This is a genomic window from Streptomyces venetus, assembly GCF_039540295.1.
Classification (GTDB): domain Bacteria; phylum Actinomycetota; class Actinomycetes; order Streptomycetales; family Streptomycetaceae; genus Streptomyces; species Streptomyces venetus.
In genome coordinates this window covers 112,987-167,961 of sequence record NZ_BAABET010000008.1, presented here as the reverse complement: position 1 = coordinate 167,961, position 54,975 = coordinate 112,987, and the positions used below count along the sequence as shown (strand labels likewise).

The window sequence follows — 54,975 nt, the reverse complement described above, 5'->3', positions numbered from 1 at the left end:
GGGTTGCTCGGCAGGCGCCACGCTAGATGGGAATGAATGTCAATAGCGTTTCCCGGGGTCGGTCATGTGAGAACCATTGCCAACTATTGGAGGTGGCTGGACTGTCTATCCAAGCGCTGGACGTGTGGTCTAGAGTGAAAGAAAAGGAGGCGGGATGAGCAGTGAACGGGACACCGAGCGGGACGCGATCCTCGCCGCGCTGGGCCCGGTCGTCGACGGGATCGCCGCGACCTTCGGGCCGGTCTGCGAGGTCGTGCTGCACGACTACCGGAATCCGGAGAAGTCGGTCGTCTCCGTGGCCGGATCGGTGACCGGGCGGACAGCCGGCGGCGCGATGAGCGAGATCGGCATGCGCGTCCTCGCCCGGGGCGACGAGGCGTCCGACGAACTGAACTACGTGACCCGCACCCGGAACGGGACACTGGTGAAGTCCTCCACGATGGTGCTGCGGGACTCCACGGGCGCCGTGTTCGGCGCCCTTTGCGTCAACGTGGACGTCGGTGCCGTCAGCCAGGTCCACGGTCTGCTCGGCGCGCTCGCCGGGCTCGGTGCCCAGCCGGCGGAGCTGCCGACCACCACCTTCGGCAACGACATCGACTCCGTGGTCGACGCGCTCTTCGACGCCCACCGGTCGAGGCAGCGGGGGAGCTGGGCGGAGCTGGACCGCGCGGAGCGCCTGGAGCTGTTCGGCGGGCTGGACGCGCGCGGCGTCTTCGCCGTGCGCGGTGCGGTCGAGCAGGTCGCCGCCCGGCTCGGGATCTCCCGCGCCTCCGCCTACAACTACCTCTCCCAGGCCAGGGCCGTCCACGACACTTCCACCGGAGGATCCGCGTGACGACCACCACCCCACCGGTCACCCTCGACGACGTCCGGGACGCCGCCGCCCGGCTCAAGGGCGTCGCCCATCGCACGCCCGTCCTGCGCTCCCGTACCCTCGACGCGCTCGTGGGCGCCGAGATCCACCTCAAGTGCGAGAACTTCCAGCGTGCGGGCGCCTTCAAGTTCCGCGGCGCCTACAACGCGGCCTCCCGCCTCACCCCGGAGGAGCTGTCCCGGGGCATCGCCGCCTACTCCTCCGGCAACCACGCCCAGGCCGTCGCCCTGGCCGCCCGGGAACTCGGCACCACCGCCGTGATCGTCATGCCGGAGGACGCCCCGCCGTCGAAGCGGGCGGCCACCGCCGGCTACGGCGCCGAGATCGTCTCCTATGACCGCTACACCGGCGACCGCGTCGCCATCGCCGAGGCCCTCGCCGCCGAGCGGGGCCTGACGGTCATCCCGCCCTACGAGCATCCGCACGTCATCGCCGGGCAGGGCACCGCCGCACTCGAACTCGTGGCGGAAGCGGGGGAGCTCGGCACGCTGGTCGCCCCGGTCGGCGGTGGAGGACTGATCGCCGGCAGCGGCACCGTCGTCAAGGGCATGCACGCCGGGACTCGGGTGATCGGCGTCGAACCCGAGGCCGGGGACGACACGAAGCGTTCCCTGGAGGCCGGCCGGCGCGTCAGCATCCCGGTCCCGCACACCATCGCCGACGGGCAGGCTCTGCACACGCCCGGAGAGCTGACCTTCTCCGTGAACCGGCGGCTCCTCGACGACGTCGTCCTGGTGACCGACGACGAGATCCGGGACGCGATGCGGTTCGCCTTCGAACGGCTCAAGATCGTCGTCGAGCCGAGCGGAGCGACCCCGCTCGCCGCGTTGCTCACCGGGCGCGCGGGCCCTCTCGCGGGCCGCGTCGGTGTCATCCTCTCGGGCGGCAACATCGACGCCGAGCGCTTCGCCGAGCTCTGCGGGCACCAGGTCCGAGCGGGCCTGCCACGGGTTGGCGGCCACCCCGGGGCGGGCGGACGATAGAAGTGCGGAGGCCGGCCGCCTGCGGCGGTGTCCAGGGCCGCCGGACTGACCGGCCCCCCGGTCGTGGCATGCCGCGGCCGGAAGGGAGCGCGTCATGTTGGAAGTGAAGACGATCGACAAGCCGGACGAGCGGCGTGATTTCCCCAGTGGTCACCTCGAAGCCGTCCACATGACGGAGCTCGACTTCGCCGTGGCGACCTTCGAGCCCGGCTGGCGCTGGTCGGAGTCCGTGGCCCCGATCGCGGGTACCGCCACCTGCCAGATGTACCACAACAGCTATGTGCTCCAGGGCCGCATGCACATCCGCATGGACGACGGCGGCGAGAGCGAGGTCGGCCCGGGCGACGTCTTCGTGTGCTCGCCCGGTCACGACGCCTGGGTGGTGGGCGACGAGCAGGTGGTGGTCTACGACTTCCAGGGGCAGTCCGCGAGGGAGTTCGCGAAGAAGTAGTGCCGGGCGATCGTCCCCTTGCCCGGTGGAAACCGATCGGTTTACGATCCTCTCCAAGAGGAAACCGATCGGTTTCCTGCGTTGAGGATGTGAGGGACACTCCCATGACCGCCATCGAAGGTTCCGTCGCCCTGGTCACCGGCGGCAGCCGAGGTATCGGCCGCGCCCTGGTCACCGCCCTGTACGAGCGGGGCGCGAAGAAGGTGTACGCCACCGCCCGCGACCCGCGCACCGTCACGCACCCCGACGCCGTGCCGCTCGCCCTGGAGGTCACCGACCCCGCCTCCGTCGCGGCGGCGGCCGAGCAGGCTCAGGACGTCACCCTGCTGATCAACAACGCGGGGGCGTCGGTGAACGCGAACTTCCTCGACTCGCCCGTGGAGGACGTCCGGCGCGAGTTCGAGACCAACTTCTTCGGACCGCTCCTGGTGACCCGGGCCTTCGTCCCCGTCATCGAACGCAGCGGCGGCGGGCACATCCTCAACGTCCACTCCGTGCTCTCCTGGATCGGCCTGGCCGGCTCCTACAGCGCGTCCAAGGCCGCCCTCTGGTCGCAGACCAACTCGCTGCGCCTCGACCTGAAGCCGCGCGGCATCGAGGTCACCGGCCTGCACGTCGGCTACGTCGACACCGACCTGGCCGCAGCCGTCGACGCCCCGAAGTCCACGGCCGAGAGCGTCGCGGCCCAGGCCCTCGACGGGATCGCGTCCGGCGCCTTCGAGGTCCTGGCCGACGACATCTCACGCCAGGTCAAGGCCGGGCTGGCGGCCGACCCGCTCGCTCTCTACCCGCAGCTCGCCGCCGCCTGATCACACCGGCAGCAACCGCGCCACCAGCGCGCTCAGTTGACGTACGTTGCGGCACTCGTGCATCTCGACCAGCTCGGCGTAGGCGGGCGCGACGGAGTCGCCCGTGCCCCAGCGGGAGCGCTGCTCGGGGTTCAGCCAGTAGACCCGGCGCGCCCGCCGGGTGATCCGCCGGACGGCCGGCAGATTCGGGTCGCTCTGGTTCGTACGGGCGTCACCGAGGACGAACACCGTCGTGCGCGGACCGACCGCGTCCTCGTAGCGCTCGGCGAACTCGCCCAGCGCCATGCCGTAGTCACTGCTGCCGTGCCATCCCGTGAGCGTCGCCTCCGTCTGGATACGGGCGCCCAGGCCCTCCGGGTCCGCGGTGCCGTGCCGGAGCAGCCCGGTCACCTCGTCGATCCGGTTGACGAAGGCGAACACCCGTACCTTGCTGAACTGGTCGTGCAGCGCCTGCACCAGCAGCATCGTGAAGTCCGAGAACCCGGACACCGAGCCCGACACATCGCACAGCAGCACCAGTTCGGGGCGGACGGGACGGCGTCGGCGCAGCACCGGCCGCATCGGCACGCCACCGGTCGACAGTGAACCGCGCAGGGTCCGCCGCAGATCGATCGTGCCCCGGGAGGCGCGGCGGCGACGGGCCGCGAGCCGGGTCGCGAGCTTGCGGGCGAGGGGCTGCACCGCCCTGCGCAGCTCCGCCAGCCGGTCCTTCCCGGCGAACAGGAAGTCGACCCGGTCCGCCGTCGGGGCCACCGCCCGCCGGGCGATCTCGTCCCGGCCGCGCCGCTCGGCGACCCGGCGCCGCGCCTCGGCGGCCACCAGCGCCCGGAACGTCTCGATACGCCGCCGGATCTCGTCCTCCAGCAGCCGGTCCGCGAACCCCGACCCGCCGCGCTGCCCGCGCACGGTGTCGCGGACCCGGGCGAGCAGCGTCTGCGGGCGCACCCGTTCCAGCGTCTGGTACGACGACCAGCCGTCCGACTCCGGCGTGGAGCCGTAGCCCCCGAAGCCGTCGACCGCCTCGATCGCCAGCCGGCCCATCAGCGCCTGGTCGTCGGCGGCGAGCGCGGCGGCCAGCCGGTCGCGCAACGCGTCGCGGCCCGCGGCCCGCTGCTCCGGACCGCCGACGCCGCGCGGGAAGTAGAGGTCGAAGACCGGGTCGAACACCTGGCGTTGCCCGGTGCCGTGCAGCAGCGTCGCCGCGAGCCCCTCGCGCAGCAGCTCCCGGTCCGTGAGGCCGAGTTCCTCGATCGCCCGGGCCGCGTCGACCGTCTCGCCGGTGCCGATCCGCACCCCGTGCGCGCGGAGCGCCCCGACCAGGGACGTCAGCCGCTCCGCGACACCCGCCGACGTGGTCACAGGGCGTCCAGATCGAGCTTGGCGGACGCCTTGAGGACGTCGTCCTGGTGCTTCAGGAGCACGCCGAGCGTGGCCCGCACGACCGTCTCGTCCAGCGTGCCGGCACCGAGCGCCAGCAGGGTGCGCGCCCAGTCGATGGTCTCGGCGACCGACGGCACCTTGCGCAGCTCCATCGCCCGCAGCGCGCCCACGACCCGGACGACGGAGCGGGCCAGCGCCTCGTCGAGCCCGGGCACCTTCAGCCGGACGATCCGCCGCTCCAGTTCCTCGTCCGGGAACCCGATGTGCAGGAAGAGGCAACGGCGGCGCAGCGCTTCGGACAGCTCCCGGCTCGCGTTGGAGGTGAGGACGACGAAGGGGCGGCGCGTCGCGGTGACGGTGCCCAGCTCGGGCACGGTCACCTGGAAGTCGCTGAGCACCTCCAGCAGCAGGCCCTCCACCTCGACGTCCGCCTTGTCGGTCTCGTCGATCAGCAGCACCTTCGGCTCGTCGCCCCGGATGGCGGTCAGCAGCGGCCGCGGGAGCAGGAACTCCTCGCTGAAGATGTCCGTGCGGGCCTCGTCCCACGTCTCGTCGCGGCCCGCGCTGATCCGCAGGAGCTGCTTGGCGTGGTTCCACTCGTACAGCGCCCGGGACTCGTCGACCCCCTCGTAGCACTGCAGACGCACCAGCCGGGCCTCCGTGACCTGGGCGACGGCCTTGGCGAGCTCGGTCTTGCCGACCCCGGCCGGGCCCTCCACCAGGAGCGGCTTGCCCAGCCGGCCGGCGAGGAAGACGGTGGTGGCGACGGCGGGCGAGGCGAGATAGCCGGTCTCGGCCAGACGTGCGGAGACGTCGTCGACGGACGTGAACAACGGGGCCTCCAGGACGGCGACGATGGTCGGAGAGCACTATCTAAGCGCTTGTTCACTCAAGATGTCACGAGGGTTCCGGGTACCGGAAGGTGGTAGACCGATCGGTTTCCCAGGGTTCCGGGGGCGAGGTAGCCTCACCTCCATGACCACTACAGACAAGGCGTCCACTCGCGACCGGCTGCTCGATGCTGCGGCCGAGATCTTCTACCTCGAGGGCGTCTCCGTCGGAGTGGAGGCGCTGTGCCGGAGCGCAGGGGTCTCGAAGCGGTCCATGTATCAGCTCTTCGCCAGCAAGGGCGAGGTGCTGGCAGCGAGTCTGGAGCGGGTGCTCCCGTCGTACGAGGCACTGCTGGCGCCCGACTCGCAGGAGGAGGAGGCCGGCCCCCCGCGCGAGCGGATCCTGCACGTCTTCGAACGACTGGAGAGGGCCTCCGCCGAACCCGCCTACCGGGGCTGCCCCTATCTCGCCGCGCTGGTCGAGCTCAAGGATCCCGGACACCCGGCGAGCGTGGTCGCCCGCGGGGCGAAGGAGTGGCTGCTGGGCTTCTTCCGCGCGCGGGCCGAGGAGGGCGGGGCGCGGGACGCGGAACTGCTCGCCCGTCAGCTGATGCTGGTCTTCGACGGGGCCAGCGCCCGGGCGGGGGCCAAGGTCGAGACCCTGGACGGCCTGACCACGACGACCGTGACCGCGCTGCTGGACGCGGCCGGCATGCGCTGAGGGGGTGCGACCGCCGAAGAGGCCGCCCCCCTCACTGCCCTCGGTCACGCGGCCGAGGCCACCGCCCGCACCGCGGGAGTGCGCAGCACCCGCCGGGCGGTGGCCAGTCCCGTCCCCAGCGTCACCGCGGCGGCGATGCCCACGACCGGGAGCCACACGCCGAACACCTGGTCCGGCAGCACCCCGTCGGTGCGGACCACGGTGAACGGGATGATCCCGGCCAGGGCCGTCAGCGTGCCGAAGCACACGCCGGTGACCGTCAGGACCAGCCCCTCCACGCCCACCACCCCCAGCACCTGCCCGGGAGTCGCCCCCGCGAGGCGCTGCTGCCCGAACTCCCTGCCTCGGTAACTGGTCGCCGCGTACAGCGAGTTGACCAGCATCACGCAGACGAACACCACGATGATGCCGACGACCGTGAAGTTGAGCGTCTCGAGGTTCTTCGCGTCGACCGACTTCACCGCACCGGACGCCTCGACGGCATCGCTCTCCACCGCCTGCATGGTCAGCGTCGCCGTGGCGACCGCCGTGAACAGGATCAGCGACATCAGGATCCCCGCGAGCTGCCCGGCCCGCTCGCGCAGGTTGCGCACCGCCAGCCAGCCGCTCGCGCCGGTGAGCGGCAGCCGGTCCAGCACTCCCGCCAGCAGCCGCGGTGCCTTCAGCGCACACCCGAGGGACAGCAGGATCGCGCCGTACACCGGTGGCGCCATCAGCGCGGCGTCCGTCGCCGAGAACACGAACGTCGAGGTCGCCGACGCGGCACCGGCCACCAGAGCCGCGTAGGCCAGGACCGTCCGCGCCCGGCCCCGCTGCCGGCCCCCGCCCGTCGCACGCCGTACGGCGAGGAAGGCCGCGCCCGTGGCGGCGAACAGGGTGACGCCGACCCCGCTCGACAACGCCACCGGACCGAAGGAGTGGCCGACGGACCGCGCGACCTGGCCGCTGTCCTGGAACACCGCCAGCAACGCCCGGCCGGCGAGCACCGCCGGACCGATCGCCGCCACGGCGGCCACCAGGCCGACGGCCACCGCCTCACCCACCACCATCCGCTTGATCTGCGCCGGAGTCGCCCCCGAGCACCGCAACAGCTCCAGTTCGGCGGCCCGCTGACGGACGTTCACCGTCAGCGTCGAGGCGATCGCGAAGAACACCAGCAGGGTGCCGTAACCACCGACGACGCCCGCGGCGGTGGTCAGGGTCTCCTCGCTCACCGAGTCCACGCCCGGCTGCCCGGCCGTGTCGTGCATCGAGTTGAACGCCATGATGATCACCGCGCCCAGGAACGCGGACAGCACGGTCGCGAGGAACCGCCCCGGCCGTTGCCGAATCGACCGCATCGCGAGAACGAACACGGCTCACACCCCCGCCCGCGCGTCGTCGCCCAGGTGGGCCAGCCGCTCCGCGACCGCGTCCGCCGTCGGGTCGTCCATCCGGCCCGCGAGCCGCCCGTCCGCGAGAAACAGCACCGTGTCGGCGTACGAGGCGGCGACCGGGTCGTGCGTCACCATCACCACCGTGCGGCCGTGCACCCGCACCGCCTGCTGGAGCAGCCGCAGCACCTCCCGTGCGCTGCGGGTGTCCAGCGCGCCGGTCGGCTCGTCCGCGAAGATCACCCGCGGCTCGGTGACCAGCGCCCGGGCGATCGCCACCCGCTGCCGCTGACCGCCCGAGAGCTGGTGGGGCCGGTGCCCGAGCCGGTCGCCGAGGCCCACGGCCGTCAGCACCTCCCGCACCCGCCGCCGGTCCACACGCCGCCCGGCCAGCTTCAGCGGCAGCACCGTGTTCTGCGCGACGGTCAGCGTCTCCAGCAGGTTGTACTGCTGGAACACGAACCCGATCCGGCCGCGCCGGAACTTCGTCAGCTCCGCCTCCCCGCCGCCCGTCAGTTCCGTGCCGTCGACCCGCACGATCCCGCTGTCGGGCCGGTCCAGGCCCGCCGCGCACTGCAACAGTGTCGACTTGCCGGAACCGGACGGCCCCATCACCGCCGTGAACGTGCCACGCCTCAGCTCGATCGTCACCGCGTCCAGAGCGGTCACGGCACTGTCGGCGCTCCCGTACGTCCTGGTGACCTTGACCAGCCGCAGCGCTTCCGGGGAGGGCCCCGGGTCCTGGTCCTGTCGTGAGCCGGTGCGGAACATCGTCGTCGTCCCCCTTCGTCCGACACGCCCTGTGTCTCGCCTCGACGCTACGGAGAGGGGAACCCGGCCACACTGGCCGCAGAACCCGTATCGGGGGGTGTACTCAGCGACACCCCGTGGGTACCCGGGCCCTCCCGTACGGAAAGGGCTGACAGGGCATGCAGATCGATCTGAAGGGCCGCACCGCTCTGGTGACCGGCTCCACCCAGGGCATCGGCGCCGCGATCGCCGCCGGCCTGGCCCGGGCGGGCGCCCGGGTGGGTGTCAACGGCCGCTCGCCGCAACGGGTGCGGGACGCCGTGGAACGGATGCGCGGCGAGGCGCCCGGCGCCGACCTCGTCCCCGTGGCCGCCGACGTGACCACCGAGGAGGGCGCGGGACAGGCGGTGGACTCCCTGGGGCAGGTGGACGTCCTCGTGAACAATCTCGGCGTCTTCGAGGCCGCTGATCCCCTGACGATCAGCGACGAGGAGTGGCGGCGCTACTTCGACGTGAACGTCCTGTCCGCCGTGCGGCTGACCCGGCTCGTCCTGCCCGGCATGACCGAACGCGGCTGGGGACGCGTCCAGTACATCGCCAGCGACTCGGCGGTCGTCATCCCCGCCGAGATGATCCACTACGGCATGTCGAAGACCGCCCTGCTCGCGGTGAGCCGCGGCTTCGCCAAGCAGGCGGCCGGCACCGGCGTCACGGTGAACTCCGTCATCGCCGGGCCGACCCACACGGGCGGCGTCGAGGACTTCGTCCACCAGCTCGTCGGCCGAGACCTCCCCTGGGACGAGGCCCAGCGCGCCTTCATGCGGCAGCACCGGCCGCAGTCCCTGCTCCAGCGGCTGATCGAACCGGAGGAGATCGCCCACATGGTCGTCTACCTCAGCTCCGACCAGGCGTCGGCGACCACCGGCGGCGCCCTGCGCGTCGACGGCGGATACGTCGACTCGATCCTGCCTTAAGTCCTGGTCAGTCCTCGCTGACCAGGATCACCTCCAGCGTGCGCGGACCGTGCACCCCCTCGACCCGGTCCAGCTCGATGTCACTGGTGGCCGACGGTCCGGAGATCCATGTCAACGGGCGTGCCGGGTCGAGGCGTTCGAGCCCCTGCGGCACCGACGACACCACCTGGGAGGGGACCCGCACGACACAGACGTGATGGTCCGGGACGAGAGTGATCCGGCGCCGCCCCTGGTCGGGCGAGCCGTCCAGCACGATCGTGCCGGTCTCGGCGATCGCGACCGCGCAGGCCGTCACCACGCTGTCCACCCGGTCGAGTTCGTGCGGAGTGCTCTCCGCCCGGTCCGCCACCCGGGGCACCCCGGTCGCCGCCAGCCACCCCTCGTCCAGCCCGGGCGGTACCAGCACCGAAGCCGATCCGCGCTTCTCCAGCAGCCCCGCGATCAGCCCCGCCAGCCCCTCGCCGTCCGTCCGGTGCACGATCGCCCGGTAGTCCGCCAGGTTCTCGGCCAGCAGGTCCACCGTCTCCGCGACACTCCGGTTCCCGTGCTCGCGCGCATAGTCACGCGACACCGCCCGCTCGTACGGCGGGTCGTCCCGCGGCACGTCAGCCAGGGCCCGGCGTACCCGGCCCAGGATCCGCTCCCTGCTGTTCACCTGTCACCGCCCTTCTGGCCGCGGGTGCGCTGCCACCAGTCCCGGAAGGGCTCGGCGGGCACCGGCGGCAGATCACGCGACCCGCTCCACGCCCTGCCGGGGCCCGGCAGCGTACGGGGATGGAAGCGCCGGGTCCGGGAGGCCGCGCGCTGGCCGGTGCGCAGCGCGCCCGGGTGTGTGAACGCCCAGCGCGCCGCGCGCATCGCCGCCCGCTCCGCGGCATGCCCCTTCGCCGGCCGCAGCACCACCTTGTTGCCCGCCCGGGTGGCCTCGCCGCCCTGAACGACCCGTTCCCTCAGGTGCACCAGCACCTCGGGGATGTCGATGGCGACCGGGCACACCTCGTAGCACGCCCCGCACAGCGAGGACGCGTACGGCAGCGACGCGTCGATCTCGCTGCCCGTCCCCCGCAGTTGAGGGCTGAGGATCGCGCCGATCGGACCCGGGTACACCGAGCCGTAGGCATGGCCGCCGGCCCGCTCGTACACCGGGCACACGTTGAGACACGCCGAGCAGCGGATGCAGCGCAGCGCCTGCCGGCCGACCTCGTCGGCGAGGGTGTCGCTGCGGCCGTTGTCCAGCAGCACGAGATGGAACGTGCCGGGTCCGTCCTGGTCCGTCGTGCCCGTCCAGGTCGAGGTGTAGGGGTTCATGCGCTCGGCCGTCGACGAGCGGGGGAGTGTCTGGAGGAACACCTCCAGGTCCCGCCACGTCGGCACGATCTTCTCGATGCCGACCACCGAGATCAGCGTCTCGGGCAGGGTCAGGCACATCCGGCCGTTGCCCTCCGACTCCACGACCACCATCGTGCCCGTCTCGGCGACCATGAAGTTGGCGCCCGAGATGCCGACCTTGGCGCGCAGGAACTTCTCCCGCAGGTGCAGCCGCGCCGCCTCGGCGAGTGCGGCGGGTGTGTCGGTGAGGCCTTCGGGGGCCGGGCGGCCCCACTCGCCCATCTCGGACCGGAAGATGTCCCGGATCTCGCCCCGGTTGCGGTGGATGGCGGGGACGAGGATGTGCGAGGGCCGGTCCTTGCCCAACTGCACGATCAGCTCGGCGAGATCCGTCTCGTAGGCGCGGATGCCCGCGGCCTCCAGCGCCTCGTTGAGCCCGATCTCCTGCGTGGCCATCGACTTGACCTTGACGACCTCCGACTCGCCTGTCGCCTTGACGAGTTCGGTGACGATCTCGTTGGCCTCGGCCGCGTCGGCGGCCCAGTGCACGACGCCGCCCGCCGCCGTGACCGACTCCTCCAACCGCACCAGACAGCGGTCGAGATGACGCAGCGTGTGGTCCTTGATCCGCTTGCCGGCCTCGCGCAGCTCGGCCCAGTCGGACAGCTCCGTCACGGCCTTGGCCCGCTTGGCGCGGATGGTGTGCGTGGCATGCCGCAGATTGCCCCGCAGGGTCCGGTCGGCCACCGCCTCCCGCGCGGCCTCCGGAAACGCCGGCATCCCGAGATACGTCCCGCTCATACGGCCGGTTCCTCCTCCGTGCTCGCCAGGATCTCCGCGATGTGCACCGGCCGCATGCCGGTCCGCAGCCGGGCCATCGTCCCGCCGATGTGCATCAGACAGGAGTTGTCGGCCGCGCACAGCACCTCGGCGCCCGTCGACTCGGCGTTGCGCACCTTGTCGGCCCCCATCGCCGCCGACACATCGGAGTTCTTCAGCGCGAAGGTGCCGCCGAACCCGCAGCACTCGTCGGCCCCCGGCAGCTCGACCAGCTCCAGCCCCTTCACGGCTCGGAGCAGCCGCCGCGGCCGGTCGCCCAGCCCGAGTCCGCGCAGCCCGTGGCAGGTCGGGTGGTACGTCACCGTGTGCGGGTAGTACGCCCCGACGTCCGTCACGCCCACCACGTCCACCAGGAACTCCGTGAGCTCGTACGTCTTCGGCACCACCGGCGCCAGGGTGGCGGCCAGAGTGTCCCCACGCCCCTCGGCCCGGGCCCGCTCACCCATCCGCGGATACAGCTCCCGCACCATCGCCCCGCAGGACCCGGACGGCGTCACGATCGCCTCGTACTCACCGAAGACATCGGAGAAATGGCGGGCGAGCGGTTCGGCCTCGTGCCGGTATCCGGTGTTGTAGTGCGCCTGTCCGCAGCAGGTCTGCGCCATCGGGAAGTCGACGTCGACGCCCAGTCTGGTCAGCAGTTTCACCACGGCGCGCCCGGTGTCCGGATACAGCGTGTCGTTGACGCAGGTCAGGAACAGGGCGACACGCATCGCGGCTCCTTGTGGTCGATCATCGGATGAGTGCAGCGTAGTCCGGGCGGCACGCCCGGGGGAGACCCCATCAGTCCCGAGCGAGCCGGGCCTGCGCGGCGCGCCACCGCTCGGTCCCGGCCCGCGGCTCGTACCGGGTGAGCGGCTGTGTCCGCACGAGCAGCTCCCGCATCCCGGCCAGGTCACCGACCAGGCCGTGCGCCCGCGCCTGCACGAGCACGTTCCCGAGGGCCGCCGCCTCCGTCGGGCCCGCCACCACGGGCAGCCCGCACGCGTCGGCGGTCAGCTGGCACAGCAGCGCGTTGCGCGTACCGCCGCCCACCACGTGCACCACGTCGACCGGATGCCCGGCGAGCCGCTGCGCGTCCAGGACCGCCCGGCGGTGGGCGAGGGCGAGGGAGTCGAGGATGCAGCGCGTCACCTCGGCCGGCGAGCGGGGCACGGGCTGCCCCGAGTCCCGGCACGCCTCGGCGATCCGCTCGGGCATCCGCCCCGGCGCGAGGAACGCCGCGTCACCCGCGTCGACCACCGACCGCAACGCCGGCACCTTGGAGGCCTCCAGCAGCAGCGCCCCCAGGTCCGTCCCGTCCCAGGCCCGCACACACTCCTGGAGCAGCCACAGCCCCATGATGTTGCGCAGGTAGCGGACCGTGCCGTCCAGCCCCAGCTCGTTGGTGAAGTTGGCCTCCCGGCTCTCCTCCGTCAGCACCGGCGCGTCCAGCTCAAGGCCGGCCAGGGACCAGGTGCCCGTGCAGATGTAGGCGAACCGCTCGCCCGACGCGGGCACGGCGGCGACGGCCGAGGCGGTGTCGTGCGACCCGACCGTCGTCACCGGCACGGGCCCGGCGAGCCCGGTCTCCTCCAGCACCGCGTCCCGCAGCACACCCGCCGGATCACCGGGCTGCCTGAGCGGCGCGAACAGCCCGAGATCGATGCCCAGCCGTTCCGCCACCCCGTGGGCCCAGTCCCGCGTGCGCGGATCGATCAGCTGGGTGGTCGAGGCGTTGGTCAGCTCCGTGCCCTGCTCACCCGTCAGCCAGTACGTCAGCAGGTCCGGCATCAGCAACAGCCGCTGGGCCTGGGCCAGCTGGGCCGAAGCTCGCGCCGCCGTCAGCTGGTACAGCGTGTTGAAGGGCGCGTACTGCAAGCCGGTCGCCGCGTACAGCTCCTCCGCCGGCAGCGTCGCCCACACCTTCTCGGCGACGCCCTCCGTCCTGGAGTCCCGGTAATGCACGGGGTTGCCGAGCAGCGCCCCGTCCGTGTCGAGCAGCCCGTAGTCCACCGCCCAGCTGTCGATGCCGACGGAGTCGACCTGCCCGGCCGCCCGCAGCCCGTCGAGCACCCCCGCGTACAGACCGAGGACGTCCCAGCGCAGCCCCTCGGGCAGCCGCACCGGCCGGTTCGGGAAGCGGTGCGCCTCGGCCAGCTCCAGGCTGTCGGGGCCGACGCGGCCGACCATGACGCGCCCGCTGGACGCGCCGAGGTCGACCGCGGCGTACGCCTTCACGGCCGCGCTCATCGCAGGAAGGCGGCCGCGACGCCGGCGTCGACCGGGACGTGCAGCCCGGTGGTGTGGGTCAGGTCCCCGCCGGTGAGGGCGAAGACGGCACCCGCGACATGCTCCGGAAGCACCTCACGCTTGAGGATGGTCCGCTGGGCGTAGAACTCACCGAGCTTCTCCTCCTCGACCCCGTACACGGCGGCCCGCTGAGCCCCCCAGCCACCGGCGAAGATCCCCGACCCGCGCACGACACCGTCGGGATTGACCCCGTTGACGCGGATCCCGTGCTCGCCCAGTTCGGCGGCGAGCAGCCGCACCTGGTGGGCCTGGTCGGCCTTGGTCGCCGAGTAGGCGATGTTGTTGGGTCCGGCGAACACGGCGTTCTTCGAGGCGATGTAGACGATGTCGCCGCCGAGCTTCTGCGCGATCATCACCCGCGCCGCTTCCCGGGACACGAGGAAGGACCCGCGCGCCATGATGTCGTGCTGGAGGTCCCAGTCCTTGGCGGAGGTCTCCAGCAGCGGCTTGGAGATCGAGATACCGGCGTTGTTGACGACGAGATCGACCCCGCCGAAGGCCAGCACGGCCGCCCGGAACGCCTCGGCGATCTGCTCCTCGGACGTGACGTCCACCGTCACGGCGACGGCCTTGTCGGGCCCGCCCAGCTCCTCGGCGACGGCCTGCGCGTTCCCACCGTCGAGGTCCGCGACGACCACGCACGCCCCTTCGGCCACGAGCCGGTGCGCGATGGCCTTCCCGATCCCGCTGCCCGCGCCGGTGACGAACGCGACCCGTGTCGCGAGCGCCTTGGGCTTCGGCATCCGCTGGAGCTTCGCCTCCTCCAGCGCCCAGTACTCGATACGGAACTTCTCCGACTCCTCGATCGGCGCGTACGTCGAGACCGCCTCGGCGCCCCGCATCACGTTGATGGCGTTGACGTAGAACTCCCCGGCGACCCGGGCGGTCTGCTTGTCCTTGCCGAAGGAGAACATGCCCACGCCCGGGACCAGGACGATCGCGGGGTCGGCGCCCCGCATGGCGGGGGAGTCGGGCTCGGCGTGCCGCTGGTAGTAGGCGGCGTACTCCTCGCGGTACGCGGCGTGCAGCTCCTCGAGCCGGGCGACGGCCTCGTCGAGCGGAGCGCTCGGCGGCAGGTCCAGCACCAGCGGCCGGACCTTGGTCCGCAGGAAGTGGTCGGGGCAGGAGGTGCCGAGCGCGGCGAGCCGCGGGTGCTCGGCGCTCGCCAGGAAGTCGAGCACGACCTCGGAGTCGTCGAAGTGCCCGACCTGGGGCAGGTCCTGGGAGGCGACGGCGCGGACGTACGGCGCGAGCGCGGCGGCCCGCTCCCGGCGCTCACCGGCGCTCAGCGCGGCGTACCCCTCGATCACCGGCCCGAAGGGCTCGGGCTTCCCCCGCTCGGCGAGGAACGTCTCGGCGGTCCGGATGATGTGCAGCGAGTTCCGCTCGCACTCCTCGGACGTGTCCCCCCACGCGGTGATCCCGTGTCCGCCGAGAACGCACCCGATGGCCTGCGGATTGGCCTCCTTGACCGCGGCGATGTCCAGCCCGAGCTGGAATCCGGGCCGCCGCCACGGCACCCACACGACACTGTCCCCGAAACACTCGGCGGTCAGCTTCTCCCCGTCTGCGGCGCAGGCGAGCGCGATCCCGGAGTCCGGGTGCAGATGATCGACATGCGCGGCGTCGACGAGCCCGTGCATGGCGGTGTCGATGGAGGGAGCCGCCCCGCCCTTCCCGTGCAGGCAGTAGTCGAACGCGGCGACCATCTCGTCCTCACGCTCGACCCCCGGATACACGTCGACGAGCGCCCGCATCCGATCCAGCCGCAACACGGCCAGCCCGCCCTCGGTCAACGTCCCGAGATCCCCACCGGACCCCTTGACCCACATCAGCTCCACGTCACCCCCGGTGACGGGATCCGTCTCGGTGCCCTTGGCGGAGGCGTTGCCGCCGGCGTAGTTGGTGTTACGAGGATCGGCTCCGAGCCGATGCGACCGAGCGAGCAGAGCAGCGGCCTCGGGATGGGGTGCCATGACGGTTCCTTTTCGGAGGGGAGCGGGTGAGGTTCCTCAGGGGCGCGGGGAACTGCGCGACCAGCCACAACCGGCCCGCACCCCGCAGACAACAGATCTCGGCAGACGCTTACGCACCCCACCCCGCCTGCTGTCCCCCAACCCGCTCGGCGACGATCTTCTCGCCCCACCCGGACCGCCGGTACGCGGCAACAGGCTCGGGGTCCAACCCCATCTCCTCCCGCACCTCACGCAGCAGCGGCCGCACATCCGTGTTGTACGCGTCCATCACCACGGCGTTCGCCTCCAGCACATCCCCGGCCCGCTGCGCCGCGCTCAACGCGTCACCATCCACCAGCAGCGCCTTCGCCGTCGCCTCCTGCACATTCATCACCGACCGGATGATCGCCGGAATCTTCGCCTCGATGTTGTGACACTGGTCGAGCATGAACGCGACCTCGGGCGAGAACCCCCCACCCCGAACCACCTCGTACATGATCCGGAACAGCTGGAACGGATCCGCCGCCCCCACCATCAGGTCGTCGTCCGCGTAGAACCGCGAGTTGAAGTCGAACCCCCCGAGCTTCCCCTCCCGCAGCAGCGTCGCCACGATGAACTCGATGTTGGTCCCCGGCGCGTGATGCCCGGTGTCGACCACGACCTGCGCCTTCGGCCCGAGCTTCAGGCAGTGGGCGTAAGCGGTACCCCAGTCCGGCACGTCCGTCGCGTAGAACGCCGGCTCGAAGAACTTGTACTCCAGCAGCATCCGCTGCCCCTCGCCCAGCCGCTCGTAGACCTCCGCGAGCCCCTCGGCGAGCCGGTCCTGCCGCCCGCGGATGTCGTCCTGCCCCGGATAGTTCGTCCCGTCGGCGAACCACAGCTTCAGATCGCGCGACCCGGTCGCGTCCATGATGTCGACGCACTCCAGCAGATGATCCACGGCCTTGCGCCGCACCACCGCGTCCGGATGGCAGATGCTCCCGAGCTTGTAGTCGTCGTCCTGGAACGTGTTGGAGTTGATCGCCCCCAGCCGCACACCCCGCTGCTCGGCGTGCTTCGCCAAAGCCGCGTAGTCGTCGACCTTGTCCCACGGAATGTGCAGCGCGACGGTCGGCGCCACGCCGGTGAACTCGTGCACCTTCGCCGCGTCGTCCAGCTTCTCGTACGGATCGCGCGGCACGCCCGCCTGCGCGAACACCTTGAAGCGGGTGCCCGAGTTCCCGTACGCCCAGGACGGCGTCTCGACGGCCTGTGTCTTGAGAGCGGTTTTCGCCGCGGCGAGCTCGGTCACGTCTGGGCTCCTGAGGCATGGGGTCGTGACGACCACTGAGTGAAACGATTCAGGACGCGAAGCTATGGGGCCCCCGAAGGGGTGTCAACCCCTCCGGCCGAGCCGGTCTGTCGTGACCAGTGCGTGACCTACTGTCCTCGAAATTTTTTCGACCGGCACCCATTGACGTGACATGCGCGGCCCGCCTAACGTCCCGGCAACCCAGTTGAAACCTTTCACGACGCCGGGAGGGTCGTCCCGCCGGTGTCGTCGAGGAGCCCCCATGACCAACCCGTCCACCACGGGTCCGGCCCCGGTTCTGGCGCTGAGGGACGTCTCCAAGTCCTTCGGCGCGGTCCGCGCCCTACGGGACGTCTCCCTGGAGCTGTTCCCCGGGGAGGTGCACGCCCTCGCCGGTGAGAACGGCGCCGGCAAGTCCACCCTCATCAAGGCGCTCGCCGGGGTGCACCGGCCGGACGCCGGCCAGGTGCTGCTCGACGGTGCGCCCGTCACCTTCCACGGTCCCGGTGACGCCCGTGACGCCGGCATCGCCGTGATCTACCAGGAGCCCACGCTCTTCCCCGATCTGTCGATCGCCGAGAACATCTACATGGGCCGCCAGCCGCGCCGCGCCCTCGGCCGGATCGACCACAAGGCCACACACAACGCGACCGCCGCCCTCATGAAGCGCCTCGGTGTCGAACTCGACCCCGACCGGCCCGCCCGCGGTCTGTCCATCGCCGACCAGCAGATCGTCGAGATCGCCAAGGCCCTCTCCTTCGACGCCCGCGTCCTGATCATGGACGAGCCGACCGCCGCACTGACCGGCAGCGAGGTCGCCCGCCTCTTCGGCGTCGTACGCACCCTGCGCGAACAGGGCGCCGCCGTGCTGTTCATCTCCCACCGGCTGGAGGAGATCTTCGAGATCTGCGGGCGCGTCACCACCCTGCGGGACGGCGCCCGGGTCGGCAGCGAACCGCTGGCGGGCATGACCGAGGACGACCTGGTGCGCCGCATGGTCGGCCGCGACCTCGACGAGCTCTACCCCAAGCAGGACGTGCGGCCGGGCGAAACGGCCCTGAGCGTGCGCCGGCTGACCCGCGAGGGCGTCTTCACCGACGTCTCCTTCGAGGTGCGCCACGGAGAGATCGTCGGTCTGGCCGGACTCGTCGGCGCCGGGCGTACGGAGGTCGCCCGGGCCGTGTTCGGCATCGACCGCTGGGACGTCGGCGAGGTGGAGGTCGACGGGCGGAAGCTGACCAACGGCGCCCCCTCCACGGCCATGGCGGCCGGACTCGCCCTGGTCCCCGAGGACCGGCGCGCCCAGGGCCTGGTGATGGACATGTCCATCGAGCGGAACATCGGGCTCACCGGGCTGCGTACGACCGTGAGGGCGGGCCTGATGGACCGCGGCGCCGAGCGCAGCCGCTCCCTCGACTGGGCCGTCCGGCTCCAGGTCAAGTACGCCCGGATCGCCGACACCGTCAACACCCTGTCCGGCGGCAACCAGCAGAAGGTCGTGCTCGCCAAGTGGCTGGCCACCGGCCCCAAGGTGCTGATCGTCGACGAGCCGACCCGGGGCATCGACGTCGGCACCAAGGCCGAGGTGCACCGGCTGCTGTCGCAGCTGGCCGCCGACGGCGTGGCCGTCCTGATGATCTCCTCCGACCTGCCCGAGATCCTCGGCATGGCCGACCGCGTGCTGGTGATGCACGAGGGCCGCCTCACCGCCGAGATCCCTCGCTCCGACGCCACCGAGGAAACCGTGATGGCCGCAGCCACCGGGAGGGCCGCCGCATGACGGTCGTCGCCCCCCAAGAGGCCCCCGCGGCCGACGTGCCCAAGTCGAGCGGCACCCGGCTGGTCGACCGCGTGTTCAAGATGCGTGAACTCGCCATCCTGGTCGTCTTCCTGGTGATGATCGCCGTCACCCAGGCCGGCAACAGCGAGTTCCTCTCCGAACAGGGCATCAAGGACCTGCTGCTGAACGCGACGATCCTGGTGCTGGTCGCCACCGGCCAGTCCCTCGTCGTCATCACCCGCAACGTCGACCTGTCCGTCGGATCCACGCTGGGCATCAGCGCCTTCGCCGCCGGAACGTATCTCCAGGGCGGTGGTGACCCGGTCGTGGCGATCGTGCTGGCCGTCCTGCTCGGTATCGGTTTCGGCCTGCTCAACGGACTGCTCGTCAGCCTCGGCCAGGTGCCCGCGCTCGTCGTCACCCTCGGCACGCTCTACATCATCCGCGGCATCGACTCCGTCTGGGTGGGCTCCCGTCAGATCACGGCGGCCGATCTGCCGGGCGGATTCGTCGACTTCGGCTCCGGGGGCGTCTCGGCGGTGCCGTATCTCGCCCTGATCGCGCTGGCCGTCCTCATCGCCACCGCCTACTACCTCAAGCACTTCGTCAGCGGCCGCGAGCTGTACGCCCTCGGCTCCAACCCGGAGGCCGCCCGCCTGGCCGGCATCCCCGTCCGCAAGCGGATCCTCGCCGCGTACACCTTCTGCGGCGCTCTCGCCGGACTCGCCGGGGCGATGTACCTCGCCCGCTTCGGCAACGTCGACTCCGGCACCGGAAACGGCTACGAACTCACCGTCGTCAGCGCGGTGGTGGTCGGCGGCGTCGTCTTCACCGGCGGCTCCGGCAGCGTCTACGGCGCGGCGCTCGGAGCGCTCCTGCTGACCTCCATCAACAGTGTGCTGCCCGCCCTCGGCGTCAGCTCCGTCTGGGTGCTCGCCATCAACGGCATCCTGCTCATCCTCGCCATCGCGGTCGACCGGGTCGTCGCGCTGCGCGTGGCCTCCGCCCTGAAGAAGAGGAACGCCCGCCATGGCTGACATCTCCCTGAGCCGAGCGGTCCGCTGGGACACGGTGGTCGGCGCTCTCCTCGTCGTCGTCCTGTTGTTCTCCTTCGGCTTCGTCGACGGCTTCGGCAACGCGCTCAACCTGTCGTTCCTGATCGGCAACACGCTGCCGATCGCGCTGATCGCCCTGCCGATGACCCTGCTGGTGGTGTCCGGGGAGATCGATCTGTCGGTCGCCTCGACGGCCGGTCTGTCGGGTGCCGTGATGGGCGCGCTGTGGAACCAGGGCATGGCCATCGAGACGATCCTCCCGATCTGCCTGCTGCTGGGCGTGGTGTGCGGGCTGGTCAACGGGCTGCTGGTGACCCGGCTGGGGCTGCCGTCCCTCGCCGTCACGATCGGCACGCTCGCCGCCTACCGGGGGGTCGCGCAGATCGTGCTCGGGTCCGACGCGGTGACCGACTTCCCCTCGCAGTACCTGGACTTCGCGGCCGGGCGGCTCGGTGACACCTTCATTCCGTACGCCTTCCTGCCGTTCCTCGTCCTGCTCGCCATCGCCGTGGTCGCGCTGCACGCCACACCGTTCGGACGGTCGCTGTTCGCGATCGGGGCGAGTGAGGAGGCGGCGCGGTTCGCCGGGATCCGGGTGAGGCGGCAGAAGCTGATCCTGTTCACGGTGACCGGGTTGATGGCCTCGCTGACCGGGATCTTCTGGGCGCTGCACTACGCGAGTGCGCGGTACGACAACGCGATGGGGCTCGAACTGTCCGTCGTGGCGGCCGTGTTGCTCGGAGGGATCGACTTCGACGGGGGCAAGGGCACGTTGGGTGGTGCGATCGCCGGGGTGTTCCTGCTGGGGGCGTTGCAGAACGTGATGAGCCTCCAGGACGTCTCGGCGCAGTCGCAGATCGTCGTGACCGGTGTGTTGCTGGTGCTGTCCGTGCTGGGGCCGCGAGTGGCTCGGCAGATCGCCGTTGTGCGTGCTCAATCGTCGTCCGGCTGACCGCTCGTCGTGGCTGGTCGCGCCCACGCGGCGGAGCCGCATATCGATACAGCCCCGCGCCCCGAAAAAGCAAGGGCGCGTCTCACTCACCTTCGTCAAAGGAATCCGCCATGCGTAAGTCAACCCTGCGCCGCAGCTGTGCGGCCCTCGCCACCGCCACGTCCCTCGCACTCGCGTTGACCGCCTGCGGCGGCACCACCAAGAAGGACGTCGCGAACGAAGGCGCCTCCGCCGCCACCGCCGGCAAGGCCGACCCGAACGCCGCCACCAAGAAGGGCCTCACCGTCGGGTTCCTGCCCAAGCAGGTCAACAACCCGTACTTCACCTCCGCCGACAAGGGCGGCGAGAAGGCACTGAAGGAGCTCGGCTCCCATTACAAGGAGGTCGGGCCGTCCAGCGCCACCGACACCGCCGGGCAGGTCAGTTACGTCAACACGCTCACCCAGCAGCAGGTCGACGCGATGGCCGTGTCCGCGCAGGACCCGGGCGCCCTGTGCACCGCGCTGAAGCAGGCCATGAAGAACGGCGTCAAGGTCGTCACCTACGACTCCGACACCACGGCCGGCTGCCGCAACGCCTTCGTCTCGCAGGCCTCCGCCGAGGACCTGGGCCGCACCGAGGTGCAGCTGCTCGCCAAGCAGATCGACTACAAGGGCGAGATCGCGATCCTGTCCGCCGCGCAGACGGCGACGAACCAGAACACCTGGATCGAGTTCATGAAGGACGAGCTGAAGAAGCCCGAGTACAAGAACATGAAGCTGGTGAAGACCGCGTACGGCAACGACGACGCCCAGCAGTCCTTCCAGCAGACCCAGGGCCTGCTCCAGGAGTACCCGAACCTGAAGGGGATCATCTCCCCGACCACCGTGGGCATCAAGGCCGCCGCCCAGTACCTGTCCGGCTCGAAGTACAAGGGCAAGGTCAAGCTGACCGGCCTCGGCACCCCGAACGACATGCGCAAGTACGTCAAGAACGGCACCGTCGAGGCGTTCGAGCTGTGGGACCCGGCGAAGCTCGGCGAGCTGGCCGCCCGTACCGCCGTCGCCCTTTCCTCCGGGCAGATCACCGGCAAGGAGGGCGAGACCTTCAAGGCGGGTTCGATGGGCGAGTACACCATCGGCAAGGACGGCGTGATCAGCCTCGGCAAGCCGACCGTGTTCGACGCCAAGAACATCGACCAGTTCAACTTCTAGTTCCTGGAGGGTTGTTGATGCAGCGCGTGTGCTTTCTGCTGAAGGTCAGGGCGGACCGCCTCGACGAGTACCGCCAGCGGCACGCGGCCGTGTGGCCCGAGATGCTCCGGGCGCTCTCGGAGACCGGCTGGCACAACTACTCGCTCTTCCTGCGCGAGGACGGACTGCTCGTCGGCTACCTGGAGACCGAGGACTTCGCAGCCGCCCAGGCCGGCATGGAGGCCACCGACGTCAACGCCCGCTGGCAGGCGGAGATGGCGCCGTTCTTCGAGTCGCTGGACGGCGCCCGGCCCGACGAGGCCATGAAGCCGCTGACGGAAGTGTTCCACCTCGCATGACGATGGAGTCCACGAGATGCACAGACGTACGCTGCTGGCCGCCGCACTGGCCGGCGCCGTGGTGACCCCCGGCCTCGCCTCCGGCACCGCGCGGGCCGCCGACCCCGGTCCCTCCGTCACCCGGACCGGCACCACCACCCTCGACAGCCAGGCGATCTTCTTCGTGTCCTACGACGGCCTGGTCAACAACAACGCGTTCCAGAAGAACGGCCTGCTGACCTACAAGGGCTACCAGTACGCCGTCTGGTACACCGCCGACCGGGGCGCCGTCGTCGGCCGCCGCTCCCTCGGCTCGAGCACCTGGTCCACCGTGAAGGTCGGCCACACCCTGCGCTACGACGACTCCCACAACGTCATCTCCATGGGCGTCTCCAAGGTAGACGGCCGTCTGCACCTCAACATGGACTCCCACAGCGACGGCTTCACCTACGTCAAGTCCGTCGCCGGGCTGATGGACAACCCCGGCGGGCTGAGCTGGACCTCCAGTCGCTTCGGGGCACCGCAGTCCACGCTGGACGGGCTGGCGCCGACCTCGCAGTTCACCTACCCGCAGTTCGTCTCCACCCCGGACGGCAAGCTCCAGCTGAGCTACCGCGTCGCCGTCTCCGGCAACGGGCGCAACGCGCTCGCCGAGTACGACGGCAGCAAGTGGACCGGCCTGGGGGAGTGGTCCGCCGCCACCGGCACGTACACCAGCGAGCACGGCTCCTCGACCGCCCGCAACATGTACCTGCACGGCATCGACTACGACCGGAACGGCCGCCTGCACTCCTTCTTCACCTGGCGTGAGCAGAACGGTGCCGTGATGTGCGACGGCGGCGGCATCACCAACCACGACACCGGCTACGTCTACTCCGACGACCGGGGCCGCACCTGGCGCAACGACGCCGGTACCGTCGTCGGCGTCACCGGCGGCTCCGACAAGGTGTCCGTGACCGACGCCGGACTGGTCGTCGACCCGCTCGACCCGGACCACTCCCTGATGAACCAGGAGAGCCAGTTCACGGACTCCGCCGGCCGCCCGCACGCGATCATCTCCTATGTCCCCGGCCGCTTCGGGCAGTGCACCACGGACTACGTCGCCGACCGGACCAGGAACGGCCGCGCCTTCCACCTGCGCAGGAACGCCTCGGGCAGCTGGCAGAAGACCGAGATCCCGGTCCCGCTGAACTCCAGCCAGCGCACCAAGCTGATCCTCGACACGTACGACAACGCGTACGCGATCTTCCCGTTCGGCCGGATCGCCGGGGCCTCCGCCGCCTCCGGATACACGGACTGGAAGATCCTCTTCGACGGCAGCGGCCTGGGCGCCTTCGGCGAGGTCGTCATCGACGAGACGCGGGTCGCCCAGGACGGGGTGCTGTCCTTCATGTACCAGGAGAAGTCCAGCGGCACGACGCCCTCGGCCCTCCACGTGATCGACTTCCGCCTGCCCGCCTGACCGGATCCGGTCGCCGGGGCGGCATGCCGGTAATGTGAAGCCGCTCCGGCCGCCGCCCCCTCGTCTCCCCCTGGAGGTCCCTGCCCGATGGCCCAGTCGGTGGGTATCAAGGACGTCGCCCGTGCCGCCGGAGTCTCCGTCGGCACGGTCTCGAACGTGATCAACCGCCCGGACACGGTCGCCACCGAGACCCGGGCGCGCGTGCTGTCCGCGATAGACCGGCTCGGCTACGTCCGCAGCGAGTCCGCACGCCAGCTGCGTGCGGGCCGCAGCCGGATCATGGGGCTGCTCGTCCTCGACATGGGCAACCCCTTCTTCGTCGACGTGGCACGCGGCGCCGAACGCGCCGCACGCCAGGCCGGACTCGGCGTGATGGTCTGCAACAGCGCCCAGAACCCGGGCGAGGAGGCCGAGTACCTGTCGCTCTTCGCCGAGCAGCGGGTGCGCGGCGTGCTGCTCACCCCGGCCGACGCGACGGGCCGCAACATCGAGGCGTTCCGCCGTCACGGCATCCCGTTCGTCCTGGTCGACCGGGTCGCCGAGGGCACCACCGAGTGCTCCGTCTCCGTCGACGACGTCGCGGGCGGCGCCCTGGCCGTACGCCACCTCGTCGACGCCGGGCACCGCTCCCTCGCCTACGTCAGCGGCCCGCCCGGCCTCAACCAGGTCCGCGACCGGCGCACCGGCGCCCTCGAAGCACTCGCGGAGGCCGGGCTGGAGCCCGACGCGCTGCGCGAGCTGCCCACCGAACGGCTGGACGTCGCCGCAGGCCGCGACGCCGGAGCCCGGCTGCTCGGCCTCGCCGACCGGCCGACCGCCGTGTTCTGCGCCAACGACCTGCTCGCACTCGGAGTCCTCCAGGCCATGTACGCGGCCGGTGTCCGCGTCCCCGACGATCTGGCCATCGTCGGCTACGACGACATCGAGTTCGCCGCTGCCGCGGCCGTCCCACTCACCTCGGTGCGCCAGCCCGCCGTCACCATGGGCGCCATGGCGGCCGACCTGCTCCTGGAGGAGACGGAGGCCGAGAACGCGATACGGCCGCACGAACACCGCAGGGTCGTCCTCCAGCCGGAGCTGGTGGTCCGCCGCTCCAGCCTGTCCGCGCGCTGAGCCCGGCGCTGAACCGCCGTTCAGGAAGATTTCATGATCCGAACGGGCTACCCGCGGACGTCCCCTGTGATGAACTGGGACACGGTCCGAAAATCCGTCCGTCCCGGGAGCCCAGTTGACCGTCAGCTACCGCCAGCCCGGAGTCGTCCTCACCGACCGCCGCTTCACCGTCCCGCTCGACCACGACCACCCCGAGGGCGAGACGATCGAGCTCTACGCCCGTGAGGTCGTCGCGAGCGACAAGGCGCGTCAGGAGCTGCCGTGGCTGCTCTACCTCCAGGGCGGTCCCGGATTCGGCGCGGACCGCTCCGTCGGCAGGCCCGGCTGGCTCGGCCGCGCGCTGAAGGAGTACCGCGTCCTGCTCCTCGACCAGCGCGGCACCGGTCACAGCACACCCGCCAACCGGCAGACGCTCCCGCTGCGCGGCGGCCCCGCCGAACAGGCCGACTACCTCACCCGCTTCCGCGCCGACTCGATCGTCCGGGACTGCGAGGCCATTCGCGCGGAGGTCACCGGCGGCGCCCCCTGGACCGTCCTCGGCCAGAGCTTCGGCGGTTTCTGCCTGACCACCTACCTGTCCCTCGCGCCCGAAGGACTGGCCACCGCCGTGATCACCGGCGGGCTGCCCGCCCTGGACGCGCACGCCGACGACGTCTACCGGGCCGCCTTCCCGCGGGTCGAACGCAAGGTCGCCGCCCACTACGCCCGCTACCCGCAGGACGTCGAACGCGCTCGCCGCATCGCCGACCATCTGCTTCACCACGACGTAGTCCTGCCGAACGGCTACCGGCTCACCGTCGAGGCCTTCCAGTCCCTCGGCATCGTCCTCGGCACCGGCGACGGCAGCCACCGCCTCCACTACCTCATCGAGGACGCCTTCGTCCGCACCCCGCACGGCTCCACCCTCTCGGACGCGTTCCAGGAGCAGGCGCAGTCCCTGCTGTCCTACGCCCGCCACCCGCTGTACGCGCTCGTCCACGAGTCGATCTACGGCCAGGACGCCCGGCCCACCGCCTGGTCGGCCGAGCGGGTGCGGGCCGAGTTCCCGCAGTTCGACGCCGCCAAGGCCCTCGCGGGAGACGAGCCGCTGCTGTTCACGGGCGAGTCGATCCACCCCTGGATGTTCGACTGCGACCCGGCCCTGCGCCCCCTGCGCGAGACCGCCGACCGGCTCGCCGCCCGCACCGACTGGACACCCCTGTACGACCGGGCCCGCCTCGCGGCCAACACGGTGCCGGTCGCCGCCGCCGTCTACCACGACGACATGTACGTCGACACGGCCCACTCCCTGCGCACCGCCCGCACGATCCGCGGCCTGCGCACCTGGGTCACGGACGAGTTCGAGCACGACGGCGTGCGCACCGGCGGCTCCCGGGTCCTCGACCGGCTGCTGGCGCTGGCGCGGAACGAGGCGTGATGCCGCCGACGAGGCGTGATGCCGCGCCGACGAGGCGTGCTGTCCGTGGCGCGGACTAGTCTGCGGACATGACGACCACTCAACTCCAGCCCATGCCCGCCGACTGGAGGCGTGCCCTCGCGGTCGTGGCCCACCCGGACGACCTCGAGTACGGCTGCTCGGCGGCGATCGCGGCCTGGACCGACGAGGGCCGCGAGGTCGCCTATGTGCTGGCGACCCGGGGCGAGGCGGGCATCGACACGCTGGCGCCGGAGGAGTGCGGCCCCTTGCGGGAGCGGGAGCAGCGGGCGAGTGCGGCCGTGGTCGGCGTGTCGGGGGTGGAGTTCCTCGACCACCGGGACGGTGTCATCGAGTACGGCACGGCCCTGCGCCGCGACATCGCCGCGGCGATCCGCCGGCACCGGCCCGAACTGGTCATCACGCTCAACCACCGGGACACCTGGGGCGGCGTCGCCTGGAACACCCCGGACCACGTGGCCGTCGGCCGCGCCACCCTCGACGCGGCCGGTGACGCCGGCAACCGGTGGATCTTCCGGGAGCTCGTCGAGCAGGGCCTCGAACCCTGGGACGGCGTGCGCTGGGTCGCCGTCGCCGGCTCCAGCACGCCCACCCATGCCGTCGACGCCACGGCCGGCATGGAGCGCGCGGTGCGGTCGCTGCTGGAACACCGCACCTACATCGAGGGGTTGACCGACGAGGACCCCGAGACCTACGTCCGCGGCTTCCTGACCCAGCACGCCGAGAACACGGGGCAGCGCTTCGGGGGCAGGCCCGCGGTGGCGTTCGAACTGTTCAGCAGATGACGGGGGAGACGATGACAGGCAGCGGCAGCGGCAGCGAGGAACTGGCCGAACGGTTCGAGAAGCACCGCGGGCATCTGAGGGCGGTGGCCTACCGGATGCTCGGTTCGCTGACCGAGGCCGAGGACGCCGTCCAGGAGGCCTGGCTGCGGCTGAGCCGCACGGACCCGGACGAGATCCAGAACCTGGGCGGCTGGCTGACCACCGTGACCGGCCGCGTCTGCCTGGACCTGCTGCGCTCGCGCGCCGCGCGCCGCGAGGAGCCGGTGGGCGGCACCCACGACACCTACGACGCCTTCGTCCCCGACCCCGTGCTCAGTCCGCTGTCGCACCTCGACCCGGCCGAGGAGGTGCTCCAGGCCGACTCGGTGGGCCTGGCCCTGCTGGTCGTGCTGGAGAACCTGGCGCCCGACGAGCGGCTCGCGTTCGTGCTGCACGACATGTTCGCCGTGCCGTTCGACGACATCGCGCCCATCGTGGAGCGCACCCCGGCCGCGACGCGGCAGCTGGCGAGCCGCGCCCGGCGGCGGGTGCGCGGCGCCACCCCGTCGACGGAGCCGGATCTCGGCCGGCAGAAAGAGGTGCTCGACGCCTTCCTGGCCGCCTCGCGCGCCGGGGACTTCGAGGCCCTGCTCGGGCTCCTGCACCCGGACGTGGTGCTGCGGGCCGACTCGGGCGAACTGGTGCGGGGCGCCGCCGTGTCCAAGGTGGTCCAGGGGGCGAAGTCCGTGGCGGAGCAGGCGCTCATGTTCGCCCGGTTCGCGCGGTCCGCGGAGCTGGTGCTGGTCAACGGCACGGTCGGCATGGTCAACGCGCCCGAGGGACGCGTCCGGTCGGTCATGGCGGTCACGATCACCGACGGCCGGATCACCGGCATGTACATCCTGGCCGACCCGGAGAGGCTGGAGCGCCTGGAGGCACCCGGCCCGACAGAGCCGGACACCCGTCGGTGAGTTCTCGTTCCGTATGCTGAACCCCATGCGAGATCAAGCAGCCGCGCGAACGGAACTGCGCGGTGACTGCGAGCGGTGCTTCGGGCTGTGCTGCGTCGCCCTGCCCTTCGCGGCGTCGGCCGACTTCGCGGTCGACAAGGACGCCGGCACGCCCTGCCGCAACCTCCAGAGCGATCACCGCTGCGGCATCCACGCGAAATTGCGGCAGCGGGGGTTCACCGGCTGCACGGTCTACGACTGCTTCGGCGCCGGACAGCAGGTCTCGCAGGTCACCTTCGGCGGCCGGGACTGGCGGTCGGCTCCGCCGGAGGACGCCCGCCGCATGTTCGACGTGTTCCCGGTCGTCCGGCAGCTGCACGAGCTGCTGTGGTATCTCACCGAGGCCCTCGCCCTGCCGGCGGCCCGGCCCGTCCACGCCGAGCTGCGCACGGCGCTGGCGAAGACCGAGCAGCTCACCGGCAGCACCCCCGAGGAACTCGCCGAGCTGGACGTGGCGGCGCACCGTCAGGAGGTCAACGGCCTGCTGCTGCGGACCAGCGAGCTGGCCAGGGCGGGTACCAAGGGCCGCAAGAAGAACCGCCGGGGCGCGGACCTCATGGGCGCCCGCCTCGAGGGCGCCGACCTGCGCGGCGCGAACCTGCGCGGCGCCTATCTCATCGCCGCCGACCTCACCGGCGCCGATCTGCGGGGCGCGGACCTCATCGGTGCCGACCTGCGCGACGCGGACCTCACGGACGCCGACCTGACCGGGGCGTTCTTCCTCACCCAGCCGCAGCTGAACGCGGCCCGGGGGAGTGCCGGGACCCGGCTGCCGGAGTCAGTCACCCGCCCCGGGCACTGGACAGCGCAGCTCTGAGGCCGGCTCCCGCACCGCGCTCCGGCGCTCCGGACGCAGCCGCAGCCCGTCCGGCATCAGCGTCAGCCGTTCCGTCACGCGCAGCCGGTAGGCCGGGTCGGACCGGAGCTCGTAGCGGCGCAGCAGCAGGCCGAGCACCAGCGTGGCCTCGTGCAGGGCGAACTGGCGTCCGATGCAGGCCCGCGCCCCGGTCCCGAACGGCTTGAAGGTGTGCGGGGCCCGGGATCGTACGGCCTTCGCCTCGAAGCGGTCCGGGTCGAACCGCTCGGCGTCCGCGCCCCACACCTCGGGGTCCCGGTGCAGCATCGGCGTCAGCACCAGGGCCCACGCCCCGCGCCGCATCGGGTGTTCCCCGGCCAGGACCGTGTCCTCGCGGGCCTCCCGGGCGAAGGCGGGCGCCGTGGGCCACAGCCGCAGCGACTCGTCCAGCACCCGGCGGACGTAGCGCAGCCTGGCCACCTGCTCGTAGGCCGGCTCCGCCGCGTCTCCCCAGACCCGGTCCACCTCGGCACGGGCCCGGGCCGCGACCTCGGGGTGCCGGGAGAGGTAGTGCAGGGCGAAGGAGAGCGCGCCCGAGGTCGTCTCGTGGCCCGCAACGAGGAAGGTGATGACCTGACGGCGGACGTTCTCCGGTGCCAGCCGTTCCCCCGTCACCGGGTGGGCCGTCTCCAGCATCCGGTCGAGCAGGTCCCCCTGCCCACCACCGTCGGCGCGCCGGACCCGGACCAGTTCGTCGACCGTGCGGTTGAGGTGGGCGATGTCCTGCGCGTTGCGCCGGGTCGCGCTCCGCAGCAGCAGCGGAGCCAGCGGGAAGGGCACCGTGTTGAGCCGCTGCGCATAGGTCAGCGTGCCGATCATCGCGGTCACGAAGGGGTGCGGCCGGGCGCGATCGAACGACCCGAAGTCGTGGCCGAAGCCGGTGCGGGCGATCGTCTCCAGCGTCAGCTTGGTCATGTCGCCGGGCACGTCCACCGCCCGGCCCGCCCGCGCCGCCCGGTCCCAGTGCTCCGTGAGCCGGTGGGCCACGTCCAGCATCATCGGGTGGTAGCCGGACATGGCCTCGCGGCTGAACCCCGGGGCGAGCACGTCGTGCGCCAGCTGCCAGTTCGGTTCGTGGTTGTACGCCGTGAACAGGCCGTCCCCGGCGACCGGCCGCAGGTTGGCGATGCCGAGCCCCACGTGTTTGGCGAACCGTGACTCGTCCGCGAGGTCGGCCGTGTGCCGGGCGCCCCACACGAACACGAACTCCTTGCCGAAGGCCTTCCGCCGGAAGACCGGGCCCAGCCGGCGGGCGTAGCGCAGCGAGTCCTGGAGGGGAGTGCGCCGGTTCACGCCCACCACGTCGCCGAGCAGCGGGATCCGGTGCGGTGGATGCGGAATGCGGTCCAGCTCCGGCCAGCCCAGCTCGGCGCTCCGGAACCCGTTGGGCACCCCGGTGCGTATCGGCGCCTCCGTCATGTCGCGATCTCCCTTGATCCAACGGCGGTTCGCACGTGTTGTACGTGGGTTCAATAGGGCGCCTCAGTCTGGTCCCGTTGTTGAACCGACGTCAAGTAAAGTGCGGGCATGGCCGCGAACCAGGGCGGGCGCACGCGCCGCCGGCTCAGCACCGAGGAGCGCCGGGAGCAGCTCCTGTCGGTCGGGGCGCGGCTGTTCTCGGAGAATCCGTACGACGACGTGTGGATCGAGCAGGTCGCCGAGATCGCCGGGGTGTCGCGAGGGCTGCTGTACCACTACTTCCCGACCAAGCGTGACTTCTTCGCGGCGGTCGTGGAGCGGGAGAGCGAGCGGATGCTGCGCATGACGGCGGCGGTGCCCGGCGTCCCGGTACGCGAGCAGCTCCCGGCCGGGCTCGACACGTTCCTGGAGTACGTCGAGGCGCATGCGCACGGCTACCGCGCCTTTCACCGCGCCGACGCGGCGGGGGACCAGGCGGTGCGCCGGGTCTACCAGCGGGCCCTGGCCGCACAGGAGCGGCAGATCCTCGCGGCGCTGGCCGAGGACCCCGAGTTCGGCCCGGCCTTCGAGGTCCGGCCGGAGGTGCGGCTCGCCGTACGCGGCTGGCTGGCGTTCATCGCCTCTGTCTGTCTGGAGTGGCTGCGCGGCACGGAGTTGAGCCGGGAACAGGTGCGTGAGCTGTGTGCGCGCGCCCTGCTGGGCGTCCTCACGCCCTGAAAGGCCTCGTAAAGATCACGTGACGTGGTTGGCGCACACCCCGATGTTCGGTAGGTTAGGCAAGGCTTACCTAAGGAGGTCTGGGATGGGTGACGACAGCCAGGGCTGGACGGCGGCCCCTGCCGCGGCGGAGCGGGCGCGCTCGGTGCTCGCCGCCGCATGGTCCTGCTCGGTGACCGCGGAGGGCACGCGTGAGGAACTGGTCGGCGCGCACACGGTGACCGAGGACGGCAGGGTCCTCGTGACCGTGCCCGAGTACAGTGCGCTGCTCGCGGCCGCGATCTGCGCACCGCGCGGCGAACCGTCCGCGGTGCTGGAGTTCGCCGACGTCGCCCCCGTCCCGCTGCGCAACCGGATCCGCGCCCGGCTGTGGCTCGCGGGCTGGTTCACCGCCGAGGAGGACCGGCTGGTCTTCCGGCCCACGCGGGTGGTGCTGCGGCAGCCGTCCGGAGCCGTGGTCGTGGACCTCGACGAGTTCGCCGCCGCCGTGCCCGATCCGCTCACCACGGCCGAGGCCCGGCTGCTGACCCATCTGGCCGACTGCCACGCCGACGCGGTCGAGCGGCTCACCCGGCTCGTCGACTCCGACGCCCTGCACGGCGCCGTCCGGGTCCAGCCGCTCGGTGTCGACCGGCACGGACTGACGCTGCGCATCGAACGCGCCCGCGCCCACGGTGATGTACGGCTGGCCTTCCACACGCCCGCCGACGACGTCGCACAGCTCACCGAGCGCATGCACGTCCTGCTCGGCCAGGCGAGCGCCGCGTCCTGCCCTCGGGCCCTACAGCGGCAGCGCACAGACGGCGACCGGTGACGGAAACGGTTCACCCGCGCGCCGCAGCGTGCCGCTCGTCCCGTCCACGTGGAAGACGGTCACGGCGGAGGACTTCTGGTTCGCCGCGAACAGCAGCGTGCCGTCCGGCGAGAAGGCGATCTGGCGCGGGAAGTCCCCGCCGACCGGCACGGTGTCCAGCAGCCTGAGCTTCGCGCCGTCCGCCTCGACGGCGTAGCGCGTGAGGCTGTTGTGGCCACGGTTGGCGAGATACGCCCAGCGGCCGTTCGGGGTCACCAGGATCTGCGCCGGATAGCTCGTGCCCGAACCCGTCCCCGTGGACCGCCCCTCGCCGACGGACAAGCGGCCCGTGGCCGGATCGTACGCGCAGACCGCCACCGTGTTGTCGACCTCGTCGGCGAGGTAGGCGTACCGGCCGCCGGGATGGAACGTGAGGTGGCGCGGGCCGGCGCCCGGCCGGGTCCGCGCCCGTGACACCTCGCTGAGCGTGCCGGCCTGCTCGTCGAGCCGGTAGGTGTAAACGGTGTCCGTGCCCAGGTCGACGGCGAGCACATGCCGCCTGTCCGGGCTGGTGATGATCTGGTGGGCGTGCGGGCCCTGTTGTCCCGGCCCGGGCGCCGGACTGGAGTGCGTGACGAGGTCGGTGCGTTCGCCGAGGGCGCCCGAGGCGTCGATCGGATGCACGGCCACGCTGCCCGAGCCGTAGTTCGCGCTGAGCAGCCAGCGCCCGCCGGGATGGACCGACAGATGGCAGGGCGCCGCGCCCCCGGTGCTCCTACTGCCCAGGACCTTCCGGTCGGACAGCCGGACGGCGGTCACGGCGCCGTCCTCGCGCTCGTTCACCGCGTACAGCGTGCGCCGGTCCGGGTGGACCGCGAGGTACGAGGGGTCGCCGACGCCGGTGAGCGTGCCGGTGCCGGCGATACGGCCCGTCTCCGCGTCGTACGTGGCCAGGCCGATGCCCTTGCCGCCGCCCTCGATGGACGTGTAGGTGCCGAGGTAGAGGGGGCGCGGGCCGGAAGGGCGCCGGGCCTGCCGGGACGGGCTCGCGCTCGCCTCGGGGGCGGCCGGTGCCGTCGGGGACGCGGGCGGGGGCGCGTCGTCACAGCCCGGCAGCGCCGCGGCGGCGGCCCCGCCCGCCAGCGCGCCGACGAACCGGCGCCTGCTCCAGCCGCCACCGCTCATGTCGCCCCTCAGGTCATCGCTCGTCCCCGTCGCGACAGCCACCATGGCGTGGATCATCGCGGCGTGCAAGAAAGGCACCGGTCGTTGCGCCCTGTGCAACGCACCTCAGTGGGCACGTCCGCCGAACCCGGCCCGGTCGCGCCACAGCTGCTCCTGGACCCCGAGGCGCTCACGCAGCCGGGTCAGACGGGGCATCCGGGCGCGCTGCTCCCCCGACACACGGTCGAGTTCCTCGAACAGGCGCCGGGAGCGGTGCTCGGTGTCGAGCTCGTCGAGGATCCGGTTGACCTCGGTCAGGACGGCGCCGAACAACTGCCAGTGCCGCGTCTCGCGCTCGGCCTCCTCGCGCAGCAGCAGGGCCAGCTTGTCGCGGGTGCCCGCCGCGGTGCGCAGCTCCGTGGCGAGACGTTCCTCCGCCGATTCGGCGCTCTCACTGAGATGGGTGGTCACCAGCACCGCGAAACTCACCACGGCGTCGGCGATCTCGGACAGCAGCTGCTCCAGCGCGGCACCCGTCTCGGCCTCGAACAGCGGCTCCGGTTCCCGCTCCTTGGCGAGGTCGGTGAACGTGCGGGCGAGCACGCGCAGGACGACCGTGCAGATCTCCAGCGTGTCCAGGCCGGTGCGCAGCACCACCCGGTGCAGCAGGCCCTCCCGCACGCGCGGGTTGAGCCGCAGGCTGTCCTCGGCCTGCCGGAGCGCGGCGTCCACCTCGACGATGTCGTGGTCCAGGCGCCGCGCCTCGTACAGCCGCTCCTCCGCGCGGTCCACGGGCGTGCCGCCGGCGGCCTCCTCGCCCATGCGCAGCATCAGCTGCCGCAGCCGGCGCGCCAGGCCGTCGATGGACTCGCCCGCCTCCTCCACCCATACGGGCGGGGCCAGCAGCAGATTGCAGGCGAGTCCGACGGTCGCTCCGATCAATGTCTCCACCACCCGGGCCCACGCGGTGTTCCCGACGGTGGTGACCCCGAGGACCAGCATCGCGCTGATCGCGACCTCGGGTACGTACTCCTCCACCCGGACCAGCCGTCCCACGGCCAGCGAGGCCACCAGGAGCAGCGCCAGGCTCCACCAGGTCAGGCCCACCAGCAGGCTGAACGCGATGGCGACGAGGACCCCGGTCACCACGGCGTTCACCCGCCGGAAGCCGTTGGTGAGCGTGGCGTACAGCGTCACCTGGACGACCAGCAGGGCCGTCAGAGGAGCCGTGAGAGGTGCCTTCTCGGGGCTCAGCCGCAGCGCGATGACGTACGCGATCGTCGCCGCGGTCGCGGACCGCAGCGTCTGGACGACCACGGGGTCCCGGTGCTTGCTCAGGATCCGGGTGACGGGCGCCGCCCACTCACGTACCTCTCGCATCCTCGGGCTGTTCCCCTTCCCCTGGTACATCGAACGCATCCATGAAGGACGTTAGCGCCGGGGGAATCCACGGGCGACCGAGGGCCCCCTCAGGCGTGCACCTTGTCGAGGAAGGCCGCCAGATGGCCCCTGGTCCGCTCGATCTGCGCCGCCAGGGTGAGGCTCTCGTCGAGACGGGAGCCGGACTCCGGCACCTTCTTCCCGCGGACGTAGAGGGAACAGGCGAGGTCGGTGCACATGTACACGCCCACGGAGTTGCCCTCCCGGCCGGCCGGACCCGCCTTGCGCGCGGTCATCAGCGAGACACCGCCCCGCGGGTGTGTGGTCAGGCACAGCGAGCACATGCTGCGGTGCAGGAACCCGCGCTGGGCGGCCTGGAACCGCATCGACACCCCGACGAGCCGCCCGTCGCGCTCGACGACCAGGTAGCTCCGGTCCGGCGCCCCCGGATCCCGCCATCCGAGGAAGTCGAGATCGTCCCAGGGTCGCTCGGCGAGGTCCCGGGGGACGGCCAGGCGCTTGGCCTCTCCCTTCGAGCAGTTGATGAAAGAGGTGCGGATGTCCTGCTCGGTTTGTGGCTTCATGAGAGTGCTCCCGGGGTGTCGTCCCTGAAACCTAGAGGCCCTAGGTTTCATGGTCACGTCAGGTTAGACAGCCACGACGACGGGTGCGAGTGCTTTTCCCGGAGGCCGACTCAGTCCGCCTCCGCGGCTGGGATCTCCGGCGGCCAGACCCCGGGCACGAGCACCCCCAGCGCATAGGCCCGGGCCACCAGTTCCGTGCGGTTGGCGGCGTTCCAGCGGGACGTCAGGCGCCGCAGGTGGTAGGTGACGCCGTCGGTGGTGAGGCCGGTCTCCCGGGCCGCCCGGGCCGTGGTGGCACCCGCGGCCAGCAGGGCCAGCACGCGGGCCTCCATCGGGGTGACCCGGGCCGGGCCGGCGTGCGGAGTGGGGGAGGGGGCGCTTTCGCCGTCCACGCGCAACATCACCAGCAGCGCCGGAGTGTCCTCCGCCGCGTCGCTCACCGGGTCCGCCGTCAGCTCCCCGTACCGCTCCGCCCCGCCGGGCGCCCGCCAGCGCACCGACACCTGGTACCGCGAACGGCGCCGCAGCCGCAGTGCCTCCGCGATCCGCTCCACCTGCGTCGCCTCCCGCGGGCTGAACAGCTCCAGCACGTCCCGGCCGCGCAGCCGCCCCGGCGTCGTACCGCACTCCGCCGCCATCGCCGGGTTGGCGAGCAGCACCGCGCCGTACACGTCGCACGCCGCGACCGGCATGGCGACCCGGTCGAACAGGAGCAGGGCGCGATTGCGCCACGTCACGGCCTCCTGCCGGCCCTGGTCCACGAATGCCTCCTTGCCACGCCGGGGCGCCCGGCGCAAGGGCGGAGCGCGTTCCCGGACTACATAATCATGTAGGGCCTCCGTGCGGCCCGCCTGGCCCCGTGGATCACGCTGGATCGCAGTACTTCCGTACCGCGAAAGGCAGTTGCCGCGCCATGCGCCCCACCGCACAGACTCCCCGGCCCGCCGACTCCCTCCCCGGGGTCCCCGTCGCCGACATCACCGCCACCGGACCCGGCGGTGCGCCGATCCAGCAGGCCATGGACCTGATGCGCGAGCACGGGCCCGTGTTCGTGCGACGGCTGTACGGGCGGGACACCCTGTTCGTGGGCGACCTGGACCTCGTGGCCGAGCTCGCGGACGAGCAGCGGTTCGCCAAGCACATCGGGCCCGGTCTGGAGAACGTCCGCGAGTTCGCCGCCGACGGCCTGTTCACCGCCTACAACGACGAGCCCAACTGGGCCAAGGCGCACGACATCCTCATGCCCGCCTTCGCGCTGGGCTCCATGCGCACCTACCACCCCGTGATGCTGAAGGTGGCCCGCCGCCTCATCGCGTCCTGGGACCGCGACGCCCGGGCCGGCCGGCCCGTCGACGTGCCGGGCGACATGACCCGCATGACGCTCGACACCATCGGACTCTCCGGGTTCGGCTACGACTTCGGCTCCTTCGAACGCGCCGAGCCGCACCCGTTCGTCGAGTCGATGGTCCGCTGCCTGGAGTGGAGCATGACCCGCCTCGCCCGCGTCCCGGGCAAGGACTACTCGGCGGCGGACGCGGCCTTCCGGGAGGACTCCGCCTATCTCGCCCAGGTCGTCGACGAGGTCATCGCCGCCCGCACCGGCACCGACCAGAGCCAGGCCGACGACCTGCTCGGCCTGATGCTCACCGCCGAGCACCCGGACGACGGCAGCACGCTCGACACCGCCAACATCCGCAACCAGGTCATCACCTTCCTGATCGCCGGTCACGAGACCACCTCCGGCGCGATGTCCTTCGCGCTGTACTACCTCGCCAAGCACCCCACCGCGCTCCAGCTGGTGCAGCGCGAGGTCGACGAGCTGTGGGGCGACGCGGCGGACGTGGAGCCGACGTACGACGAGATCGGCCGCCTGACCTACACCCGCCAGGTCCTCAACGAGGCGCTCCGGCTGTGGCCCACCGCCGCCGTGTTCTCCCGGGAGGCCCGCGAGGACACGCTGCTCGGCGGCCGCATCCCGCTGCGCGCCGGGCAGGCCGCCCTGGTGCTCACGCCGATGCTGCACCGGCAGCCCGTGTGGGGCGACAACCCCGAGCTGTTCGACCCGTCCCGCTTCACGGCCGAGGCGGAGGCGCAGCGCCCGGTGCACGCCTTCAAGCCGTTCGGCACCGGTGAGCGCGCCTGCATCGGACGGCAGTTCGCGCTGCACGAGGCGACCATGCTGCTGGCCATGCTGGTCCACCGCTACCGGCTGCGCGACCACGCCGACTACCGGCTCGACGTCAAGGAGACCCTCACCCTCAAGCCCGAGGGCTTCACCCTCGCCCTCACGCCGCGCACGTCCGCCGACCGCGTCCACACGCCGCTGCCCGGCGCCGCCCCGGTCCAGGACTCCCTGGCGGCCGAGCCGCAGGGCCTGCCCGCCCGGGTCCGCCCCGGCACCGCCGCGCTGTTCCTGCACGGCAGCAACTACGGCACCTGCCGCGACTTCGCGGCCCAGCTCGCCGACGAGGCCGCCGCCGTCGGCTGCGAGACCGAGGTGGCGGCCCTGGACGCCTACGCCGGCCGCCTGCCCACCGACCGGCCCGTCGTCATCACCGCCGCCTCCTACAACGGCCGCCCCACCGACGACGCCACCGCCTTCGCCGCCCGGCTGGAGGAGACCCACGACCTGTCCGGCGTGACGTACGCCGTCCTCGGCGTCGGCGACCGCAACTGGGCCGCCACCTACCAGCACGTCCCCACCCGGATCGACGAGCGGCTCGCCGAGTCCGGCGCCACCCGCCTGCTCGACCGCGCGGCCGCCGACGCCTCCGGCGACCTCACCGGCACCGTCCGGGAGTTCACGGCGGCCCTGCGCACCGCCCTGCTGGAGCAGTACGGCGACCCGGACGCCACCGCCCCGGAGACCGGCGAACACACCACCGGCTACGAGGTCCGCACCCTGACCGGTGGCCCGCTGGACGCCCTCGCGGAGCGGCACGAGCTCGTCCCCATGCGGGTCACCGAGGCCCTCGACCTCACCGCACCCGGCTACGCGCGCCGCAAGCGGTTCGTCCGCGTCGCACTGCCCGAGGGCGTCACCTACCGCACGGCCGACCACCTCACGGTGCTGCCCGCCAACGACCCCGGCCTCGTCACCCGCGCCGCCACCGCGCTCGGCGTCGACCTCGACGAGATCCTGGACATCCGCGCCACCCGCCCGCGCCGCGACGGCATCGCCGTCGACCGGCCCGTGACGGTACGGCAGCTCCTCACCCACCACGTGGAGTTGCAGGAGCGCCCGAGCGCCGGGCAGCTGGCCGCCCTCGCCGCCGCCAACCCGTGCCCGCCGGAGCGCACGGCCCTGGCCGCCCTCACCGACGACCCGCGCACCCTCGTGGAGATCGTCGAGGACCACCCGGCCCTGCGCGGTGCCCTCGACTGGCCGCGGCTCCTCGACCTGCTGACCCCACTGCGCCCCCGCCACTACTCCATCTCGTCCTCGCCCGCCGTCGACCCCGGCCACGCGGACCTGATGGTCTCGCTGCTGGAGGCACCCGCCCGCTCCGGCAGGGGCGTCTACCGGGGCACCGGATCCGGCCACCTCAACACCGTCGAGCCCGGCGACATCGTGTACGCGCGCGTGCAGCCCTGCCGGGAGGCCTTCCGCATCGACGCCGCCGACGCGTCCGCACCGGTCGTCATGATCGCGGCGGGCACCGGCCTCGCCCCGTTCCGCGGCGCGATCGCCGACCGCACGGCAGCCCGCGCGGCAGGCGCCGATCTGGCCCCGGCCCTCTGCTACTTCGGCTGCGACGCGCCCGACGCCGACTACCTGCACGCCGACGAACTGCGCGCCGCCGAGACCGCCGGCGCCGTCTCCCTGCGCCCCGCCTTCAGCGAGGCGCCCGAGGGCGAGGTGCGGTTCGTGCAGCACCGCATCGCCGCCGAGGCCGAGGAGGTGTGGGCGCTGCTGGACGCCGGAGCGCGGGTGTACGTCTGCGGCGACGGTTCCCGGATGGCCCCCGGGGTGCGGGAGGCGTTCCGTACCCTGTACCGGAAGCACACGCCGGGCACCGACGAGACGGCCGCCGGGCAGTGGCTCGACCAACTGGTCGCGGACGGACGTTACGTCGAGGACGTGTACGCCGCCGGCTGACCGCAGGGGAGGGGTGGGCGCACGGTGGTGGACTCCTGGGAACGGGCCCGGCACGTCCTGCGGGAGGCGGGCCTGGACCCCGGCCGCCTCGCCCACCTCCGCCCGCTGACCGGCGGCACGTACAACACCGTCGAGGAACTCCGGCTCACCGACGGCAACCGCTACGTGCTGAAGGTCCCGCCCCCGGCGACCACCCCCGGCCTGCGGCACGAACGCCGCCTGCTCGTCTCGGAGGCCGAGTTCTACCGCTCGGCCGCAGGCGTCGAGGTGCCCGCACCCCGGCTGGTGACCCTGCGTGACGACTTTCTGCTGATGACGGCCTGCCCGGGCGAGGCCTGGGACGACACGCTCACCGACGCCGAACACCTCACGCTACGTACCGAGCTGGGGCGCGAGGCGGCCCGTCTGCACCGTGTGACGGGCCCCGGCTTCGGCTACCCCTCCGGCGCCCTCGGCCCGCTCGCCGCCGGCTGGCGGACCGCGTTCACGACGATGTTCGACGCCGTCCTCGACGACGCCCGGCGCTACGGCGCCCGGCTGCCCCGCCCGGTCGACGCGGTGGCCCGTACCGCCTCCTCGGCGTACGGCGCCCTCGAAGAGGTCACCGTCCCGCGCCTCGTGCACTTCGACCTGTGGCGGGGCAACATCCTCGTCGACCGCTCGGCCGGCGGCCCCCGCGTCGGTGGCCTCATCGACGGGGAGCGCATGTTCTGGGGCGACCCCGTCGCCGAGTTCGTCTCCCTGGCGCTGCTGGGCGACATCCGCGAGGACGAGGCGTTTCTCGCGGGCTACCGGGAGGCCGGCGGCCGGGTCGGCTTCGACGCCCCGGTCCGCCTCCGGTACGCCCTGTACCGCGCCTACCTGTACCTGATCATGCTCACCGAGACCGTCCCGCGTGAGGCCGGCGAGGAGCACCAGCGGTGGGTCCAGGAGAGGGTCGCCCCGGAACTGGTCGCAGCCCTGGACGAGATCGAGGACACCGCCGCCTCTTAGTCCACACCTGAGGTTTCGCAGGTCACGGCCGAGGTACTCGCGCGGCGCACGCACGAACCGAAAGGAGTGTGCCGTGACCGACCACCGCCTCGAAGGACCCGGCGAGAACGGCGACCCCGTCCCGCGGGACATGCCGGACCAGCAGGCCGACGTGGGCGAGGACCCGTGGGAGGTCGCCCCGCGCTTCACGGGCACCGGCACCGGCAAGGACGACGAGCGCGACGACGACGCGTCCGACGAGCCCGCCGAGGACGTCCCCGACACGGACGAGGCGGGGACGGGCCGGCAGGGCGCACCGCGCCAGGGAGGGGTGCACCCCGAGCACCCGGTGCCGGACGAGCCGGCCGACTGAGCGCCCAGCTCGTCGGCCCTTCGAACGCCGATGGCCGCGGCCGACTGTGGGGGTCGGCCGCGGCCATCGGCCGTCGGGCGGGTCGCCGCGCGGTCAGCCCACCTAGCCCACCTTGCGTCCGCGCATCGGTGCCGTCCGCTCGCCGCCGCCCTGCTGAAGGCCCTCCAGGAATTCCTCCAGCACCTCCGTCGCCGTGTGCTCGGGCCGCCACCCCAGTTCCGTACGCGCACGGGCGCAGTCCATCAGGGGCAGGCGCAGCACCGCGTCGAACAGGTGCGGGGAGGCGGGCAGCAGGTGCAGGCCCCAGGCGGCGGCGATCGCCGAACGGGCCGCGCCGCGCGGCACCCGCACCGGCCGCGCGCCGAGCATCTCGCCCAGCAGACGCGCGTCGACGGTCGCCTCGGCCGCGAGGTTGAAGGGGCCCCGGGCGTCGGAGCGCACGGCCAGCCGGTACGCGTTCGCCGCGTCGTCCGTGTGCAGCGCCTGCACCCGCAGCCCCGGGATGTCGGGCAGGAAGGGCAGCACCTCCGGGCGGGCCAGCGGTCCGGGCAGGAACCGGCCCCCGAAGATCCGGCGCTGCTCGCTCGCGGACTCCCGCTTGAAGAGGAAGGCCGGCCGCATCCGCACCACCCGTGTCTCGGGGTGGTCGCGCTCGAACGTGTCCAGCGCCCGCTCCAGGTAGGCCTTCTCCCGGCAGTACGCGGCGTCCGGCCAGCCGTGCGTGGGCCACGATTCGTCCACCGTCCGGTCCTTGGGGCCCGGGGAGTAGGCGCCGACCGACGAGGCGTGCACCAGCGCCGGCACCCCCGCCGTCGCCACGGCTTCGAACACCCGCATGCTGCCGAGCACATTGGTGCGCCAGGTCGCCGCCGGGTCGTGCGTCGGCTGGAACGCCCAGGCCAGGTGGACCACCGCGGCGGCGCCCGTGAACCGCTCCACGAGGTCGGACTGTTCGGAGGCCAGGTCGACCGCCGCCCAGTCCGTCTTCGGCGGCGACCAGTCGGGGATCCGACGGGCCAGGCCCAGCACGGACGTGACCTCGGGATCCTCCGCGAGGAGGCGCACCACGCTCGTTCCCACGTTGCCGGTGGCGCCTGTGACGACGATCCTCTTGCCCGTTCCACTGCTCACCTTGCGCTCCTCTCGGCCGCACGCGTCCTCGGGAGCTGACCGAGTACCCGGATGGGCGCGAGGAAGCCCCGGCCGGACACGCTGCCCTTTCCGTCACTGATCCCCGGGGTCCGGAACGGTCTCGGCCCACAGGTTCTCGGCCTGGAGCAGCAGGGTGCCGAGCACCGCCGTGTGCGCGGCTCCCTGCCCGGCCTGCTCCCGCAGGCCCTCCCGCAGCTGCTGGCGCAGCTCCGCCATCTTCCTGTCCATCTCGCCGTGCCGGCGGGGGTCCACATCGCCGTCCAGCAGCCGGTCGGCCTCCATCCGGCAGGCGTCCCCGATCAGGTCCAGCAGGTCCGCGTACGAGCGAAGGGCCGGGTCCTCGGGCGGGGCGGACGTCCGGTTGTCGTCCACGGCCACCGCGAGGGCCCGGGTCAGAGCGGTGACGTGCCCGGTGACGCGGCTCAGGCGTTCGTCCTCGTCCGGGGGCGGCAGCGGCACGTGCGACACGCGGTGCAGGGCGCGCAGCGGGCCGTGGGTCAGGCGCAGGCTCTCCTGGCTCCAGCGGCGCGCCGAGCGCAGCGCGTCCAGACGGTGGTCCAGCTGCACGGAGGCGTTGAGCCAGCCGGCGGCGGTCTGCGCGTCCCACTCGCCCTCGCGCAGGTCACCGGCGACGGACCGCAGGACGTCTCCCGAGTCCCGGGCGAGGGCCGCCAGGTTCTCCCGGACGTTCCGCAGATGGATCGGCGGCAGGACGAACGCGTTCACGGCGACGCCGATGACGGCGCCGATCGCCGCCTGCCCCACGCGGTGCCCGACGCTGGACGTGCTCACCGAGCCCGCGGTGAGGGTGAACAGCGCCGTGGTCGCCGCGTAGATGCCCTGGTCGCCGAAGCGTGGCCAGTTCGCGAGCAGCATCAGCACCGGGACGGACAGGGCCAGGGCGCCCGTCGTGTTGCCGGTGACGGCCTGCGCCGCCGAGGCCAGTACGGTGCCGATGCAGATGGCCCCGAACTGCCGCGCGCCCTGCAGGAGCGAGCTATAGACGGTGGCCTGCACCAGCACCAGCGCCACCCACGGTGCCATCAGCGCCAGCGGGTCTCCCATCCACACGCCGCCCACCAGCCAGGCGAGCACCGCGGCGGCCGCGGCCTTCAGCGACTGGACCACCAGGTCCCGCTCCCGCCCGGGCCGCTGCCAGACGCACCGGGCGGCCTGCGCGGCGGCGCGGCCCTCGCGCCGCACGGCGTCCACCGGCCGCACGGCGCGGACTGCCCGCCCGAACTCACCCATGCGTGCGCGCCACCCGCCCGCGGATCGGCTGTCCGCCCCCTCCTGGGGCCGCGTCCCACGGCCCGTCCGCCCAGCCGGGCGAGTGTCGTCCGCCACCGTGCCTCCGTCCGTTCGTCGGCGGAGTGCACCAGCCGTCCGCCCAACCACACTCCTCACGCGCGTCAGGCGCGTCCTGCGCTGCGAGTATCCGCGGGACCGGAGGTTTCACCCGGGCTCATGCCAGCGGGCTGTCGCGGAGGGACGACAGGAGGTGCGCGGGGCCGTCGTAGATCGCGTCCGCGCCGGACTTCTCCAGGTCACCGCGCGGAATGCCGCCGCACAGGACGCCCACACAACGGACCCCGGCCCGGCTGCCGGCCCGCATGTCCCACACGGTGTCGCCGACGAAGACCGCCCGCTCCGCAGGCACCCCGGCCAGCTCCAGGGCGTGCTGGACCGGCTCGGGCGAGGGCTTGCCGGCGTCGACGTCGTCGGCGCTCGCCGTGGCGGTGATGGCGTCGTCCGCGTCGATCGCCCGGCGCAGCGCGCCGAGCTCCGCGCCGCCCGCCGAGGTGGCCAGCACCACCGCCCAGCCGTCCCGGTGCAGGCGGCGCAGCAGCGCCCCGGCCTCCGGCAGCGCGGGCAACCGGTCGAAGTACTGCCCGTACAGCGCCTTGTGCCCGGCGCTGATATCGGCGTCCTGGTCCGGGTCGCGGTCGTCGCCCAGCACATGGGCGACGAGGTCGGTGGAGGGCAGCCCCACGGCCCGGTGCACGGCGTGCATGGGCACCTGGTGGCCCGCCTGCCGGAACGCCTCCCACCAGGCCACGACGTGCAGATGGTTGGTGTCGACCAGCGTGCCGTCGACGTCGAACACGGCGGCCCGTTCCGCTTCTGCCATGCGTGTGATCCCTTTCTCTCCGGCCGGCCCGGGTACCACGTCAGCCGCCGCCCACGCCGGACGGCACCTGCCTCTCGTGGGTCCAGGCCAGCAGGTCCTCCCGGGCCCACGTCGTCACCACCCGCTCGGGCGGCACCCCGCACTCCTCCGCCCGCGCGCAGCCGTTGATCTGCCAGTCCAGCTGCCCCGGCGCGTGCGCGTCGGTGTCGACGGAGAACAGCACACCCGCGTCCACGGCCCGGCGCAGCAGCCGCCGCGGCGGGTCGAGCCGCTCCGGCCGGCTGTTGATCTCCAGGGCCGTGCCCGTCTCGGCGCAGGCCGCGAACACCTCGTCCGCGTCGAACTCCGACTCCGGCCGCCCCCGCCCGGTCAGCAGCCGCCCCGTGCAGTGACCGAGCACGTCCGAGTGCGGATCCCGCACGGCGGCGACCATCCGCCGCGTCATCGACCGGGCGTCCATGCGCAGCTTGGAATGCACCGACACCACCACGACGTCGAGCCGCTCCAGCAGCTCCGGCTCCTGGTCGAGCGAGCCGTCCTCGAGGATGTCGCATTCGATGCCGGTCAAAAGCCGGAACGGGGCCCAGGTCGCGTTCAGCTCCGCCACCACGTCCAGCTGCTCCCGCAGCCGCTCGGCCGACAGCCCGCGCGCCACCGTCAGACGTGGCGAATGGTCGGTCAGCGCCGCCCACTCGTGGCCCAGTTCCGCGGCGGCACGGCCCATCTCCTCGATCGGGCTGCCGCCGTCCGACCAGTCGGAGTGCAGATGACAGTCCCCGCGCAGCAGTTCCCGCAGCCGTTCGCCGCCCCGCACGACCGCCTGCCGCTCCTGCGCCTCGCCCTCCAGCTTCCGCAGATAGCCGGGTACCTCACCGGCCAGCGCCTCCCGCACGACCTGCGCGGTCTTCGGACCGACCCCCTTGAGCGACTCCAGCGACCCGGCCTCCGCCCGCTGCCGCACCTCGTCCTCGCCCAGCTCCCTCAGCACCCGGGACGCCGTGCGGAAGGCGCGCACGCGGTACGTCGGCGCCAGGGACCGCTCCAGCAGGAAGGCGATCCGGTCCAGTGCCTCGACGGGGTCCATCGCCACCTCCACCTCAAGAGTTCCCCAGCCGTGGGCGGGCCGCACGGCGGGCGGCCGGTTTGCCCGGTACACCCCCGGGTACTGCGATGCCTCGTCCCGACCGCGTCGACACCCCCGACACCCCGTCCGCTCCGCCGAGGAGGCCCGTCATGTCCGCCGCCACCGAGCCCCGCAGCAGGGTCGCCGTGATCACCGGCGCCGACTCCGGCATCGGCCGGGCCACCGCCGTACGCCTGGCCCGGGCGGGCATGGACGTCGGCATCACCTGGCACAGCGACCGGAAGGGGGCGGAGGAGACGGCCGAGGAGGTCCGGGGGCACGGGCAGCGGGCCGAGGTCGCCCGGATGGACCTCACCCGGCTGCCCGACGCCGCCGACACCGTCGACGCGCTGTGCGAGCGCCTCGGCCGTCTCGACGTGCTGGTGAACAACGCGGGCACCGGCACCATGACGCCGTTCCTCGACCTGGAGCTGTCCGATGTGCGGGACGTCCTGGACGTGGACCTCGTGGGGCCGTTCCTGTGCGGGCAGAAGGCGGCCCGGCAGATGATCCGGCAGGGCGACGGCGGCCGGATCGTCAACGTGACGTCCGTCCACGAGCACCAGCCGCGGGTGGGCGCCGCGCCGTACTGCGCCGCCAAGGGCGGCCTCGGTCTGCTCACCCAGGTCATGGCGCTCGAACTCGCCGAGTACCGCATCACCGTCAACGCCGTCGCACCGGGCGAGATCTCCACGCCCATGACCGGCCAGGACGACACCGACCCGCGCACCGAGAGCCGCCCCGGCGTCCCCCTCGGACGGCCCGGCGACGCCCGCGAGGTCGCCGCGGTCATCGCCTTCCTCGCCGGCCCGGACGCCTCCTACGTCACCGGCGCCTCCTGGAGCGTCGACGGCGGCATGCTCCGCATGGGCCCGCAGGCCGGTTCACACCTCACCGACGACGCCTGGCGCCGCCCCTGAACGCCCCGGCCGGCCCGGCGACGCGAGGGCCGCGCTCCCGCCGGTCGCGCTCTACGCTCGATGCATGACCGAAATCGCCAGCCCGCACATCTTCAGTCCGCGGATCATGGTGCTCGGAGTCCAGCCGGGCCCACCACCGTTCCGGATCGTGGAAATCGACGGTCAGGTGGTCGGGGAGGCCCGGGCCGTGATCGACGTCCTGACGGCCGCCGCCGCGTTCGGCATCAGGGTCCACGACCTGGACGATCCGGAGGTGGTGCGCTGGGTGGGCGGAGACAAGTTCACCTGGACCAGGCACTAGGACCTGCGGGTGGACGGCTTCTTCGCCGCCCGGCCGTCGCGGGGCTTGCGCGCGTGCACCGCCCGGCTCAGACGGCGGCCCAGCAGCAGGTAACCGACGAGGGCACCGCTGGTGTTGAGGATGACGTCGTCGACGTCGAAGGCCCGGCCGGTGACCAGCGCGCCCTGGGCGAACTCCACCAGCAGCATCACCACGGCGGTCAGCAGCAGCACTCGCAGGAAGCCGCGGGTGCGCGGCGCCACGACGGGCACCAGGACGCCGAAGGGGACACCCAGCAGGATGTTGCCGCCGATCTGGCGTACGGCGTCCCGCAACCCCGGCTGGTCGAGATAGGCCTTCAGGGAGCGGCCCGGATGCAGATTGGTGTGGGTCAGCGCCTCCGACGCGGGCGAGGGCTGGAGGGTCAGCCGCGCCAGCACCACGGCGAAGGCGACCATGAACACGAAGGCGCACAGCATCGCCAGCAGCCGGATCGGCAACGGCAGTGGACGCCGCTCACTCCCGGATCCGGTGGTACGGAGACGTGAGGCTGCTTCGGCCATTCGGTCCTCCACTCTTCAACTTCCCTGCGTGACTGGGCGGTTACCCGCGGATGTGGCGACGATGCCGCCCGGTCCGGGGCGACCCCGCCGTCGCGGGGCGTTCCCAGCCACTGTTTCCCCGTGTCCCGCCGGGGCACTCCAGGCTCGTGGCCGCCGCGCGCCGCCACGTCCCGCAGCCGGGGCGGTGCTTGGATGACCGCCACAACCACCAGCGTCCGTGGAGGTGTCGTGTGAACCGGCGTACGGCGCTCCTCGCCCTGGCCGAAGTACCGCTCTGGTGGGCCGCGCTCGGCGCGCTGTGGCTGGCGTTCGTCAGCACCGTCGACCCGCTGGAACTCGCCGTCGGCGCGGCCGCGGCCCTCGCCGGGGCGCTCGCGGCACGGGCCGCGCGGCGGGCGGTGGCCGGCCGGTGAACGGCTGGGTCCTCGCCGCGACGCTGACGCTCGGCACAGGCCTGGCCGCGGCCCTGTGGGGTGTCGCCACCGGGCCGCTGCGCCGCCGGGTCGTCGCGCAGAACCTGTCCACCGCGGTGGCCTGCCCGGGTCTGCTGCTCCTCGCCCAGGGCTACGACCGCCCCTCGTACGTCGATCTGGCCCTGGTGCTCGCACTGCTCGGCCCGGTCGGCACGCTCGTCTTCGCGCGGCTGCTCGGCGACGAACTGGCCGAGAACCCGCCCCGCGCCCGGATCGCCACCTGGGCGGCGGCAGGCGTCGGGGCAGCGGTCGTGGTGGCATTGTGCGCGGTCACCGGCCCGGGCCGGGCGATGGCGAAACTGCTGGTGACGGGCGCCCTGCTGATCGGCGGGAACCTCCTCGCCTCGCGGGCACTGGCCGGTCCGGCGGGAGCAGGAAAGGGGAGTGGGGCGCCGTGGACCACCTCCTGATCGCCGTCGCCCTCGTCCTGGTCGCCGCCGGTGCGACCGTGGCCGTGGCCACCCGCGACCCCGCCCGCCAGAGTCTGGTCCTGGCCGTCCTCGGGGTACTGCTGGCCGTGCTGTTCACCGTGCTCCAGGCTCCCGACGTGGCCCTGTCGCAACTCGCGGTGGGCTCCGCGCTGACGCCGCTGTTGCTGCTGCTGACGGTCCGCAAGGTGAGGCGGCGCGGACAGCGCGAGGGGGACGACGAGTGAGCCCGCGCACGAGACTGTGGCTGGTGGCCGTGGGCGGAGCGGGTCTCGCCGCGCTGCTGGTCGCGGCCTGTCTCGGCCTGCCGGCCTTCGGCGGTGACAGCCACCCCTACGGCGACCGCGCCGTCGAGGCGTCCCTGGCCCACCGCACCGCCAACACCATCGCCTCCGTCAACTTCGACCAGCGGGCCTTCGACACCCTCGGCGAACTGACCATCCTGTTCGCGGCCGTGCTCGGCTGCGTCGTCCTGCTGCGGCAGACCCGCGACGAACACCGGGCCCGGCCCCGGCCCGCCGAGGTCGCCCCGCCCGTGCGCCGCTACGCCCTGCTCGTGCTGCCCGTCGCCCTGCTCACCGGCCTGTACGTCGTCGCGCACGGGCAACTCAGCCCCGGCGGCGGCTTCCAGGGCGGCGTGGTCGCCGCGACCGCCCTGCACCTGCTGTACCTGGGCGCCGACTACCGTGCCCTGGAACGCGTCCGGCCGGTCGGCCTGTACGAGGCGGGCGACGCGGTCGCCGTCAGCGCCTACCTCGTCACCGGCGTCGCCGCGCTGCTCGGCGGCGCCGCCTTCCTGGCCAACACACTGCTGCCGCACGGCACGTTCAACACGCTGTCCTCCGGCGGCACCGTGCCGCTGCTCAACGCGGCCGTCGGCATGGAGGTCGCCTGCGCCGTCGTCGTGCTGCTCGCCCGGTTCCTGGACCAGGCCGTCGAGATCGAGGAGGAGAGCGGGACGTGAGGCCGCTGTGATGGACGTGTTCGCCTACCTGGTCGCCGCGTGGATCTTCCTGACCGGCTGCTACGGCCTGGCCACCAGCCGGAATCTCATCCACGCCGTCGGCTGTCTGTCGGTGTGCCAGTCCGCCACCTACGTGCTGCTGCTCGCCGTCGGCTACCGGGACGGCGCCACCGCGCCCGTCTTCTCCGACCTGGAACCCGGCGCGCGGCCGGTCGTCGACCCGGTCGTCCAGGCGCTGGCCCTGACCGACGTCGTCGTCGGCGCCACCGTCACCGCCCTGCTCCTCGCCCTCGTCGTGCAGGTCTCCAAGCGGCACGGCACGGTCGACCCCGACGAGCTCTCCGAGCTGCGCGGCTGATGCACCACCTGCTGCCGCTCCTCGTCGCCGTCCCGCTGCTCGGGGCCGCCGTGCTGGCCGCCGGGGGCGGCAGGGTGCCCCGGAACGTCGCCGAGTCCGTCGGCTGCCTGGTCTCGGCGGGCTCTGCCGCGCTCGCGGTCGTCCTGCTGCTCGACTCCACGCCGCCCCTGGTGGAGTGGGTGGGCGGCTGGGTGCCCGTGCACGGCGAGAGCGTCGGGATCGTCCTGGTCGGGGACGGGCCGGGGCTCGGCATGGCCGCGCTCGTCTGCACGCTCACTCTGGCCGCCCTGGTGTACTCCTGGCGCTACTTCGACGAACCGCCCCGCGGGCACGCCGGATCGTTCCCCGCACTGCTGCTGCTCTTCCAGGGCGGCATGTGCGGTTTCGCCATGGCGGGCGACCTGTTCAACGCGTTCGTGTGGTTCGAGCTGATGAGCGTCGTCGCCTACGCGCTGACCGGCCACCGGGTCGAGGAGGCCAGGGCCGTGCAGGGTGCGCTGACCTTCGGCGTCGTCAACTCGCTGGGCGCGTACGCGATGCTGATGGGTATCGGACTGCTGTACGCCCGTACCGGCGAGCTCGGCATGACCCGGATCGGAGAGGGGCTGGACGCGCACGGCCCGCCCGACGCGCTGGTCCTGGCCGGATTCGTCCTGGTCGTGACGGCCCTGCTGGTCAAGGGCGCGGCCGTACCGTTCCACTTCTGGCTGCCGGACGCGCACGCCGTCGCCCCCACCCCGGTCTGCATGCTGCTGTCGGGCGTCATGGTGGAACTCGGCGCCTTCGGCGTGTGGCGGGTGTACGACACCGTCTTCTCCGGCCCCGGTGGGCTGCCCGCCCCCGACGCGGAGCGCGCCCTGGTGGCGCTCGGCGCCCTGACGGCGGTGGTCGGCGCGGTCATGTGCTGGTACCAGCGGCACATCAAAAGGCTGCTGGCGTACTCGACCGTCGCCCACATGGGGCTGTTCCTCGTCGGCATCGGCACCCTCACACCGGAGGCGGACGACGGGGTCGCCCTGTACCTCCTGGGGCACGCCGGGGTGAAGGCGGCGCTGTTCGCCTGCACGGGCATCCTCCTCGACCGGTACGGCTCCGTCGACGAACACGCGCTGCACGGCCGGGGCCGGACGCTGCGCGCGGTCGCCGTCCTGTTCGTCGTCGGCGGTCTCGGTCTCGCCGGGCTGCCGCCCTTCGGCACGGCGCTCGGCAAGTCGGTCACGGAGGAGGCCGCGGGCGGCCCCCTCACCGTGCTGTTCGTGGTGGCGAGCGCGGTGACCGCCGGGGCGGTACTGCGGGTCGCCGCCCGGGTGTTCCTCGGCCTCGGCCCCCGGCCTCGGGAGGGGGACGAGTACGAGACGACGGGCGCGGGGGAGCGGCCGGAGACCCGGCACCGGCTGAGCCGGGTCCCGGACACCATGACGGCGGTCCCGGCCGTGCTGCTCGCCGGGTCCCTCGCCGTCGGCGTGGTCCCCGGCTTCGCCGGCGCGGTGGGCCGTGCCGTGCAGGGGGCCGGGACCGGTGGCCTGGTGCACGTCTCGGTGCACTGGACCCCGCTCGGTGTGCTGCTCGGTCTCGTCTCGACCGCGCTGGCGCTCGCCCTCGCGGCCGTGGCCGTCACCCGGCCGCGGCTGATCGCCGCGCCGGGCCGGGCGCTGCCGCTGCGGCGCCTGCAGTCCGGGCACGTCGGGGACTACGTCGCGTGGTTCCTGGTGGGCACCACGCTGCTGGGCGCACTCGCCCTGCCCGGGATCCTGGGAGGCTGATCAGCTCCCGTACGAGACCCGCACCTCCTTGAAGCCCAGCGACCGCAGCAGGCCTTCGAGCATGCCGGTGGTGTTGGACTCGGCGCGTGCGGTGAGCTCGCTCTCCTTCGCCGCGTCGCCGATGTGCCGTACGGCGAGTTTCTGCACGGCCTGTTCGCTGTTGGGGTTGTCCGAGAAGAGGTCGCCGAGCCGGTCGAAGAGGCCGCGCTGCTTGGAGACGGCGTAGGAGCGGTCGGGGTCGAGGGCCGGCTTGCCCAGTTGCGCGTGGGGCAGCCGGAGCGTGGCGGACGTGCGGTCGCCGTTGACACGCACGTCGTTCTCACCGACCTTGCCCAGGTCGACGTAGGAGTCGACGGTGCCCGCACCGACGTACAGGGTGCGGGTGCCGCGGATCGCGTCGGGCAGGAATTTGGCGTCCTTCTCCAGGTCCACGACGACCTGGAAGTTGCCGGAGGCGGCGTCGTAACGGCTGATGTCCTGGATGGACTTCAGCAGGGCGGGTCCGGACCGGTCGTGGGTGTCGGTGCCGAACAGGTCCTTCAGGCCCGGGATCACGCTCAGCCGGATCCCGGCGAAGAACACGACGAGCACGAGCACGAGCGCGGCCGGCACCTTCGCCCAGCCGGGCATGCGCCTGGGAAGACGCTTGACGGGAGTCGTCATGCGACGGCCCTCCTTCCTACTGACCGGATGCCCGCCAGATGCCGTGCCAGACCGGCTCGTTGAGAACGGGACGACGCGGGCGGAAGCACGGAAGGCGCACGCGGACACGGCAGGACCGCCGGCCCGGCCGGGCGTCACAGTGAGCCGGAGGTCGCCTCCGGCTGTTCCAGCGCCGCGTCCAGCGTCGGCTGCGGGGGCAGCAGCCGGGACAGGCCGGTGATCCGCAGGACGCGCAGCGTCAGCGGGTGGGCGCAGACGAGCAGCAGCTGCCCGTCGTGGTCGAGCACCCGGCTCCTGGCCCGGTACAGCAGCCGCAGGCCCGAGCAGTCGAAGAACTCGATCCGGCTGAGGTCGATCACGACCCGGGCGGCGGGGCGGTCGGTCTCCCGGTCCAGGTGCGGGGCGATCTCCGAGGCCGCGGCGAGATCGATCTCGCCGCGGAACTCCAGCACCGTGTGCCCCCGTTCCTGGCGGACGCGCAGATGCCGGGTGAGCGGTGCAGGTTCCTGCCGCACGACGAGATCGCCTCCAGCCTGCTCCGTGCGTGGGGGAGGGGCCGCGGTCCTCAAAACCGTTCCCTGCCCCGCAAGTTACCCTCCAACGGATGAATTTCAGCATGTTCGATTGACATATGTCTTTGAATTGCGGCCGAGTTGGCCGAGGTTCGCGCCGGGAAGTGCGCCGGGGTGTGCGCGGGAGCGGGTGCGGGCGTGCTGCTGGGCCTGTGCCCCGGGTTACGAGAGGGCGTGCCAGGCCTTGGTGAGGGCCTGCCGGAACTGCTCCGTCTGGTGTGCCGTGAGGTCACGCACCATCCGCTCCTCCAGTTCCCGGACGGGCCCGGCGTGCCGGGCCAGCAGCTCCCGGCCGTCGTCGGTGAGCAGGATCAGCAGCTCGCGGCGGTTGCGGGGATTGCGCTCCCGGCGCACCAGGCCGCGGCCCTCCAGGGAGCGGACGAGGTCCGCGATGGACTGGGCGGTGACGAAGGAATCGCGCGCCAGCTGGGCCGCCGAGAGTCCGTCGTGCCGCTCCAGGACGGTCAGCGCGGTGTACTGAAGCGCGGTGATCCCCGAGGGCCGGACCAGCTCGTCCAGGTGGGAGCGCACGACGAGCTCCACCTGCTTGACCATGTAGAGCAGCGAAGGGGGCGCCTTGATCACCTGTGTGTCGAGCATGGAAGCAGGCTAGAGCATTGACAGGAAACCTGTCTGTACCGAGACTGCGAACCAACAGGAATCCTGTTTGTTGAAATCTTGGCGACGATGCTGAGGAGCGGCGATGACCACCTTCGAGAGGGAACCCGGGCAACTGTTCGTCGGGGGACAGTGGCGCGAGGCCGCCGACGGGGCGCGCACCGAGGTGGTCGACCCGTCCCGGGGCACGGTCGTCACCACCGTCGCCGAGGCCGGACCGGCCGACGTCGACGCGGCCGTACGCGCCGCCCGCGAGGCCTTCGACGACGGCGCCTGGTCCGGTCTGAGCGGTCGCGAGCGCGGCCGGGTGCTGCACCGCGTCGCCCGGTTGATCCGCGAGAACGCCGACGACCTCGCCGCCCTGGAGAGCCTCGACGTCGGCAAGCCGATCACGCTGTGCGGCGCGGTCGACGTCACCAACGCGGCCAACGACTACGAGTACTTCGCGAACCTCGCCCAGAGCCAGGACGGCGCACTGCGCGACACACCCCTCAACGCCCTCGCCTACACCAAGCGCGAGCCCCTCGGCGTGGTCGCCGCGATCACCCCGTTCAACTTCCCGCTGATCCTCGCCGGCTCCAAGCTCGGCCCCGCGCTCGCGGCCGGCAACACCGTCGTCCACAAGCCCGCCGACGAGACCCCGCTCAGCGCCCTGTACATGGCCGGACTGCTCCAGGAGGCCGGCGTGCCCGACGGCGTGGTCAACGTCGTGACGGGAAGCGGCCCGGTGGCCGGTGAGGCGCTGCTGCGCCACCGCGGTGTCGACAAGGTCGCCTTCACCGGCTCCACCGCGATCGGCCGGCACGTGGCGAGCGTCGCGGGCGAGGCTCTCAAGCCCGTCACCATGGAACTCGGCGGGAACGCGGCCCACATCGTCTTCGAGGACGCCGACCTGGAGAAGGCGGTCGGCGCGGTCATCAAGGGCTTCGTCTTCAACACCGGCCAGTTCTGCATGGGCGGCCCGCGCCTGCTGGTGGCCCGCTCGGTGTATCCGACGCTGCTCGGCATCCTCGCCGAGGCCGTGCCCGGCGTGCCCGTCGGCGACCCGCGCGACCCGGCCACCGTCATCGGCCCGATGGCGGCCGAGAAGCACCTGAAGAAGGTCGAGGAGTACGTCGCCCTGGCCCGCAAGGAGGGCGCCCGGATCGTCTGCGGCGGCGAGCGGCTCGACCTGGACGGCGGCTACTACTACAAACCCACCGTCATCGCCGACCTGTCGAACGACTCCCGGGTCGTCCAGGAGGAGATCTTCGGCCCGGTCCTCACCGTGCAGCCCTTCGACGACGAGGACGAGGCCGTCGCCCTCGCCAACTCCACGCCCTACGGCCTGGCCTCGGGTGTCCAGACCGGCAGCCTCGCCCGTGCGCACCGGGTCGCGGACCGCCTCCAGACCGGCATCGTCTGGGTCAACGACTGGGCGATGCTCGACCCCGCGGTGCCCTTCGGCGGCGTGAAGGACTCCGGCTACGGCCGGGAGTACGGGCCCGAGGCCCTCGCCGGTTACACCAAGGTCAAGTCCGTCGTCGTCTCGCTCGACTGAACCCCCGTCAAGGAGTTCCGCGATGCCCACCACCACCCGTGCCGCGGTCGTCGAGTCCGGCGGCGCGCCCTTCACCCTCTCCGACGTCGTCCTCGACGAACCCGGCCCGCACGAGGCGCTGGTCCGCATGGTCGCCACCGGCCTGTGCCACACCGACCTGGGCGTGGCGAGCGGCGGACTGCCCTTCCCGCTGCCCGGTGTCCTCGGCCACGAGGGCGCGGGCGTCGTCGAGGCCGTCGGCTCCGCCGTCACCGGCGTCGCGCCCGGCGATCACGTCCTGCTCTCCTTCACCTCCTGCGGCGACTGCCGCAACTGTCGCGGTGGACACCCCGCCTACTGCGCGACCTGGCTGCCGCTGAACCTGCTCGGCGGCAGCCGCGCCGACGGCTCGAACACCATCAGCAGGGACGGCGAGGCCCTGGGCGGCCACTTCTTCGGCCAGTCCTCCTTCGCCGAGCGGGCGCTGGCCGACGAGCGCAGCCTCGTCAAGGTCGACCCGGACGTACCGCTGGAGGCCGTCGCCCCGCTGGGCTGCGGGGTGCAGACCGGCGTGGGGGCCGTGTGGAACGTCCTGAAGCCGGACACGGGCAGCACGGTCGTCGTCCTGGGCGCGGGGGCGGTCGGCCTGTCGGCCGTGATGGCGGCGGCCCTCACGCCGGCCACCAGGATCGTCGCCGTCGACCGGGTCGCCGAACGCCTCGACCTGGCGGCGGAGCTGGGCGCCACGCACACCGTCGACACGAGCCGGGCGGACCTGGCCGAGGCCCTCACCGGCATCACGGGCGGCCGGGGCGCGGACGGGGTCGTGGAGAGCACGGGCAACGTCGGCGTTCTGCGCCAGGGCGTCGACGCGCTCGCCGCGCGCGGCACCCTGGTCGTCGTCGGCGCCCCGCCCTTCGGCACCGAGGTGGCCCTGGACGTCAACGGCCTCCTCGGCGGGAAGCGGATCGTCGGACTGACTCTCGGCGACAGCGAGACGCAGACCATGATCCCGGCCCTGGTCCGCCTGGTGCAGGAGGGCCGCCTGCCCCTGCACCGCCTGATCAGCACGTACCCCTTCGGGGACATCGACCGGGCGGTGCAGGACATGCGGTCGGGCAAGGCGATCAAGCCGGTGCTGACGTTCTGACACCAGGC

The 54,975-nt window shown here is 72.4% G+C and carries 55 protein-coding genes; 32 read left to right on the top strand and 23 right to left on the bottom strand.

Annotation, left to right across the window (positions count from 1 at the left end):
- The first annotated feature begins 154 nt into the window (after positions 1–154).
- From ABEA82_RS25955 to ABEA82_RS25940, 4 genes are all read left to right on the top strand, one after another.
- Positions 155–835, top strand: a complete 681-nt coding sequence (locus tag ABEA82_RS25955) for a helix-turn-helix transcriptional regulator (RefSeq protein ID WP_345664071.1) — start codon at positions 155–157, stop codon at positions 833–835.
- Positions 832–1,857, top strand: coding sequence for a pyridoxal-phosphate dependent enzyme (locus tag ABEA82_RS25950; RefSeq protein ID WP_345664070.1), 1,026 nt, complete (start codon positions 832–834; stop codon positions 1,855–1,857). Before ABEA82_RS25955 ends, ABEA82_RS25950 begins: the two co-directional genes overlap by 4 nt.
- Before the next feature lie 94 nt (positions 1,858–1,951).
- Positions 1,952–2,308 (top strand): cupin domain-containing protein, encoded by a 357-nt coding sequence (locus ABEA82_RS25945; RefSeq protein ID WP_345664069.1) that lies wholly within the window; start codon positions 1,952–1,954, stop codon positions 2,306–2,308.
- A 104-nt stretch (positions 2,309–2,412) separates the two neighbouring features.
- On the top strand, positions 2,413–3,117 hold the full coding sequence (locus ABEA82_RS25940) for an SDR family oxidoreductase (protein ID WP_345664068.1): 705 nt from the start codon (positions 2,413–2,415) through the stop codon (positions 3,115–3,117).
- On the opposite strand, the gene ABEA82_RS25935 is transcribed toward ABEA82_RS25940, so the two are convergent.
- Together ABEA82_RS25935 and ABEA82_RS25930 are read right to left on the bottom strand one after the other, a co-directional pair.
- Positions 3,118–4,476 carry a VWA domain-containing protein gene (locus ABEA82_RS25935; protein ID WP_345664067.1) on the bottom strand — a complete coding sequence of 453 codons (1,359 nt, stop codon included), beginning with the start codon at positions 4,474–4,476 and terminating at the stop codon, positions 3,118–3,120.
- The gene (locus tag ABEA82_RS25930) at positions 4,473–5,330 is read right to left on the bottom strand and encodes an AAA family ATPase (RefSeq protein WP_345664066.1); all 858 of its coding nucleotides are present in this window, start codon (positions 5,328–5,330) and stop codon (positions 4,473–4,475) included. The genes ABEA82_RS25935 and ABEA82_RS25930 overlap by 4 nt, the downstream gene beginning before the upstream one ends.
- Before the next feature lie 142 nt (positions 5,331–5,472).
- On the opposite strand from ABEA82_RS25930, the gene ABEA82_RS25925 reads away from it, so the two are divergent.
- Positions 5,473–6,048 (top strand): TetR/AcrR family transcriptional regulator, encoded by a 576-nt coding sequence (locus ABEA82_RS25925; RefSeq protein WP_345664065.1) that lies wholly within the window; start codon positions 5,473–5,475, stop codon positions 6,046–6,048.
- A 44-nt stretch (positions 6,049–6,092) separates the two neighbouring features.
- Here ABEA82_RS25925 and ABEA82_RS25920 read toward each other — a convergent pair whose 3' ends face one another.
- Together ABEA82_RS25920 and ABEA82_RS25915 are read right to left on the bottom strand one after the other, a co-directional pair.
- Positions 6,093–7,403, bottom strand: coding sequence for an FtsX-like permease family protein (locus ABEA82_RS25920; protein WP_345664064.1), 1,311 nt, complete (start codon positions 7,401–7,403; stop codon positions 6,093–6,095).
- A gap of 3 nt (positions 7,404–7,406) precedes the next feature.
- A complete protein-coding gene (locus ABEA82_RS25915; RefSeq protein WP_345664063.1) occupies positions 7,407–8,192 on the bottom strand; it encodes an ABC transporter ATP-binding protein in 786 nt (261 codons plus the stop codon).
- A 158-nt stretch (positions 8,193–8,350) separates the two neighbouring features.
- On the opposite strand from ABEA82_RS25915, the gene ABEA82_RS25910 reads away from it, so the two are divergent.
- On the top strand, positions 8,351–9,145 hold the full coding sequence (locus tag ABEA82_RS25910) for an SDR family NAD(P)-dependent oxidoreductase (protein ID WP_345664062.1): 795 nt from the start codon (positions 8,351–8,353) through the stop codon (positions 9,143–9,145).
- Positions 9,146–9,152: 7 nt separating this feature from the next.
- On the opposite strand, the gene ABEA82_RS25905 is transcribed toward ABEA82_RS25910, so the two are convergent.
- The 6 genes from ABEA82_RS25905 to rhaI form a co-directional block, all read right to left on the bottom strand.
- Positions 9,153–9,800, bottom strand: coding sequence for a LutC/YkgG family protein (locus ABEA82_RS25905; protein ID WP_345664061.1), 648 nt, complete (start codon positions 9,798–9,800; stop codon positions 9,153–9,155).
- Positions 9,797–11,275 (bottom strand): LutB/LldF family L-lactate oxidation iron-sulfur protein, encoded by a 1,479-nt coding sequence (locus tag ABEA82_RS25900; RefSeq protein ID WP_345664060.1) that lies wholly within the window; start codon positions 11,273–11,275, stop codon positions 9,797–9,799. Before ABEA82_RS25900 ends, ABEA82_RS25905 begins: the two co-directional genes overlap by 4 nt.
- The gene (locus ABEA82_RS25895) at positions 11,272–12,027 is read right to left on the bottom strand and encodes a (Fe-S)-binding protein (protein ID WP_345664059.1); all 756 of its coding nucleotides are present in this window, start codon (positions 12,025–12,027) and stop codon (positions 11,272–11,274) included. The genes ABEA82_RS25900 and ABEA82_RS25895 overlap by 4 nt, the downstream gene beginning before the upstream one ends.
- Before the next feature lie 70 nt (positions 12,028–12,097).
- On the bottom strand, positions 12,098–13,546 hold the full coding sequence (locus ABEA82_RS25890; protein ID WP_345664058.1) for a rhamnulokinase: 1,449 nt from the start codon (positions 13,544–13,546) through the stop codon (positions 12,098–12,100).
- Complete coding sequence (locus ABEA82_RS25885) at positions 13,543–15,582, bottom strand: bifunctional aldolase/short-chain dehydrogenase (RefSeq protein WP_345664057.1); 2,040 nt, start codon at positions 15,580–15,582, stop codon at positions 13,543–13,545. The genes ABEA82_RS25890 and ABEA82_RS25885 overlap by 4 nt, the downstream gene beginning before the upstream one ends.
- A 109-nt stretch (positions 15,583–15,691) precedes the next feature.
- The gene (gene rhaI, locus ABEA82_RS25880) at positions 15,692–16,852 is read right to left on the bottom strand and encodes an L-rhamnose isomerase (protein ID WP_345664056.1); all 1,161 of its coding nucleotides are present in this window, start codon (positions 16,850–16,852) and stop codon (positions 15,692–15,694) included.
- Between the two features lie 262 nt (positions 16,853–17,114).
- Between rhaI and ABEA82_RS25875 the strand changes: the two genes are divergently transcribed.
- The 11 genes from ABEA82_RS25875 (at position 17,115) to ABEA82_RS25825 (ending at position 28,750) form a co-directional block, all read left to right on the top strand.
- The gene (locus tag ABEA82_RS25875; protein WP_345664055.1) at positions 17,115–18,632 is read left to right on the top strand and encodes a sugar ABC transporter ATP-binding protein; all 1,518 of its coding nucleotides are present in this window, start codon (positions 17,115–17,117) and stop codon (positions 18,630–18,632) included.
- Positions 18,629–19,669, top strand: coding sequence for an ABC transporter permease (locus ABEA82_RS25870; RefSeq protein WP_345664054.1), 1,041 nt, complete (start codon positions 18,629–18,631; stop codon positions 19,667–19,669). The genes ABEA82_RS25875 and ABEA82_RS25870 overlap by 4 nt, the downstream gene beginning before the upstream one ends.
- Complete coding sequence (locus ABEA82_RS25865) at positions 19,662–20,639, top strand: ABC transporter permease (RefSeq protein ID WP_345664053.1); 978 nt, start codon at positions 19,662–19,664, stop codon at positions 20,637–20,639. Before ABEA82_RS25870 ends, ABEA82_RS25865 begins: the two co-directional genes overlap by 8 nt.
- Before the next feature lie 110 nt (positions 20,640–20,749).
- Complete coding sequence (gene rhaS / locus ABEA82_RS25860) at positions 20,750–21,832, top strand: rhamnose ABC transporter substrate-binding protein (RefSeq protein ID WP_345664052.1); 1,083 nt, start codon at positions 20,750–20,752, stop codon at positions 21,830–21,832.
- 17 nt (positions 21,833–21,849) lie between these two features.
- Positions 21,850–22,170 (top strand): L-rhamnose mutarotase, encoded by a 321-nt coding sequence (locus ABEA82_RS25855; RefSeq protein ID WP_345664051.1) that lies wholly within the window; start codon positions 21,850–21,852, stop codon positions 22,168–22,170.
- Between the two features lie 16 nt (positions 22,171–22,186).
- Positions 22,187–23,611, top strand: a complete 1,425-nt coding sequence (locus tag ABEA82_RS25850; RefSeq protein WP_345664050.1) for a BNR repeat-containing protein — start codon at positions 22,187–22,189, stop codon at positions 23,609–23,611.
- Positions 23,612–23,698: 87 nt separating this feature from the next.
- The gene (locus tag ABEA82_RS25845; protein ID WP_345664049.1) at positions 23,699–24,724 is read left to right on the top strand and encodes a LacI family DNA-binding transcriptional regulator; all 1,026 of its coding nucleotides are present in this window, start codon (positions 23,699–23,701) and stop codon (positions 24,722–24,724) included.
- A 115-nt stretch (positions 24,725–24,839) separates the two neighbouring features.
- A complete protein-coding gene (locus tag ABEA82_RS25840) occupies positions 24,840–26,141 on the top strand; it encodes an alpha/beta fold hydrolase (protein WP_345664048.1) in 1,302 nt (433 codons plus the stop codon).
- A 68-nt stretch (positions 26,142–26,209) separates the two neighbouring features.
- The gene (locus tag ABEA82_RS25835; RefSeq protein ID WP_345664047.1) at positions 26,210–26,944 is read left to right on the top strand and encodes a PIG-L deacetylase family protein; all 735 of its coding nucleotides are present in this window, start codon (positions 26,210–26,212) and stop codon (positions 26,942–26,944) included.
- Positions 26,941–27,894, top strand: a complete 954-nt coding sequence (gene sigJ / locus ABEA82_RS25830; protein WP_345664046.1) for an RNA polymerase sigma factor SigJ — start codon at positions 26,941–26,943, stop codon at positions 27,892–27,894. Before ABEA82_RS25835 ends, sigJ begins: the two co-directional genes overlap by 4 nt.
- Positions 27,895–27,907: 13 nt before the next feature.
- The gene (locus tag ABEA82_RS25825; RefSeq protein WP_345664045.1) at positions 27,908–28,750 is read left to right on the top strand and encodes a pentapeptide repeat-containing protein; all 843 of its coding nucleotides are present in this window, start codon (positions 27,908–27,910) and stop codon (positions 28,748–28,750) included.
- Here ABEA82_RS25825 and ABEA82_RS25820 read toward each other — a convergent pair.
- Positions 28,712–30,208 carry a cytochrome P450 gene (locus tag ABEA82_RS25820; protein ID WP_345664044.1) on the bottom strand — a complete coding sequence of 499 codons (1,497 nt, stop codon included), beginning with the start codon at positions 30,206–30,208 and terminating at the stop codon, positions 28,712–28,714. The genes ABEA82_RS25825 and ABEA82_RS25820 overlap by 39 nt on opposite strands.
- Before the next feature lie 108 nt (positions 30,209–30,316).
- Between ABEA82_RS25820 and ABEA82_RS25815 the strand changes: the two genes are divergently transcribed.
- Positions 30,317–30,925, top strand: coding sequence for a TetR/AcrR family transcriptional regulator (locus ABEA82_RS25815; RefSeq protein WP_345664043.1), 609 nt, complete (start codon positions 30,317–30,319; stop codon positions 30,923–30,925).
- Between the two features lie 85 nt (positions 30,926–31,010).
- Complete coding sequence (locus ABEA82_RS25810) at positions 31,011–31,739, top strand: DUF2470 domain-containing protein (protein ID WP_345664042.1); 729 nt, start codon at positions 31,011–31,013, stop codon at positions 31,737–31,739.
- Here the strand turns inward: ABEA82_RS25810 and ABEA82_RS25805 are convergent.
- From ABEA82_RS25805 to ABEA82_RS25790, 4 genes are all read right to left on the bottom strand, one after another.
- Positions 31,707–32,903, bottom strand: coding sequence for a lactonase family protein (locus ABEA82_RS25805; protein WP_345664345.1), 1,197 nt, complete (start codon positions 32,901–32,903; stop codon positions 31,707–31,709). The genes ABEA82_RS25810 and ABEA82_RS25805 overlap by 33 nt on opposite strands.
- A 105-nt stretch (positions 32,904–33,008) precedes the next feature.
- Positions 33,009–34,262 carry an FUSC family protein gene (locus ABEA82_RS25800; RefSeq protein ID WP_345664041.1) on the bottom strand — a complete coding sequence of 418 codons (1,254 nt, stop codon included), beginning with the start codon at positions 34,260–34,262 and terminating at the stop codon, positions 33,009–33,011.
- Positions 34,263–34,351: 89 nt separating this feature from the next.
- The gene (locus ABEA82_RS25795; protein ID WP_345664040.1) at positions 34,352–34,846 is read right to left on the bottom strand and encodes an FBP domain-containing protein; all 495 of its coding nucleotides are present in this window, start codon (positions 34,844–34,846) and stop codon (positions 34,352–34,354) included.
- A gap of 110 nt (positions 34,847–34,956) precedes the next feature.
- Complete coding sequence (locus ABEA82_RS25790) at positions 34,957–35,607, bottom strand: PAS domain S-box protein (protein WP_345664039.1); 651 nt, start codon at positions 35,605–35,607, stop codon at positions 34,957–34,959.
- 152 nt (positions 35,608–35,759) lie between these two features.
- Here ABEA82_RS25790 and ABEA82_RS25785 point away from each other — a divergent pair, with 152 nt between their 5' ends.
- The 3 genes from ABEA82_RS25785 to ABEA82_RS25775 all read left to right on the top strand — a co-directional run bounded on the left by ABEA82_RS25785 (position 35,760) and on the right by ABEA82_RS25775 (position 40,290).
- Positions 35,760–38,945 (top strand): cytochrome P450, encoded by a 3,186-nt coding sequence (locus tag ABEA82_RS25785; RefSeq protein WP_345664038.1) that lies wholly within the window; start codon positions 35,760–35,762, stop codon positions 38,943–38,945.
- Between the two features lie 24 nt (positions 38,946–38,969).
- Complete coding sequence (locus ABEA82_RS25780; protein ID WP_345664037.1) at positions 38,970–39,938, top strand: phosphotransferase family protein; 969 nt, start codon at positions 38,970–38,972, stop codon at positions 39,936–39,938.
- Positions 39,939–40,011: 73 nt separating this feature from the next.
- Positions 40,012–40,290: a hypothetical protein gene (locus tag ABEA82_RS25775; RefSeq protein ID WP_345664036.1), complete on the top strand. Its 279-nt coding sequence runs from the start codon at positions 40,012–40,014 to the stop codon at positions 40,288–40,290.
- A gap of 102 nt (positions 40,291–40,392) precedes the next feature.
- Here the strand turns inward: ABEA82_RS25775 and ABEA82_RS25770 are convergent, their stop codons facing one another.
- From ABEA82_RS25770 to ABEA82_RS25755, 4 genes are all read right to left on the bottom strand, one after another.
- Positions 40,393–41,421, bottom strand: a complete 1,029-nt coding sequence (locus ABEA82_RS25770; protein ID WP_345664035.1) for an SDR family oxidoreductase — start codon at positions 41,419–41,421, stop codon at positions 40,393–40,395.
- A gap of 93 nt (positions 41,422–41,514) precedes the next feature.
- Positions 41,515–42,693 carry an FUSC family protein gene (locus ABEA82_RS25765; RefSeq protein WP_345664034.1) on the bottom strand — a complete coding sequence of 393 codons (1,179 nt, stop codon included), beginning with the start codon at positions 42,691–42,693 and terminating at the stop codon, positions 41,515–41,517.
- Between the two features lie 214 nt (positions 42,694–42,907).
- Entirely contained in the window at positions 42,908–43,573 is a 666-nt protein-coding gene (locus tag ABEA82_RS25760; RefSeq protein WP_345664033.1) for an HAD family hydrolase, read from the bottom strand.
- Between the two features lie 40 nt (positions 43,574–43,613).
- The gene (locus ABEA82_RS25755; RefSeq protein ID WP_345664032.1) at positions 43,614–44,657 is read right to left on the bottom strand and encodes a PHP domain-containing protein; all 1,044 of its coding nucleotides are present in this window, start codon (positions 44,655–44,657) and stop codon (positions 43,614–43,616) included.
- A gap of 149 nt (positions 44,658–44,806) precedes the next feature.
- On the opposite strand from ABEA82_RS25755, the gene ABEA82_RS25750 reads away from it, so the two are divergent.
- A complete protein-coding gene (locus ABEA82_RS25750) occupies positions 44,807–45,616 on the top strand; it encodes an SDR family oxidoreductase (protein WP_345664031.1) in 810 nt (269 codons plus the stop codon).
- Between the two features lie 64 nt (positions 45,617–45,680).
- A complete protein-coding gene (locus tag ABEA82_RS25745; protein WP_345664030.1) occupies positions 45,681–45,917 on the top strand; it encodes a hypothetical protein in 237 nt (78 codons plus the stop codon).
- Here the strand turns inward: ABEA82_RS25745 and ABEA82_RS25740 are convergent.
- On the bottom strand, positions 45,914–46,459 hold the full coding sequence (locus tag ABEA82_RS25740) for a VanZ family protein (RefSeq protein WP_345664029.1): 546 nt from the start codon (positions 46,457–46,459) through the stop codon (positions 45,914–45,916). The genes ABEA82_RS25745 and ABEA82_RS25740 overlap by 4 nt on opposite strands.
- A gap of 230 nt (positions 46,460–46,689) precedes the next feature.
- On the opposite strand from ABEA82_RS25740, the gene ABEA82_RS25735 reads away from it, so the two are divergent.
- The 6 genes from ABEA82_RS25735 to ABEA82_RS25710 are packed head-to-tail and all read left to right on the top strand — an operon-like array spanning position 46,690 to position 50,445.
- Entirely contained in the window at positions 46,690–46,872 is a 183-nt protein-coding gene (locus tag ABEA82_RS25735) for a hypothetical protein (protein WP_345664028.1), read from the top strand.
- Positions 46,869–47,342, top strand: coding sequence for a monovalent cation/H+ antiporter complex subunit F (locus tag ABEA82_RS25730; protein ID WP_345664027.1), 474 nt, complete (start codon positions 46,869–46,871; stop codon positions 47,340–47,342). Before ABEA82_RS25735 ends, ABEA82_RS25730 begins: the two co-directional genes overlap by 4 nt.
- Positions 47,327–47,587 carry a hydrogenase subunit MbhD domain-containing protein gene (locus tag ABEA82_RS25725; protein ID WP_345664026.1) on the top strand — a complete coding sequence of 87 codons (261 nt, stop codon included), beginning with the start codon at positions 47,327–47,329 and terminating at the stop codon, positions 47,585–47,587. Before ABEA82_RS25730 ends, ABEA82_RS25725 begins: the two co-directional genes overlap by 16 nt.
- Positions 47,584–48,324 carry an MnhB domain-containing protein gene (locus ABEA82_RS25720; protein ID WP_345664025.1) on the top strand — a complete coding sequence of 247 codons (741 nt, stop codon included), beginning with the start codon at positions 47,584–47,586 and terminating at the stop codon, positions 48,322–48,324. The genes ABEA82_RS25725 and ABEA82_RS25720 overlap by 4 nt, the downstream gene beginning before the upstream one ends.
- A gap of 10 nt (positions 48,325–48,334) precedes the next feature.
- Positions 48,335–48,682, top strand: coding sequence for a sodium:proton antiporter (locus ABEA82_RS25715; RefSeq protein ID WP_345664024.1), 348 nt, complete (start codon positions 48,335–48,337; stop codon positions 48,680–48,682).
- Entirely contained in the window at positions 48,682–50,445 is a 1,764-nt protein-coding gene (locus ABEA82_RS25710) for a complex I subunit 5 family protein (RefSeq protein WP_345664023.1), read from the top strand. Before ABEA82_RS25715 ends, ABEA82_RS25710 begins: the two co-directional genes overlap by 1 nt.
- Here ABEA82_RS25710 and ABEA82_RS25705 read toward each other — a convergent pair whose 3' ends face one another.
- From ABEA82_RS25705 to ABEA82_RS25695, 3 genes are all read right to left on the bottom strand, one after another.
- Positions 50,446–51,108: a DUF4230 domain-containing protein gene (locus ABEA82_RS25705; protein WP_345664022.1), complete on the bottom strand. Its 663-nt coding sequence runs from the start codon at positions 51,106–51,108 to the stop codon at positions 50,446–50,448.
- Between the two features lie 134 nt (positions 51,109–51,242).
- The gene (locus tag ABEA82_RS25700) at positions 51,243–51,623 is read right to left on the bottom strand and encodes an anti-sigma factor antagonist (RefSeq protein ID WP_345664021.1); all 381 of its coding nucleotides are present in this window, start codon (positions 51,621–51,623) and stop codon (positions 51,243–51,245) included.
- 219 nt (positions 51,624–51,842) lie between these two features.
- On the bottom strand, positions 51,843–52,280 hold the full coding sequence (locus ABEA82_RS25695) for a MarR family winged helix-turn-helix transcriptional regulator (protein ID WP_345664020.1): 438 nt from the start codon (positions 52,278–52,280) through the stop codon (positions 51,843–51,845).
- Positions 52,281–52,383: 103 nt separating this feature from the next.
- On the opposite strand from ABEA82_RS25695, the gene ABEA82_RS25690 reads away from it, so the two are divergent.
- Positions 52,384–53,838, top strand: coding sequence for an aldehyde dehydrogenase family protein (locus tag ABEA82_RS25690; RefSeq protein WP_345664019.1), 1,455 nt, complete (start codon positions 52,384–52,386; stop codon positions 53,836–53,838).
- A 22-nt stretch (positions 53,839–53,860) separates the two neighbouring features.
- Positions 53,861–54,967: an NAD(P)-dependent alcohol dehydrogenase gene (locus ABEA82_RS25685; RefSeq protein WP_345664018.1), complete on the top strand. Its 1,107-nt coding sequence runs from the start codon at positions 53,861–53,863 to the stop codon at positions 54,965–54,967.
- Positions 54,968–54,975 lie beyond the last annotated feature (8 nt).

Excerpts from the sequence above, each read along its gene's own strand:
- ABEA82_RS25710 (WP_345664023.1), top strand. The coding sequence starts at position 48,682 with ATGCACCACCTGCTGCCGCTCCTCGTCGCCGTCCCGCTGCTCGGGGCC.
- ABEA82_RS25875 (WP_345664055.1), top strand. The coding sequence starts at position 17,115 with ATGACCAACCCGTCCACCACGGGTCCGGCCCCGGTTCTGGCGCTGAGG.
- ABEA82_RS25895 (WP_345664059.1), bottom strand. The coding sequence starts at position 12,027 with ATGCGTGTCGCCCTGTTCCTGACCTGCGTCAACGACACGCTGTATCCG.
- ABEA82_RS25815 (WP_345664043.1), top strand. The coding sequence starts at position 30,317 with ATGGCCGCGAACCAGGGCGGGCGCACGCGCCGCCGGCTCAGCACCGAG.
- ABEA82_RS25915 (WP_345664063.1), bottom strand. The coding sequence starts at position 8,192 with ATGTTCCGCACCGGCTCACGACAGGACCAGGACCCGGGGCCCTCCCCG.
- ABEA82_RS25810 (WP_345664042.1), top strand. The coding sequence starts at position 31,011 with ATGGGTGACGACAGCCAGGGCTGGACGGCGGCCCCTGCCGCGGCGGAG.
- ABEA82_RS25955 (WP_345664071.1), top strand. The coding sequence starts at position 155 with ATGAGCAGTGAACGGGACACCGAGCGGGACGCGATCCTCGCCGCGCTG.
- ABEA82_RS25765 (WP_345664034.1), bottom strand. The coding sequence starts at position 42,693 with ATGGGTGAGTTCGGGCGGGCAGTCCGCGCCGTGCGGCCGGTGGACGCC.
- ABEA82_RS25910 (WP_345664062.1), top strand. The coding sequence starts at position 8,351 with ATGCAGATCGATCTGAAGGGCCGCACCGCTCTGGTGACCGGCTCCACC.
- ABEA82_RS25785 (WP_345664038.1), top strand. The coding sequence starts at position 35,760 with ATGCGCCCCACCGCACAGACTCCCCGGCCCGCCGACTCCCTCCCCGGG.
- ABEA82_RS25795 (WP_345664040.1), bottom strand. The coding sequence starts at position 34,846 with ATGAAGCCACAAACCGAGCAGGACATCCGCACCTCTTTCATCAACTGC.
- ABEA82_RS25940 (WP_345664068.1), top strand. The coding sequence starts at position 2,413 with ATGACCGCCATCGAAGGTTCCGTCGCCCTGGTCACCGGCGGCAGCCGA.
- ABEA82_RS25745 (WP_345664030.1), top strand. The coding sequence starts at position 45,681 with ATGACCGAAATCGCCAGCCCGCACATCTTCAGTCCGCGGATCATGGTG.
- ABEA82_RS25885 (WP_345664057.1), bottom strand. The coding sequence starts at position 15,582 with ATGGCACCCCATCCCGAGGCCGCTGCTCTGCTCGCTCGGTCGCATCGG.
- ABEA82_RS25925 (WP_345664065.1), top strand. The coding sequence starts at position 5,473 with ATGACCACTACAGACAAGGCGTCCACTCGCGACCGGCTGCTCGATGCT.
- ABEA82_RS25805 (WP_345664345.1), bottom strand. The coding sequence starts at position 32,903 with ATGAGCGGTGGCGGCTGGAGCAGGCGCCGGTTCGTCGGCGCGCTGGCG.
- ABEA82_RS25820 (WP_345664044.1), bottom strand. The coding sequence starts at position 30,208 with ATGACGGAGGCGCCGATACGCACCGGGGTGCCCAACGGGTTCCGGAGC.
- ABEA82_RS25850 (WP_345664050.1), top strand. The coding sequence starts at position 22,187 with ATGCACAGACGTACGCTGCTGGCCGCCGCACTGGCCGGCGCCGTGGTG.
- ABEA82_RS25690 (WP_345664019.1), top strand. The coding sequence starts at position 52,384 with ATGACCACCTTCGAGAGGGAACCCGGGCAACTGTTCGTCGGGGGACAG.
- ABEA82_RS25890 (WP_345664058.1), bottom strand. The coding sequence starts at position 13,546 with ATGAGCGCGGCCGTGAAGGCGTACGCCGCGGTCGACCTCGGCGCGTCC.
- ABEA82_RS25855 (WP_345664051.1), top strand. The coding sequence starts at position 21,850 with ATGCAGCGCGTGTGCTTTCTGCTGAAGGTCAGGGCGGACCGCCTCGAC.
- ABEA82_RS25750 (WP_345664031.1), top strand. The coding sequence starts at position 44,807 with ATGTCCGCCGCCACCGAGCCCCGCAGCAGGGTCGCCGTGATCACCGGC.
- ABEA82_RS25715 (WP_345664024.1), top strand. The coding sequence starts at position 48,335 with ATGGACGTGTTCGCCTACCTGGTCGCCGCGTGGATCTTCCTGACCGGC.
- ABEA82_RS25865 (WP_345664053.1), top strand. The coding sequence starts at position 19,662 with ATGGCTGACATCTCCCTGAGCCGAGCGGTCCGCTGGGACACGGTGGTC.
- ABEA82_RS25755 (WP_345664032.1), bottom strand. The coding sequence starts at position 44,657 with ATGGACCCCGTCGAGGCACTGGACCGGATCGCCTTCCTGCTGGAGCGG.
- ABEA82_RS25760 (WP_345664033.1), bottom strand. The coding sequence starts at position 43,573 with ATGGCAGAAGCGGAACGGGCCGCCGTGTTCGACGTCGACGGCACGCTG.
- ABEA82_RS25835 (WP_345664047.1), top strand. The coding sequence starts at position 26,210 with ATGACGACCACTCAACTCCAGCCCATGCCCGCCGACTGGAGGCGTGCC.
- ABEA82_RS25685 (WP_345664018.1), top strand. The coding sequence starts at position 53,861 with ATGCCCACCACCACCCGTGCCGCGGTCGTCGAGTCCGGCGGCGCGCCC.
- ABEA82_RS25945 (WP_345664069.1), top strand. The coding sequence starts at position 1,952 with ATGTTGGAAGTGAAGACGATCGACAAGCCGGACGAGCGGCGTGATTTC.
- sigJ (WP_345664046.1), top strand. The coding sequence starts at position 26,941 with ATGACGGGGGAGACGATGACAGGCAGCGGCAGCGGCAGCGAGGAACTG.
- ABEA82_RS25825 (WP_345664045.1), top strand. The coding sequence starts at position 27,908 with ATGCTGAACCCCATGCGAGATCAAGCAGCCGCGCGAACGGAACTGCGC.
- ABEA82_RS25695 (WP_345664020.1), bottom strand. The coding sequence starts at position 52,280 with ATGCTCGACACACAGGTGATCAAGGCGCCCCCTTCGCTGCTCTACATG.
- ABEA82_RS25705 (WP_345664022.1), bottom strand. The coding sequence starts at position 51,108 with ATGACGACTCCCGTCAAGCGTCTTCCCAGGCGCATGCCCGGCTGGGCG.
- ABEA82_RS25870 (WP_345664054.1), top strand. The coding sequence starts at position 18,629 with ATGACGGTCGTCGCCCCCCAAGAGGCCCCCGCGGCCGACGTGCCCAAG.
- rhaS (WP_345664052.1), top strand. The coding sequence starts at position 20,750 with ATGCGTAAGTCAACCCTGCGCCGCAGCTGTGCGGCCCTCGCCACCGCC.
- ABEA82_RS25740 (WP_345664029.1), bottom strand. The coding sequence starts at position 46,459 with ATGGCCGAAGCAGCCTCACGTCTCCGTACCACCGGATCCGGGAGTGAG.
- ABEA82_RS25845 (WP_345664049.1), top strand. The coding sequence starts at position 23,699 with ATGGCCCAGTCGGTGGGTATCAAGGACGTCGCCCGTGCCGCCGGAGTC.
- ABEA82_RS25900 (WP_345664060.1), bottom strand. The coding sequence starts at position 11,275 with ATGAGCGGGACGTATCTCGGGATGCCGGCGTTTCCGGAGGCCGCGCGG.
- ABEA82_RS25800 (WP_345664041.1), bottom strand. The coding sequence starts at position 34,262 with ATGCGAGAGGTACGTGAGTGGGCGGCGCCCGTCACCCGGATCCTGAGC.